The sequence below is a fragment of the Pseudomonas sp. MIL9 genome, assembly GCF_016887925.1.
Lineage (GTDB): Bacteria > Pseudomonadota > Gammaproteobacteria > Pseudomonadales > Pseudomonadaceae > Aquipseudomonas > Aquipseudomonas mohnii.
Genome location: NZ_JAFEHE010000008.1, coordinates 115,198 through 172,868 on the forward strand (window position 1 = coordinate 115,198; position 57,671 = coordinate 172,868).

A 57,671-nucleotide genomic window follows, 5' to 3' on the forward strand; every position below is an offset into this window, starting at 1 on the left:
TCATGAAACCGGAGTTCACGCCGCCATTGGCCACCAGGAACGGCGGCAGTTGCGACATGTGCTTGTCCATCATCAGCGAGATGCGACGCTCGCTCAGGGAACCGATTTCCGCGATGGCCAGCGCCATGTTGTCGGCGGCCATGGCCACCGGTTCGGCGTGGAAGTTACCGCCGGAGATCACATCGCCTTCAGCGGCGAACACCAACGGGTTGTCCGAGACGGCGTTGGCTTCGATGGCCAGCACTTCGGCCGCCTGGCGGAACTGGGTCAGGCACGCGCCCATGACTTGCGGCTGGCAGCGCAGGGAGTACGGGTCCTGGACCTTTTCGCAATTCTCGTGGGAGTCGGAGACTTCGCTGCGCTCACCCAGCAGATCGCGATAGGCGGCAGCAGTGTCGATCTGGCCTTTCTGGCCACGGGCAGCGTGAATGCGGGCATCGAACGGCGAGCGCGAGCCGAGCACCGCTTCAACGGTCAGGCCGCCCAGCGCCAGGGCGCCGGCGAACAAGTCTTCGCCTTCGAACAGGCCACGCAGGGCAAACGCGGTGGACACCTGTGTGCCGTTGAGCAGCGCCAGGCCTTCTTTGGCGGCCAGGGTCAGCGGGGTCAGGCCGGCGACTTTAAGCGCTTCGGTGGCTTCCATCCACTCGCCTTTGTAGCGTGCCTTGCCCTCACCCAGCAGCACCAGCGACATGTGTGCCAAAGGCGCCAGATCGCCCGACGCGCCAACCGAACCTTTCAGCGGAATGTGCGGGTAAACCTCGGCGTTGATCAGGGCAATCAGCGCGTCGATCACCACCCGGCGAATGCCGGAGAAACCACGGCTCAGGCTGTTGACCTTGAGCACCATGATCAAGCGCACCAGGTCGTCGCTGATCGGCTGGCCGACACCGGCCGCGTGGGACAGCACCAGCGAGCGCTGGAGGTTTTCCAGGTCTTCGCTGGCGATGCGGGTCGAGGCCAGCAGGCCGAAGCCGGTATTGATGCCGTACGCGGTACGGTTCTCGGCGAGGATCTGTTCCACGCAAGCGACGCTGGCTTCGATCTGGGCCGAAGCGCTGTGGTCGAGGGTCAGTTTCACCGGCTGCTGATAGACATCACGCAGTTGGGCCAGGCTCAGTTGACCGGGGATCAGGTTTAGCGCAGTCATTTTGTGCTCCTTTTGAGAGTTTTTTATGCTCTTGGTTTTAGAGGCCTACCAGACGCTCCGGAAATGTCCGTTGTCCGTCGCGTCTCCCTTTTGGGGAGCCACGCCTTGGCACGCTGGTTTTGTGTGGAGATCAGTTCAGGCTCGGCAAAGCCTTGTGCAGCAAATCCGGTTCTTTCAAGACAGCGGCTGCCGCAGCAATGTCCGGCGCCAGCCAGCGGTCCTGGTCATAGGCCGGGACACGTTCACGCAGCAGGCGCCACGCGGTATCGGTGCCCGCGCCGAAGCGTTGTTCTTTCAGGAATTCGAACGCCTGGGCCGCCAGCAAGTACTCGATGGCGAGGATCTGCGTGCAGTTCTCCAGGGCGCGGTGCAGTTTCAGCGCGGCGTTGGTGCCCAGGCTCAGGTGATCTTCCTGCAGGCCCGAGGTGACGTAGTTGTCGAGCACTGCCGGTTGCGCCAATTGGCGGTTTTCCGCGCACAAGGAAGCGGCGACGTATTGCACGATCATCATCCCGGAGTTCACGCCCGGGTTGGCCACCAGGAATGCTGGCAGACCGCTGACATGCGGGTTGATCAAACGGTCCAGGCGACGCTCGGCGATGGAGCCGATTTCCGCCATGGCGATGGCCAGCAGATCCGCCGCCAGCGCCACGGATTGGCCGTGGGGGTTGGCCTGGGAAACGACGCGGTAATTGTCTGCAGTGCCCAGCACCAGCGGGTTGTCGGTGGCGCTGTTGAGTTCGGTTTCGATCTGTCGGGTCGCATGCACCAGCTGGTCACGGGCCGCGCCATGCACCTGCGGGATCGAGCGAATGCTCAGCGCGTCCTGGGTGCGAATACCCTTGCTCCGGGCAATCACTTCGCTGCCGTCGAGCAAGGCCCGCAGGTTGATCCCGACCTGCTGCATGCCCGGATGCGGCTTGAGCGCGATGATCTCGGCATCGAAGGCGTCGATCTGCCCGCGCTGGGCTTCAAAACTCATCGCACCGATCACATCGGCCCAGTGCAGCAGATGCGCGGCGTCGGCAATCGCCAGGCAGCTCAGGCCGGTCATGCAGGGTGTGCCGTTGACCAGGCACAGACCATCCTTGGCACCCAGTTTGACCGGTTGCAGCCCTTCTTCAGCCAGGGCCTGCTGCGCGGAAACGATCTGCCCGCGATAGCTCACATTGCCGACGCCCAGCAGGGCGATGCCGATATGAGCCATGTGGGTCAGGTAGCCCACCGAGCCCTGGGATGGCACTTGCGGGGTGATGCCACGGTTGAGCAGCGCCAGCAGCGCTTCAACCACTTGGCGATGCAGCCCGGATTTACCGTGGCTGTAGTTGACGATGGCCGCGCACATGATTGAGCGAGTCTGCTCGTCGCTCAGCGGGGCGCCGACGCCGCAGGCGTGGCTCAGCAGGGTGTTGCGCGACAACTGGCTGAGTTGTTCGTCCTGCAGCGAAACGTTGCACAACGCGCCCAGGCCGGTGTTGATGCCATAGGCGCGCTCGCCGCTGCTGACGATCCGCTGGACGATGGCCTGCGCGTTTTCAATCCGAGCCCAGACCGGCGCCGACAGCTCCAGCTGTGCGCCATGACGGGCGACGGCGACCACGTCCTGCCAGGTGACTGGCACTTCGGTGATAACGATTTTTTCGGCCTGGGACATCTTTGACCTCTTACCTGAATATTGATGCAGCTTTGCCGACGCCTTCGCGAGCGGGCTCGCTCCCACAGGGTACTCATTCCAATGGTGGGAGCGAGCCTGCTCGCGAAGAGGCCAGCTCACTCACTGCAAATCTCTTAAACCACCGCAGCCCTGCGCTGTACGAACCGGTCTACATACTCATCCGCTGGCGAATGCAGGATCTCTTTCGGCGTGCCGACCTGGATCAGGCGGCCGTCCTTGAGGATCGCGATGCGGTTGCCGATGCGCACGGCCTCGTCGAGGTCGTGGGTGATGAAGACGATGGTCTTGTGCAGGGTCTTTTGCAGTTCCAGCAACTGGTCCTGCATCTCGGCGCGAATCAGCGGGTCAAGCGCACTGAAGGCTTCGTCCATCAAGATGATGTCGGTGTCCGCCGCCAAGGCACGGGCCAGGCCCACGCGCTGACGCATGCCGCCCGAGAGCTGGTGCGGGTATTTGTTTTCGTAGCCCTTGAGGCCCACGGTGTTGATCCAGTGCAGCGCGCGCTCGGCACACATCTGCTTGCTCTCGCCACGGATTTTCAGGCCGTAGGCGACGTTGTCCAGCACGGTCTTGTGCGGCAACAGGCCGAAGCTCTGGAACACCATGCTGATCTTGCGCCGGCGAAATTCGCGCAGGGCTTCCATGTCGTATTGCAGGATGTCCACGCCGTCCACCAGGATCGCGCCGCTGGTCGGGTCGATCAGGCGGTTGAAGTGGCGTACCAGGGTAGATTTGCCAGAACCCGACAGGCCCATGATCACGAAGATCTCGCCGCTGCCGATGCTCAGCGACAGGTCGTTCACGCCGACCACGCAGCCGGTTTCGGCCAGCACCTGATCCTTGGTCTTGCCCTGGCCAACCATGGCCAGCGCTTCCCTGGAACGGTTGCCGAAAATCTTGAAGACGTTTTTGACTTCAATTTTGCTCACGGTTGCCTTGTTCATTTGCTCACCTCATGCCGTGCGCGACCGTACGCTTGTGTAATGCGGTCGATCACCACTGCCAGAATCACGATCGCCAGACCGGCTTCCAGGCCACGTCCGACGTTGAGGGTCTGAATCCCCACCAGCACGTCTTCACCCAGGCCACGGGCGCCGATCATCGAGGCGATCACCACCATCGACAGGGCCATCATGGTGGTCTGGTTGATCCCGGCCATGATGCTCGGCAGGGCCAGCGGCAGTTGCACGCCGAACAGTTGCTGCCAGCGGTTGGCACCGAAGGCGTTGATCGCTTCCATCACTTCGCCATCAACCTGGCGAATGCCCAGGTCGGTCAGGCGGATCAGCGGCGGTGCGGCGTAGATCACGGTGGCGAAAATCGCCGGGACCTTGCCCAGGCCGAACAGCATCAGCACCGGAATCAGGTACACGAAGCTCGGCATGGTCTGCATGATGTCCAGCAACGGCATCAGCACCGAACGCAGGCGATTGCTGCGCGCCGAGAGAATGCCCAGCGGAATGCCGATCAACACCGAGATGATGGTCGCCACCATCATCAGCGCCAGGGTTTGCATCAGCTTGTCCCAGAGGCCGACCGCACCCACCAGGAACAACAAACCGACGATCACGGCGGTGGTCACGACCTTACGGGTCGCGTGCCAGGCCACGCCCGCCACGATGGCCAGCATCAGCCACCAGGGCGCCGCGCGCAGCAGGCTTTCGAGATTGACGATGGCCCACAACAGGGTGTCGGAGATGTGCCGGAACACGTCGCCGTAGTTGGTGACCAGTGAATCGACCCAACCGTTGACCCAGTCGGCGATGGAAAAGGTAAAGCTTTCGGGAAACATAAGAAGCTCTCAATCAAGGGCTTTTCAGCACCGCTTGCGGTGCTGAAAAGCTTGCCCTTATAAACAAGCTGTTTGAAAACGTAGCGAGCGAAGGCAAGACAAGGCGAAAGCAGGCGAGAAAGCGGAGTTGACTTTAGTCAATGAGCATTTTGAGCCTGCTTTCAACGCAGTATTGCCGAGTGCAGTAGTTTTCAAAGCGCAGCGTCGATCTTTTTGGCTGCGTCTTCGCTCACCCATTCATGCCAGACTTCAGGATGTTCCTTCAGGAAGATCTTGGCCAGTTTCGGCGACTCGATCCGCTCCTTGGTCATGCGACCCAGGTTCTGGTTCAGCAGGTCGATCGGCAGGTTGACCTTTTCCAGCACGGCCACCAGTTCTGGCGCTTCGTCATGGAACGTCTTGGACAGGCCGACCTTGATGTTCACGGTCTTGTCGACGCCTGGTTTTTCTTCCAGTTTGACCACGTCGACCTGGCCCATCAGCGGTGTTGGCGACCAGTAGTAGAACAGGATCGGCTCGCCACGCTTGTAGCTCGACAATACGGCAGCATCCAGCGCCGGGCCGGTGCCTGGGCGGAAGTTGGTGTAGCTGCTTTCCAGGCCGTAGCTTTTCAGCATTTCACTGTTGTCGAGTTCGCAGGTCCAGCCCGCCGGGCAGTTGTAGAAACGGCCCTTGGACGGCTCTTCGGCGTCCTTGAAAATCGCCGAGTATTTACCCAGGTCGGCAATGGCTTTCAGATCCGGCGCCTTGGCTTCCAGCTTGCGCTTGGCATCGCCTTCGATCACGTAGCGCGGCACGTACCAGCCTTCGACAGCGCCCACGACCGGAGCGCCCACACCGATGACTTTGCCGGCCTTCTCAGCCTTGTTCCAGACCTCGCTGCGGCCGACCCACTCTTCGGCAAACACTTGGATGTCGTTACTGCTCAGGGCGTTTTCCATGGTGATGGAGTTGCCCGGCAGGCTGTCGGTCTTGCAGTCGTAGCCTTTCTCCAACACGACTTGCAGCACGTCGGTCAGGAGCATGGCGCTTTCCCAGTTCAGGCCGGCGAACTTCACCGGTTTACCCGACTCACACCAACCCGCCGCCTGAGTGGCGCCGGCGCTGGCCAGCAGGCCCATGGAAAGCAAAGTGGTCAGCAGGGTCTTGTTCGATTTCATTGTTGTGACGCTCCTAATCATGAATTGGCTTACGGCAGTCAAGAGGCATCCAGCCCTGGCAACATCCAATCAGGCCCGCGCCGCAGCGCGACCGGCCCCACTTGTTTCAGGTTGTACAACGCTGCCCTGCTCGACCGGCAGAATCAGTTGATCGGGCACTGTGCCGTGCCATTTTTTCGCGCAGACGTAATACAGGGCTGCGGGCAGCGCCAGACCGATGATCCAGGAAATATCCACATCACCCAGGGCGGCGACCAGCGGACCGGTGTAGAACTTGGTGGAGATGAACGGCAGCTGCACCAGCACACCGAAAACATAGACGCTGATACCGAGGACGTTCCAACGACCGTAGCGACCCTTCGGATCGGCCAGCGCCGGCACGTCATAGCGCTCGCGGGTGATGCAGTAGTAGTCCACCAGGTTGATCGCGCTCCATGGCGTAAAGAACGCCAGCAGGAACAGGATGAAGGACTTGAACGCACCGAGGAACGAGTGCTGGCCGAGCAACGCCATCAGGGTCGCCGCACCGACGATGACCAGCACGAACACCAGACGCTGCAAGCGCGAGACCTTCAGGTCGCCACGGAAACCGCTGATGATGGTCGCAATGCACATGAAGCTGCCGTAGGAGTTCAGCGTGGAGATGGTGACCTTGCCGAACGCGATGCTGAAGTACAGCAGCGCAGCGGTGGCGCCGGTTCCGCCCAGACCCACGATGTAGGCCACTTCGTGGCCGGCGAATTGCCCGTTGGCCGAAGCGGCAGCAAACACGCCAAGGACCATCGCCACCTGTGCACCAATGACCGAACCTGCGCCTGCGGCAAAGAAGGTCTTTACCGAGGAAATCTTGCTCGGCAAGTAGCGCGAGTAGTCAGCCACGTAAGGGCCGAAGGCGATCTGCCAGGACGCCGCGAGCGACACCGCCAGCAAGAAGCTGCTCCAGCTGAAGTGACGGATTTGCAACAGCGCGCCAACGTCAACCTGGCTCATCAGACGGCTGAACAGATAAACGAAGGCAATCACGCCAATGACGCTGGCAACGCGGCCGATCCAATGGATCACCCGATAACCGAGCACCGTCACCAGCACGATGACACTGGCAAAAAGCAGGATGCCGACGCTGTCGCTGACGCCAAACAACTGGCCCAGCGCCTGGCCGGAAAGCACGGTTCCCGTTGCAGTGAAACCGAGGTACATCAAACAGACGAGCACGATCGGGATGGCAGCGCCATAAACGCCGAACTGCACGCGGCTGGAGATCATCTGCGGCAGGCCAAGCTTGGGCCCTTGCGCCGCATGCAGCGCCATGACGGCGCCGCCGAGCAGTTGACCGATCAGCAAGCCGATCAACGACCAGAACACATCACCGCCCAGGACCACGGCCAATGCACCGGTGACAATCGCGGTGATTTGCAGGTTGGCACCCATCCACAGGGTGAACTGGCTCAACAGACGACCGTGTCTTTCCGCCTCCGGGATGTAGTCGATCGAACGCTTTTCGATCAACGGTTTGTTACCAGCACGTTCGTTGCTGACAGCCATGGTTCAACCTCTGTGGATTGTTATTGTGGGGTGGTGGGCTCCCCTGTAGGAGCGAGCCCGCTCGCGATGGAGTGTCATTCAGCGCTGTGTCGACTGACACACCATCGCGAGCAGGCTCGCTCCTACAGGGGCAAGCATTACTTGCCGGTAATCATCGGCAAGTTCAGGCCCTGTTCCTTGGCGCAATCGATGGCGATCTGGTAACCGGCATCGGCGTGACGCATGACACCGGTAGCCGGGTCGTTGTGCAGCACGCGAGCGATACGCTCGGCCGCTTCGTCAGTACCGTCGCAGACAATCACCATGCCCGAGTGCTGGGAGAAGCCCATGCCGACGCCGCCGCCGTGGTGCAGCGACACCCAGGTCGCACCGCTTGCGGTGTTGAGCAAGGCGTTGAGCAGTGGCCAGTCGGACACGGCGTCGGAACCGTCCTGCATCGATTCGGTTTCGCGGTTCGGGCTGGCGACCGAACCGGAGTCCAGGTGGTCGCGACCGATGACGATTGGCGCCGACAGTTCGCCGCTGCGCACCATTTCGTTGAACGCCAGGCCCAACTTGGCGCGCAGGCCCAGGCCGACCCAGCAGATACGTGCCGGCAGGCCCTGGAAGCTGATGCGCTCGCGCGCCATGTCCAGCCAGTTGTGCAGGTGCGCGTCGTCCGGGATCAGTTCCTTGACCTTGGCGTCGGTCTTGTAGATGTCTTGCGGATCGCCCGACAGTGCCGCCCAACGGAACGGGCCGATGCCACGGCAGAACAGCGGACGGATGTACGCCGGAACGAAGCCCGGGAAGTCGAATGCGTTTTCCACGCCTTCTTCCTGGGCCATCTGACGGATGTTGTTGCCGTAGTCGAAGGTCGGGATGCCTTGCTTCTGGAAGTCGAGCATCGCTTTGACGTGCACCGCCATCGATTGCTTGGCGGCTTTGATCACGGCGGCCGGTTCGGTCTTGGCGCGAGCGCGGTATTGCTCCCAGGTCCAGCCAGCCGGCAGGTAGCCATTGAGCGGGTCGTGGGCGCTGGTCTGGTCGGTGACCATGTCCGGGCGCACACCGCGACGGACCAGTTCCGGGAGGATCTCAGCGGCGTTGCCCAGCAGCGCGACGGAGATCGCCTTGCCTTCGGCGGTGTACTTGGCGATACGGGCCAGTGCGTCGTCGAGGTCTTTGGCTTGCTCGTCGACGTAACGGCTTTTCAGACGGAAATCGATGCTCACTTGTTGGCATTCGATGTTCAACGAGCAGGCACCGGCCAGGGTGGCCGCCAGAGGCTGGGCGCCGCCCATGCCACCGAGGCCGGCGGTCAGGACCCACTTGCCCTTCAGGTCATCGTTGTAGTGCTGGCGACCGGCTTCGACGAAGGTTTCGTAGGTGCCCTGGACGATGCCCTGGCTGCCGATGTAGATCCAGCTGCCAGCGGTCATCTGGCCGTACATGGCCAGGCCTTTGGCGTCCAGTTCGTTGAAGTGTTCCCAGTTCGCCCAGTGTGGCACCAGGTTGGAGTTGGCGATCAATACGCGCGGGGCGTTGGTGTGGGTCTTGAACACGCCGACCGGCTTGCCGGATTGCACCAGCAGGGTCTCGTCGTCGTTCAGGTGGGTCAGGCTCTCGACGATTTTGTCGTAGCACTCCCAGTTACGCGCCGCACGACCGATGCCACCGTAAACCACCAGTTCCTTCGGGTTCTCGGCCACTTCCGGGTCGAGGTTGTTCATCAGCATGCGCAGCGGCGCTTCGGTCAGCCAGCTTTTGGCGGTCAGCTTGTTGCCGCGGGCAGCGCGGATTTCGACGTCACGGTATTTCGTAGGTTTCTGGGTATTGTCAGTCACGAAAAAGACTCCTCAGCGATCAATTCAAACCAACCCTGGCAGGGGGCAAGCCAGCCTGTGCGCATCGTTGCGCGACAAGCGAATCAGTGGACGCTGCGGAGAGTCTCGATCGACTCATACGCATACGTCTTTACTTGTACATACAAGCATATGCAATCAAGCGGCCAACTTTCTGGACAGGCATTCAAGAAAAACTCTGAAACGACTGGAGAGCGCCTGAATCGCGGGTTCTGGCGTGGATAAAATTTTTCGCGGGGATTTTTTGCGGGGGTGACGGCGGTTACTGCAACGTGGTTTTGCGCCACGTTGGGGCGTTCGGTAACACGTGATGCCCAATTAAGCGCATTCCAGAAACACCCTACAACCTCATCAGAAGCGTCCGACTCCACCTCCACTGATTCTCGCCGACTTCACGAGCAAGCCCCCCTGAAGTCACTCCTGCGAGGAACGCGCAATGAAACAATGGAAAGTCAAAACCCATCTCCTGCTGCTGGCCGGCATCCTGCTGAGCAGCATGACCGGCATCGGCGCACTCGGCCTGTACGGCATGCGCGCTACGGTCCAGGGACTGGAAACGGTTTACCTGGACCGGGTCATCCCGCAACAGGACCTGAAGAAAATTTCCGAGCTGTATTCCGTCCAGATCGTCGATGCCATCCACAAGGCCCGCGACGGCATCCATAGCGGCGTCGAGGCGGCGCAACAGATACGCCAGGCATTGCTTGAGATCGATCCGCTCTGGCGTACCTACCTGTCGACCCACCTGGTTGATGAAGAGGTGCGACTGATCAACGAAATCACGCCACTGATGCAGGCCACCGAAGCGCCACTCCAGCGATTGCAGGCGGTCTTGAACCGCAACGACGCCTCCAGTCAGCGCCTGGAGGATTTCGCCGCACACCAGCTGTACCCCTTGATCGACCCGCTGAGCTCACTGTTTTCGCAACTGACGGATGCTCAACTGAAAGAAGCTCGCCAACAGTTCGAACTCAGCCAGGCACTTTACGAGGTCAACATCAGGCTGATGGCCGGCGTCCTGGCCTTCGCGCTGTTGTCTGGCAGCCTTTATGCGCTGCTGTTCGGTGCCAGGCTGGCGCGATACCTGGGTGCCGAGCCCCACGAACTGGCCAATATCAGCACACGGATTGCCCAGGGCATGCTCGGTGATCCGGTGATCGGCAACGCGAGCCCCACGGGTGTCATGCAATCGGTCGAGGCCATGCGGCGCAGCCTGGCCAGCATGATCGGCAAAGTGCGCGAGGCCTCGCGACACATCGAGTCCTCGACCCTGAACCTGAGCATTTCGTCCGAGCAAGGCCTGAAGCAGGCCGCCGAGCAAAATGGCGCGACCTCTTCCATTGCCGCCGCGGCAGAGCAGATGTCAGCCAACATCACGCACATCGCCGAAAACGCCGCGCAGGCCCACGACACCACACAAAAGGCCGAGCAGATCACCGCCCTGGGCATTGCCAGCATGGACCGCTCTATCATCGAGATGCAGCAGATCGCCCAACTGGTGACCCAGACGTCGAGTGAAATCGACCAATTGACCCTGCACTCCAACGCCATCGGGAAAATTGTCGACGTGATCCACAGCATTGCCGAACAGACCAACCTGCTCGCCCTCAATGCCGCCATCGAGGCGGCGCGGGCCGGCGAGCAAGGTCGCGGGTTTGCCGTGGTGGCCGACGAAGTGCGAGAGCTGGCGACCCGCACGACCCGCTCCACCGCCGAGATCGTGGTGCTGGTGAGCACCATTCAAAGCGGCATGCGAAAGGCCAGCAGCAGCATGAACACTGGCCGCGAGCGGGTGCTTCAGGGCCAGCAGTTGATCGACAGCGCCGGCGCGTCGATGAATGACGTCAAAGCCGTGCTCGACGCGTCACTCAACGCCGTCAGCCAGATTTCCCATGCCTTGCAGGAACAGCGCGAAGCCAGCGAAGACGTGGCACGCAATGTGGAAACCGTGGCGCAGCGGGTCGAGGAGAATGTCGTGGCGCAACAGGAGGTGGTGAAAACCATCCAGGCGCTGAAAAGGATGTCGAGTGAACTGGAGGCAACCGTTCGAGGCTTTACCCTCGAACGGGAGTAACCGGGATCAGCCGCGCGAGGTGAGTTCGATCACGCAGCACAAACCCTTGATGGTGACGTCCAGCAACCCGGCGTTGGCCTCCAGTTGCAGGCAATCATGAAGGCCCAAATGCTGGACGCGGTGATCGACCGATACGTCAGATTGCCCGCTCACGCTGAACACCAGCAGTGTGCTGGCCTCGCTGAAAAACCGCCGCTCGCCGGCCAGCCACTGCAACCGTGCACGGTAGCGCTGCGGCGCATAGATCAGGTTGAAATCGCGGATCGCTCCACCGAGCAGCGTGCAAGACACCTGACTCTCGCCACTGAAGGCAAACGGGTCGAGCGGTAACAGCGGTCGCGTGCTCTGCCCGTCCACCGACAACGTCATGCCGTCGCCCTGCAACACGGTGATGATCCGCTCGTAACCGGCGAAAGTTGAGAAACCGCCCGACTCACCGATGTCGGCAATCGACAGGCGCCAGCCGAAGCCGTCCAGGCCAGTGCCGGCATCGCGGCTGATTTCTTCAGTGCTGCCGCCGCCGTTTTTCCAGGGCATGCGCGGGTAGTCTTTGGCGCGTAAAACTTTCAACTCGTTCATTTATGAAACCGGCCTTCCAGACGATGACGGGAACCAGGGTGGATCAAACGGGCGGCGGTCACCGGCTGACGGCCGGACCAGGTGCGGCGGCGAATCAGCAGGCACGGCTCGCCTTTTTCGATCTGCAGCAATTTGCATTCGGACGGCTCGGCCAGAATGGCCTCGACCACGTGCTCGCCTTCGGTCAGCGGCGCGACCTGGTTGAGGTAGGCGTAAGGCGTTTGCAGGGTGAAGTCCTGCTTGAGGTAATCCGGCGCCACCAGCGCATTGACGAAGCGGTCTTCGATTTGCACCGGAATATCGTTCTCGAAATGCACGATCAGCGAGTGGAAGACTTTCTGCCCTTCGCGCATGTCGAGGGCCAGGGCGCGTTCCGAGCCGGCGGCCTCTTCTTCCAGGGTGATGACCTTGCACGTGTGGCGATGGCCACGGGAAGCGATTTCATCGGCAATGTTGTGCACTTCAAACAGCGCGGACTGGCTTTTCGGCTCGGCGACGAACGTACCGACGCCTTGCATGCGCACCAACAGACCGTCAGCGGTCATCTCGCGCAGGGCGCGGTTGATGGTCATGCGGCTGAAGCCCAACTGATTGACCAGCTCGCTTTCCGACGGAACGCGGTAGTGCGGCGGCCAGTTTCCACTGTCGATTTGCTGGGTAATCATTTGTTTGACGCGGGCGTACAAGGGCGCCGGACTGTCGCCCATGTTCGCGGCCAACGGAGAGACTGGAGGCGGAGTCGGCACGGTTGATCCTTGTTCGTTTGGATAGGGTTGCTAGCTTGCCGGAGTTTACCGGGCAGGCAAACGTCTGTATATGTATATACAAATAACACACGATGGGGTGCTGAACCATGTCCGCCTTCTTTGCCGAACGCGCGCTGCTGCCTAGTGGATGGGCCAACAATGTACGTCTTGAGGTCAGCGCCGATGGCGTCTTGACCCATATCCAGGCCGATTCCCACGCAGAAGGCGCCGAACGGTTGAGCGGTCCGCTCTTGCCCGGCATGCCGAACCTGCACTCTCACGCCTTCCAGCGGGCCATGGCGGGACTGGCGGAAGTGGCGGGGAATCCGAACGACAGTTTCTGGACCTGGCGCGACTTGATGTATCGCCTCGTCGGAAAAATCAGCCCGGAACAACTCGGCGTCATCGCCCGCCAGCTGTACATCGAAATGCTCAAGGCCGGGTTCACCTCGGTGGCGGAATTTCATTACGTCCACCACGACAACAACGGCCAGCCTTACGCCGACCCGGCCGAACTGGCCTTGCGTATCAGCCAGGCCGCCAGTTCCGCCGGTATCGGTTTGACCCTGCTGCCGGTGCTCTACAGCCACTCCGGTTTCGGCGGCCAGACGCCGAACGAGGGCCAGCGCCGCTTCATCAACAGCACCGAAAACTACCTCAAGCTGCAATCGCGCCTGCAACCGGTTCTGGCGCAGCAACCGGCGCAGTCGCTGGGCCTGTGTTTCCACTCGTTGCGCGCGGTGACGCCGCAGCAGATCAGCGAAGTGCTGGCCGCCAGCGACAAGCAGTGCCCGGTGCACATCCACATCGCCGAACAGCAGAAAGAAGTCGACGACTGCCTGACCTGGAGCGGTCGCCGCCCGCTGCAATGGCTGTACGAAAACACCGAAGTCGATCAGCGCTGGTGCCTGGTCCACGCCACCCACGCCAATCCGGAAGAAGTCACGCTGATGGCCAGGAGCCGCGCCATTGCCGGCCTGTGCCTGACCACCGAAGCCAACCTGGGCGACGGGATTTTCCCGGCGGTGGACTTCCTCGCACAAGGCGGACGCATGGGCATCGGTTCCGACAGCCATGTGTCATTGAGCGTGGTGGAAGAATTGCGTTGGCTGGAATACGGCCAGCGTCTGCGCGATCAACGGCGCAATCGCTTGTATGGCGCGGATCAGCCCATGGTCGGGCGCACCCTGTATGACGCGGCGCTGGATGGCGGCGCTCAGGCGCTGGGGCAACCGATCGGTGCGCTGGAAGTGGGCAAGCGTGCGGATTGGCTGGTGCTGGACGGCAACGATCCGTACCTGGCAACGGCCAGTGGCGACGGGATTCTGAACCGATGGTTGTTTGCCGGTGGCGACCGTCAGGTGCGGGACGTGCTGGTGAACGGTCAGTGGGTCGTGCGCGACGGACGTCATGCCGGGGAAGAGGAAAGCAACCGTGCCTTCACCCAGGTCCTGCGCGAGCTATTAGGCTGACACAACAACCTGTGGGAGCAAGCCTGCTCGCGATGGTGTGTCAGGCGACATCGTTGTGTCTGATACTCCATCGCGAGCAGGCTCGCTCCTACAGGGTCATGTGCAATCAGTTTGAGTCTTGGCCATCTGCGTGTCCGACGCTCGCCGCAAAAATCCTGCGCAAGCTTCTGAACTGACGCAAAAACCTGTGGGAGCGAGCCTGCTCGCGATGGTGTGTCAGGCGACATCGTTGTGTCTGATACTCCATCGCGAGCAGGCTCGCTCCTACAGGGTCATGTGCAATCAGTTTGAGTCTTGGCCATCTGCGTGTCCGACGCTCGCCGCAAAAATCCTGCGCAAGCTTCTGAACTGACGCAAAAACCTGTGGGAGCGAGCCTGCTCGCGATGGTGTGTCAGGCGACATCGTTGTGTCTGATACTCCATCGCGAGCAGGCTCGCTCCTACAGGGTCATGTGCTATCAGTTTGAGTCTTGGCCATCTGCGTATCCGACGCCCGCCACACAAGTCCTGCGCGAGCTTCGGAATTAACACAACAACCTGTGGGAGCGAGCCTGCTCGCGATGGTGTGTCAGACGACATCGTTGTGTCTGATGCTCCATCGCGAGCAGGCTCGCTCCTACAGGGTCATGTGCTATCAGTTCGAGGTCTTGGCCATCTGTGTGTCCGACGCTCGCCAGATCAGCCGCGTGGTGTCGTAGCCCTGCTGACGCGCCTTGCTCAGCAGTTCTTCACGCACCACACCATTGACGGTCGGCGTGCGCGACAGCAGCCACAGGTAACGTCGGCTCGGGTCGCCGACGATCGCGGTCTTGTAGTCATCGCTGACGTACAACACCCAGTACTCGCCCTTCGCCACACCCGGAATCAGCCTCGAAAACCAGGTATCGAACTCGACCCACAATTTGTCGGTTTTACCCGGCACCTGTGGATAAGCCGTGCCCTTGACCTCTTCCCATTGCCATTGCGCCGTCAGACAGCGGTTCAGCACCGCCACGTTGCCATCCGGCTTGAGCGTGTAGTGGGCTTCGGATTGCGCACAGTCGCGCTGGAAATACATCGGCAGACGTGCCAACTCGTACCAGGTGCCCTGGTAACGCTTGAGGTTGACGCTGTTGGCGGTCTTGGGCGCCAACGGATCCTGGCCAGAAGTGGCACAGCCGGCCAATACCAGGCCGGCAAAAAGCATTATCAACAACCGCTTCATTGTTTTTCTCCCGTGGGCACGTAGCCCCGGTTTACTTCAGGCCTTGGCCGGAAAACATCAGCACTTTGTCACCGGCATACTGCACGCTGATAAAGCTGTTCTTGTCACCCCAGGTGCAACTGGACATGCCCAGCGCGCCAGAGCAGTCCGCCGGCTTGCCCAACAAGGTTTCTACGTCGGCCTTGGACATGCCGGCCGAGAGCTTCGAGTAGTTTTCCTGATTGACCTTGCTGCACGCAGCCAACAGCACGCAGAACGAAAGCAAGGCAATGGATCGCAGCGACATGGTGTAACTCCAGGGGTGAAGGGGATTGGCATGGCAGCCAAGCTGAACCTTAGAAGAGAAAACCCCTGTCTGGTTCCCTGGCCGAGCGCCTATTTATTGGGCCGCTCGTCTGCCTATTGCCGAAGATTCAGCCACTTCGCCTGGCTCTTGAGCATTTCGTCGGGTTTCGCAAAAAAGCGTCTAATCTTTGGCGCCACTCTGTCGACATAAAAGGCAGCGCAAAGCCCACGACCGTGGCGCTTGCCCCCACCTTTGTTGTCCTGTCTTTCCGCGGTAGCTCATTTAATGTCCAGAAACATGAAGTTCAGCCACAAGATTTTGTTGGCTGCTGCCCTCGTGGTGGCCGTTGCATTCGCTTGTTTCATCCTGTTCAACGACTATCGCCAGCGTCAGACGCTGCATAACAACACCGAAGCCTCGATGCAGGAGCTCGGCAGCCTGACCACCAGCAACATTCAGACCTGGTTGGATAGCCGCATGCAGCTGCTGCAATCGATGGCCCAACAGGTCAGCGCCGATGGCAGCGCCCCCGCCAGCCTGAAACGCATCATCGACTTGCCCGCCTACACCGGCAACTTCCAGCTGAGCTACTTCGGCGGTGCCGACGGCGTCATGTTCTCGGTCCCGGCCGGTAACCGTGCGGCGGACTACGATCCGCGCGCCCGTGGCTGGTACAAGGCGGCCACCGGCGCACAGCAGACCATCGTCACCGAACCGTATATCGCCGCCTCGTCGGGCAAACTGGTGATCACCGTCGCGACCCCGGTACAACGCCAGGGCCAGATGATCGGCGTCGCCGGCGCCGACATCGACCTGTCCAGCGTCAGTGCAATCATCAACTCGCTGAACTTCGGCGGTCATGGCCATGCCTTCATTGTCAGCGCCGACGGCAAGATCCTGATCCATCCGGACAGCAAACTGGTGCTCAAAAACCTCGCCGACGCCTACCCCAACGGGGTGCCGAAAGTCAGCCCGGGCCTGAAAGAAATCGAGGTCGACGCAAAGAAACAGTTCATCTCCTTCACCCACGTCAACGGCGTGCCTTCGGCGGATTGGTATGTGGCGCTGGTGCTGGACCAGGACACTGCGTTCTCGATGCTCAGCGAATTCCGCACCTCGGCGCTCATCGCCATGGTGATTGCCGTGGTGATCATCATCGCGTTGCTGGGCATGCTGATCAGTTTCCTGATGCAGCCGTTGCTGGCCATGGGTCGCGCCATGCATGACATCGCCGAAGGCGAAGGCGATCTGACCAAACGCCTGACCATTCACGGTCACGACGAATTCGGTGCGCTGGGGCTGTCATTCAACCGCTTTGTCGAACGCATTCACACCTCGATCATCGAAGTGTCCTCGGCCACCGGCCAGGTCAACGAAGTGGCGCTGCGCGTGGTGGCCGCCTCGAACTCGTCGATGTTCAACTCCGACCAGCAGGCCTCGCGTACCAGCAGCGTCGCCGCGGCGATCAACCAGCTCGGCGCCGCCGCCCAGGAAATCGCCCAGAACGCTGCCCTCGCCTCCCAGCATTCGAGCGATGCCCGTAGCCTGGCCGAAGACGGCCAGCAGGTGGTGGACAAAACCATCAGCGCGATGCAGCAGCTCTCGGCGAAGATCAGCGATTCGTGCGGCAACATCGAGACGCTCAACAGCAACACCGTCAACATCGGGCAGATTCTGGACGTGATCACCAGCATCTCCCAGCAGACCAACCTGCTGGCGCTGAACGCTGCCATTGAAGCGGCGCGTGCCGGTGAAGCCGGACGCGGGTTTGCGGTGGTGGCCGATGAGGTGCGCAACCTCGCCCACCGCACTCAGGATTCGGCGCAGCAAGTGCAGAAGATGATCGAAGAACTGCAGGTCGGCGCCCGGGAAGCGGTCACCATCATGACCGACAGCCAGCGCCAGAGCGAAAGCAGTGTCGGCATCGCCAACCAGGCCGGAGAACGCCTGGGCAGCGTGACCCAGCGCATCGGCGAAATTGACGGCATGAACCAGTCGGTCGCCACGGCCACCGAAGAACAGACAGCCGTGGTGGAATCGATCAACGTCGACATCACCGAGATCAACACGCTGAACCAGGAAGGTGTGGAGAACCTGCAGGCGACTTTGCGCGCGTGTTCAGACCTGGAGCAGCAGGCGGCGCGATTGAAGCATCTGGTGGGTAGTTTCCGGATCTAGGGCGCTTTCACCGGCCTCTTCGCGAGCAGGCTCGCTCCCACACAGGATTTGTGAACGACACAGATCCAATGTGGGAGCGAGCCTGCTCGCGAAGGCGGCATTTGCCGCAATGAAGAGTCAGAACCTGGAACCGGGTTTTGACAGAAACGCCAGCTCCTCAGCCGTAGACTCGCGCCCCAACACCGCATTGCGATGGGGAAACCGTCCAAACTGCGCAATCACTTTCTGATGCTTTTCGGCGTAATCCAGATAGTCGGCAAACAGCGCCCGATCGACGTCCGGCTGTTGCGCCACCAGCTCGATGTAACGCGAGACACCTTCGTTCTGTACCGCCAGATGTTCGCTGTGTTCGAACACCAGGTAGATGAACACCCGCTGAATGGGCCGCAACTGGCGATCGAAGTCCGCAGCAATGCCTTGCGCTACCAGCGCCTGAGCCCTGATGTCACCGGAAAAAGCCTTGGGGGAGTCGCGAAAGATCATTCGCGGGAGTTGATCGAGTAGCAGCACCAGAGCCAGCCAACCTTCGGGGCATTGCGCCCAATCGGTCAAACCGCCGGTCAGTGCCTGCTCGACCTGGCCCCCGAAACGCGTCCGCGCTTCGAGGTCCTGGCTGTCACGCTTGCCGAACCATAACCTGCCCTTGTCAGCCGCGACTTCCCTGGAAGATTCGGCTTTACCGAACCACCATTCGAGCAGCGGCTGCCAGGGCGCGTTCATGGTTTATTCCTTGTGGTAACCCGTGACGCGTGCAACTTCTTCTTTCGAGCCGAGGAACACCGCAACACGCTGGTGCAGGCCATCAGGCTGAATGTCGAGGATGCGCTGATGGCCGTTGGTGGACGCGCCGCCCGCCTGTTCCACCAGGAACGACATCGGGTTGGCTTCGTACATCAGGCGCAGTTTGCCCGGCTTCGATGGCTCGCGGCTGTCGCGTGGGTACATGAACAGACCGCCACGGGTCAGGATGCGGTGCACGTCCGCTACCATCGCGGCGACCCAGCGCATGTTGTAGTTCTTTTTCAGCGGACCTTCCTCGCCCGCCAGCAATTCGCTGACGTAGCGTTGCACCGGGGCTTCCCAGTGGCGCTGGTTGGACATGTTGATGGCGAATTCCTGGGTGGATTCAGGAATGGTGATGTCTTCGTGGGTCAGTACGAAGCTGCCCATTTCGCGGTCCAGGGTGAAGCCTTTGACGCCGTCGCCCAGGGTCAGCACCAGCATGGTCTGCGGACCGTAGATGGCATAACCGGCGGCGACCTGCTGAGTGCCTGGCTGCAGGAAGGCCTTTTCATTCAAGGCTTCGTTCTGACTCAGGTACTCGCTCGGGCAACGCAGCACCGAGAAGATGGTGCCGACCGGCGCGTTGATGTCGATGTTCGACGAACCGTCCAGCGGGTCGAAAACCAGCAGGTAGGCGCCTTTCGGGTATTTGCCCGGGATCTGGTAGGCGTTGTCCATTTCTTCGGACGCCATGCCAGCCAGGTGACCGCCCCATTCGTTGGCTTCCAGCAGGATCTCGTTGGACAGAACGTCGAGCTTCTTCTGCACTTCGCCCTGGACGTTTTCAGTGCCCATGCTGCCCAGAACGCCGCCCAGGGCGCCTTTGGAAACGGCGTGGCTGATCTCCTTGCAGGCACGCGCCACCACTTCGATCAGGAAGCGCAGATCGGCAGGAGTGTTGTTGCTGCGGGTCTGCTCAATCAAATAGCGACTCAAGGTAACGCGGGACATGGAAGGCTCCGGAGGAATGGGGGGGCTAAAAACCCGCGCAGTTTAACGCGAGTCGGGGCGCATTTCCTCCTATCAGACGTGATCGACCGAAGAGAGTTCATGCGCGGGGTTCAGCGTAGTTGGAAATGGTCCGGGTGTGAGCCGAAAAGTAGCGGTCATTTCAGCCTTTCCATTGACTGATCGACCGCTATCGCGGGCAAGCCCGCTCTCACGGGTACTGCACTTTCCTTGTGGGAGCGAGCCTGCTCGCGATGGGGTGCGAAGCACCCGGCTTCAGGATTTGGCGGGCGGTTTGCGCAGCAGACTGAACGCCATCGCCGCCAGGAACAGCACGCTCAGCAACAATACGGCCCACAGGCCGAATTTCTTCCAGTCAGTGCCCGTGGACGCCTGCACCGGCGCAGCAACCGGCGCAACCACAACCCCACCCTCGACCGAAGCCTTGCCCAGCGTCGCCAGTTTCGCAGCGCTGTAATCCGGAATCAGCGTCGACAACGGCAGGTTAGCGGCCTTCACAGTCGAACTCCCCAGCGCCAGGGTATAAGGCCCCGGCCCGCGAGCCAGGAACACCAATTGCGTGGCGCGCACGGCGTACTTGACGCTCGGAGCCCGAGCACCCAGACCGCCTCCGCGTTCGTCCACGGTCAGTTTCAACTGCTGGACCGTTTGCCCCGACAGCTGTAGCTCGTTCTGCACCACATCCTGGCCGTTCTGCGTCAGGCGATAGAGTAAAGCGTTGCTCATCGGTTGCCATGGAAGGCTGCTGTCCCGACGCCCGTACAAGGTCACTGGCGCCAGGCTGTTGGGCTGGCTCAACTCAACCTGCACCCGCTCGACGTTCAGCCCCATCGGCAATTGCCAGGTGTATTCACCGGCCTTCACGCTGCTGCCGGCCAACGCTGACGACCAGACCAACGGCAGCGGCAGGCGGCGGGAGCTGGCGCTTTCCAATTGCGCCGACGTGAGGGTCGGTGCCGTGTACGGGGTGTCCCACAGCAAGCGCAGATAGCGCGCCGACTGCCCTGGCAGACCTACCTCGTGTTGTTCGACCCGCTCATCGGCAAAGGTCAGCCGCGCCACCTGTCCTTCGCCCCAGGACTGCCAATGCTGCAAATCGTCGCTGGCCTCGATACTGAAACGTTGAAAGCCATCGCGCTCACTGGTCCAGTCGAGAATCAGCTGCTGCAACGGCGCCTTGATGGCACTGGCGTCGAGCAACCAGCCACGCAACGCTTCTTCGCCGGCCTCCAGCTGACTGGAGGGCTGCACTTCGACCAGGGTGCCATTGGCGCTCGATTGCACCCGCACGCTTGGTGCGTGTTCGGTGGCGTCCATCGAGTTGTACAGCGGGAACCATTTCACGTCGGTCAGCCTGCGGTTGTCAGCGGTTTGCGCGGCTTCCCGGGCCAGGGCGTAGGCCTGTGCATCACCCGCCGCGTCGAACACGCGTACATCGCTCAGGTCGGTCTGCCGTGCATTCAGTTGCACGACCAAGGGCAGATCGAGGCGATACCACGGGCCTTCGCCACTGACGGACAACGGCACCTGCGTGGCGAAGTCCGCCGGTTTGTCCTGGGCAACAGCGGCCATGGCCATTCCCATTGCAACTGCGCCCAACCAGCCCAGGTTCAGCTTATGACTCAAGACGACACTCCTTCGGATTCCGGGGCCGGGTTTTCAGCTTCCGGCACAGGCTCGGCGCGCTTGGGTGGCAACGGGGCGAAATAGCCCACCACCAGCAGCAATACGCCAACGCCGATAAACGAAACGATCCGCGCCAGACCGCCGCGGTTACTCAACTCAACAAAGAACAGCTTGGCCACCACCACGCCGATCAGCGCCGCACCGATCAACCAGACTTCGCGACGGTGGCGCAAATGGCCACCAATCATCAGCCCCAGGGCCATCAAGGTCCAGACGATCGACAGGCCGGCCTGCACCAACATGGATTCGAGCAACGCATCCAGCTCGAACGCTACCCCGCCCCAATGGTGTGCGGCACGCATCACCAGCGCAGTGAAGAACGCGAACAGCGAAACGCCGGCGACAAGTTGTGAAACGTGGGCCGTGTAGCCCCCGCGGATCGCCAGCTGTGCCACCGCGCTGCGCGACCAGACGTAGACGCCGAACAGCGCAAACAACAACCCCAGCTCCAGCGGATTGATCAACGGCACGTACGGCAGTGGTTCGGCGGTGCCGTCGCTGGCGATATTGGCCAGCCAGAACCAGCCCAGCATCAGCAAGGCCAACGGCGCGGCGGCATACACGCGGTACTCGCGAGGGTAAGCCGATACCGGCCACGGCCAGGCGCGCGGGGACGCCATCAAGACCAGATACAGGCTCGGCAGGATCGCCCAACCCAACCAGCGCCAAGCGTTGTACTGCTCGGACAACAGCAGCAGGCCATAACGCAGCTCCAGGGCCAGCACACCGATCAACAGCCAGCAGCCGAGCACGTGGGCGGCACTCAGCGCCCGCCCCGGCAGCATTGGAGCCAAACGTCGCAACGAGATCAAGTGCACGACAAACACGCCCACCCACGCCAGCCATCCGAAATTGGCCGCCGGGTGATAACGCCCATGCCAGGCGCCGAGCAACACCAGGCCGGCCGCCGGAATCAGCAACGTGCAGAGTAAACCCAGCGACGGCCATTTCAGGCGCAGCGTCAGCCACCCCCATGGCGCAACGCTTAGCGCGGCAACGGCGAGCAGCAAAGTCGCTTGCAGATTCAGCGGGGCGAAGCGCAGTACTTCACTGATCCACGCCAGCGCCCACCAGCCCGCGCCCCACACCAGCAACACATCGGACAAACGCTGCAAGTTCAGCACATCGAACGCCGTGTCATGGTTGCCGAGCTGCAAACGCCAGGCCCCGACCAGTGCAGCCAAGCCCAAGACCAGCGGCGTCCAGAAACCGCCATGGGCCAAGGGACGCAAACCTTCACTGGCCAACGGCCCGAGCAACTCCGGCCCGGCCACCAGGAATGCCGCGCCGCCAATCACCTGCAACACCAGGCCAAAGGCAAAACTCACCCGCTGCTTCAGGTACAGGCTCAGCCAGATGATCAACAAACCACTGGCCGCCCACACCGCACTTGCCGTTTGCCACGGCAGGACAAACAACACCGCGAGGTTGATCAGCATCAGACCGGCCAACAACACCACTGACAATCCGCGCAGCAGTCGCACATCGCTGCGCACCCTGTCATCACGCGCCGCCAACAGCATGCCGACGATCAACGCCAGGCCGATCAAGGATGCACTGAGCAATCCGTTCCAACCGGCGCTCAACACCGCGCCAGACTCGTCGCCGGCGCCTTGCAGGCGCAACAGGAACAGCGCGCCGCCCAGCAACTGCACGGCAAACGCAGTGAACAGAAAGGTGCGCGATTGCAGGCGCAAGCCGACGAACAGGGTCGCCAGCCCCGCCAGCGCCCAACTGATCGCCGTGCCGTGGGTGAAGAAGAACAGCGGCGCCAGCAGGTAGAGAAACGTCAGGCCGAGGCAAGCCAGCACCGGCAGGCCCTGGCGCTCCCGATTCGAGACCTGTCCAGGCAAGGCTTTGTGCAGTTGATAAAAACTGAACAGCAGCGCGGCACCGAGCATCAATGCCCCCAGCGGCGCGCCGTCCAGCAAGCTGCTCTCGCCGCTGCGCAACTCGCTGAGAAACGCCAGCGCCGCCCCCAATTGCAGGCACAATGCAAACGCGCGGGCCAGCGGTCGTTGCTGACGCAGGCCAAGCCAGAAAATGCCCGCCCCCTCCACCGCCCATGCCGCGGATGTCCACCGCGCATCGAGCCCCAGTGGAATCGCCAGACTGGCGAAGATCACGCCCAGCGCCAGGCAGGTTTCCGCCAGCAGCAGCGCCCGTCCCCCCATCAATGCCCGCGCCAGCCCCATGTAGATCATGCCCAATGCCAAGGCACTGAACGCAGCGGCGAACTCCAGGTGCTGCACCAGGGCGAACTGCAATCCGAAACCCACCAATGGCGGGCCGAACAGCATCGCGCCATCGACGTAATCGCCTTTGCGCGCCGACCAGTGCAGCAGCGCTTCACGGCTGTCATCCTCGGGCGCGTCGCTCATCTCCAGCAGCTTTCGTCGGGCAAACAACAGGCCGATGGCCAGGTACATCAGGAAGAACAGAATCAGAAACGGCTGGGTGCTCCACAGCAACTCTGGCGTATAGGAACGCAGCCCCCAGGCGAAGCCGATACCGAAAGTGCCGACGAAGCCGATCAGGTTAAGCAGGCGCCAGGCCTTGAACCACGCGATGGCGAGGATGCCGGCATTGAGTAGCGCGAAGTAACTGAACAGAGCGACGTGATTGCCGGCACCGGTAGAGGTCAGGATCGGCGCGGCGAACCCGCCCAGTGCGGCGGCAGCCGCCAGCCCCAAGGCATCCTGGGTAATGGCCAGAATCGCTGAAAACACCGTCACCGCCACCAGCAACCCCAGCGCCGCCGAGGGATCGAGCAACGGGTGCAGACGCATCGCCGCAAACACCGTCAAGTACAACACCGCGATACCGGTGCCTTGGAGCATTAACGCGTAATTGTTGTTGCGTGTTCGCAGCCACCAACCCAGCCCAAGCAGACCGAGTGCCGCTGACGCGACTCCGGCGTAACGCAACTCGATCGGCACCACCATGCCTTCAGTGGCGTAACGCAGCAGGAAGGCCAGACCGAGGAATAACAACACGACGCCGACCCGCAGCACGGTGTTGCCGCCGAACAGCCACGCACGGGCACCGCTGATGGCCCGCTCGATGAAATTGGGTCCGCGAGGGATGGCAGGGGATTGTGGCTCGCGGGCAACCGGCTCCGGTTTCCAGGCATCGACCGGTGACGGACGACTGGCTTCGGTGGCCGCAGCAGCGACGGGTTCGAGTTCGGGGGGCAGCTCCCAGATCAATTCCGGGGTTTCGGCCGGGGCTTGCGCGACAACGAGATCCGGGACGGGAACGGTTTCACCCATGACCGGTTCGCGGGTTTCAGACGCTGCAACGCCGGTGACTTCCAGCACCGCGAGCCGTTGCTCGACCGCATGCAGCGCGACCTGCGCCTGCTCCAGCAAGCGACGCTGCTCGTTGGCCTGGGAACCCAATCGAGCGATGCGAATGGCCTGGCCGATGCCCAACCCGAGTAACGCGCCGAGCAGCGCATCGCTGAACGACTCATCGAGTATCCAGCCCAGCACCAGGCCAATCAGCATGAACATCCATTGCATGGTCGATATCCTTGAGCACAATCCCTGAAAGACTAGCTTGGCCAGCCCCAAAAGATCGCAGCCTTCGGCAGCGCCTACAGGACGATGCGTTCACCTGCAGGAGCCACCGAAGGCTGCGATCTTTTCCCGGGCGCCAGTATATCGGGCCGGGCGAATAGTTACTCCAGTGCCTTCCAGATATCGGTCGCGTACTCACGAATGGTCCGGTCGGACGAAAACCAGCCCATCCGCGCCGTGTTCAGTACCGCAGAGCGCCACCATTCGTTCGAGTCATGCCAATGGGCTTCGACGCGCATTTGCGCATTCCAGTAGGAGTCAAAATCGGCGCAGACCAGGAAGCGGTCGTAATCCACCAGTGAATCGATCAGCCCGCTGTAACGGGACGGGTCATCCGGCGAGAACACCCCGCTACGAATGGCTTGCAGCACGTCGCTAAGCCGATGGGATGCGGCGATGTCCGGCACTGCGCTGAACTCCTGGTTCTGCTTGCGCGCTTCGACTTGCTGGGCGCTGAGACCGAAGATGAACATGTGTTCGGCGCCGATGCGTTCGCACATTTCCACGTTGGCGCCGTCCAGTGTGCCAATGGTCAACGCGCCGTTCAGGCCGAATTTCATGTTACTGGTGCCCGAGGCTTCGAAGCCGGCGGTGGAGATCTGCTCGGACAAGTCCGCCGCCGGAATGATGCTTTCCGCCAGGCTGACGTTGTAGTTGGGCAGGAACACCACTTTCAGCAACCCACGCACGGTCGGGTCGTTGTTCACCACCCGGGCGATGTCGTTGGTCAGCTTGATGATCAGCTTGGCCTGGTGATAACTCGCCGCCGCCTTGCCGGCAAAGATTTTCACCCGCGGCACCCAATCGACTTCCGGTTCGGCGCGAATCGCCTGGTACAGCGCCACGGTGTGCATCAGGTTGAGCAGTTGCCGTTTGTATTCGTGGATGCGCTTGACCTGCACGTCGAACATGGCAGCCGGATTGACCGCCACCCCGAGCCGTTCGTGAATGATGTAGGCCAGGGCTTTTTTGCTGTGCAGCCGTTGCTCGGCAAACGCCTTGCGGAACGCGGTCTTTTCGGCGAACGGTTCCAGACCGAGCAAGCGATCTTCAGCGTTGTCCAGCAGCTGCGGGCCAAGGGCATCGACCAGCATCGACGTCAGTTCGGAGTTGGCCTGATAGAGCCAGCGGCGGAAGGTGATGCCGTTGGTCTTGTTGTTGATCCGGTCCGGGTAGAGCTTGTGCAGTTCGGAGAATACGGTTTTGCGCATCAACTGCGTGTGCAGCCCGGACACGCCGTTGACGCTGTGGGATCCGAGGAATGCCAGGTTGCCCATGCGCACGCGGCGGCCGTTGTCTTCTTCGATCAGTGATACCGCGCGCAACACGTCGAAGTCGTGAATGCCTTTGGCGCGCAACGAATCGATGTGCTGGGCGTTGATCAGGTAAATGATCTGCATGTGCCGCGGCAGCATGCGCTCCATCAAGCCGACCGGCCAGGTTTCCAGCGCTTCGGGCAGCAGCGTGTGGTTGGTGTAGGACAACGTGTCGACCGTGACCTGCCAGGCGGCGTCCCACGCCACATCGTAGACGTCGACCAATTGACGCATCAGCTCGGCCACGGCAATCGACGGGTGGGTGTCATTGAGCTGGATCGCCGCGTGATCGCCCAGGGTCAGTACCGAGGTGTGCATGTTGCGATGGCGGCGCAGCAAATCCTGCAGGGACGCGGCGACGAAGAAGTATTCCTGGCGCAGGCGCAGTTCCTGGCCGGCTTCGGTGCTGTCCGCCGGGTAGAGCACGCGGGAGATACTTTCGGCCCGGGCCACTTCGGCGACCGCCCCCAGGTGGTCACCGGCGTTGAAACGTTCCAGGTGCAGATCTTCCATGGCCCGTGCACGCCACAGTCGCAGCGTGTTCACGCTCGCCCCGCGCCAGCCGACCACCGGCGTGTCGTAGGCAATGGCCCGCACGGTTTCCGCCGGGTGCCAGACCTGCCTGGATTTGCCGCTTTCATCGGTGACCGTCTCGACGCTGCCGCCGAAGCCAATCGGATACACCACTTCCGGCCGCTCGAACTCCCAGGGGTTGCCGAAATCCAGCCAGTGCTCGGTCTGCTCCTGCTGCCAGCCGTCGACAATGGCCTGACGGAACAAGCCATGCTCGTACCGAATGCCATAGCCATGGCCAGCGATGCCCAGGGTCGACATGCTTTCCATGAAGCACGCCGCCAAGCGACCGAGGCCGCCATTGCCGAGCGCCGCGTCGGGCTCCAGCAAGCGAATGCGTTCAAGGTCGACGCCCAGCTCGGTCAGCGCTTCACGCGCCACGTCCAGCAAACCGAGGTTGCTCAGGCTGTCGTAGAGCAAGCGGCCGATGAGGAATTCCAGGGACAGGTAGTAAACGCGCTTCTGACCCTTGCGGTAGATCTGGCGCGTATGGTCCATCCAGTGCTCGACCATGTGATCACGCGCCGCCAGCGCAATGGCTTCGAACCAGTCATGGTCGAAGGCGTGATCCGGGTCTTTGCCCACCGCGTAAGTGAGCTTGGTCAAGACGGCGTCGCGGAATGCGGCCACCTCTGCTTCGCGAACAAGTGGTTCTTGAGTCATCAATAAGACCTCGAGCGAGCGTTGGGTTGTCTGAGCCTAGACGGTCTGACAGGCGGTAGAGGCTCTGGTTCGGCAGTTTTTCCTGTTAGTGCGACTTAGGTCGTTAATACATTGTCGTGTGCTGGAATCAATGCAGGGGCCGTGCCGAATTTATGGCCAATCGACCGTCCAACGCAAAAAATCTGGCGAAAGGTTGTTCAAAAATCCACCAGTCCCGGTATGATCGCGCGCCCTGATGCATGCTGGTAACAACCGATGATGAAGCCGAACCTGATCGCCGCCGCGGAGATCGACCGACTCGATACCTGGGCCAAGTACTCTGCTCCGATGTGCGGCTCCTGCATATCCAGCTGCTGCACGCTGCCTGTCGAGGTCAAGATCAAGGATCTGATCCGTATCGGCATCGTCGACGAGTTCGAGCGCGGCGACCCGCCGAAGAACATCGCCAAGCGCCTGCAGAAGGAAGGGATCGTCGAGCGCTACAACCAGAAGTCCGAGATCTTCACCCTTCAGCGCATGAGCAACAACGATTGCCTGTACCTGGATCGTAAGAGCCGTCTGTGCACTATTTATGAAAAGCGCCCCGATACCTGCCGCAATCACCCGAAAATCGGCCCGCGGCCGGGGTATTGCGCGTACAAGCCGAAAGAAGTTGTGCGCGAGACCAGCAACAGTCGGACATTAGAGAAATTCTGATCAGGAATTTCATTGCCTGATCCGACCTCATCGCGAGCAGGCTCGCTCCCACACTGACGGGTGCCGAACATGGATTATGTGTACGGCATAACCCCCTGTGGGAGCGAGCCTGCTCGCGATGAGGCCAGTACCCACAACGCAAAAAAATCCAGACAAACAAAAACGCCCCCGGCCTTTCGACCGGGGGCGTTTTCGTTGAGCCAGGCTAAATGTTACGCCTTGGCTTTCTTGGCAGCGCGGGTACGCTCGCTTTCGTCCAGGATCTTCTTGCGAAGACGGATGGACTTAGGCGTCACTTCACACAGCTCGTCGTCCTGGATGAATTCCAGAGCCTGTTCCAGGGTGAAACGAACAGGTGGAACCAGAGCGATAGTTTCGTCTTTACCCGAAGCACGCATGTTGTCGAGCTTCTTGCCCTTGGTAGGGTTAACGCCCAGGTCGTTGTCACGGCTGTTCAGACCAACGATCTGGCCGTTGTAGATTTCCTGACCGTGTTCAACGAACAGCTTGCCACGCGCCTGCAGGGTTTCCAGGGAGTAGGTCAGCGCCTTGCCGGTTTCAACCGAAACCAGAACGCCGTTCTGACGGCCGGACATGTCGCCGGACTTCATCACGTCGTAACGGTCGAAGATCGAAGTCAGGATGCCAGCACCGTTGGTCAGGGTCAGGAACTGGTTACGGAAACCGATCAGACCGCGAGCAGGGATGTTGTATTCCAGACGTACACGGCCCTTGCCATCCGGCACCATGTTGGTCAGGTCGCCCTTACGCAGGCCCATCTCTTCCATCACCTTGCCTTGGGATTCTTCCGGCAGGTCGATGGTCACGTTTTCGTACGGTTCGTGCTTCACGCCGTCAACCAGACGGATGATCACTTCCGGACGACCTACAGCCATTTCGAAGCCTTCGCGACGCATGGTTTCGATCAGTACCGAGAGGTGCAGCTCACCACGGCCGGAAACCTTGAACTTGTCAGCCGAGTCGCCTTCTTCAACGCGCAGTGCAACGTTGTACAGCAGCTCTTTGTCCAGACGTTCCTTGATGTTACGGGAAGTCACGAACTTGCCTTCTTTACCGCAGAAAGGCGAGTCGTTTACCTGGAAGGTCATGGAAACGGTTGGCTCGTCAACGGTCAGAGGCTTCATCGCTTCCGGGGTGTCGAGCTGGCACAGGGTGTCGGAGATGAACAACTCGTCCATACCGCTGATGCACACGATGTCGCCGGCAGCTGCTTCTTCAACGTCGACACGGTGCAGACCGTGGTGACCCATCAGCTTCAGGATACGACCGTTACGCTTCTTGCCGTCGGCGCTGATCGCCACGACCGGAGTGTTCGGCTTGACGCGACCACGAGCGATACGGCCAACACCGATAACACCCAGGAAGCTGTTGTAGTCCAGTGCGGAGATTTGCATCTGGAACGGACCGTCACGGTCAACAGCCGGCGCAGGTACGTTGTCGACGATCGACTGGTACAGCGGGGTCATGTCTTCAGCCATTTCGTTGTGGTCCAGACCGGCAATACCGTTCAGGGCCGAGGCGTAGACGACTTTGAAGTCCAGCTGTTCTTCGGTGGCACCCAGGTTGTCGAACAGGTCGAAGATCTGGTCCAGAACCCAGTCCGGACGCGCGCCTGGACGGTCAACCTTGTTGATGCACACGATTGGACGCAGGCCGGCTTCGAAAGCCTTCTTGGTCACGAAACGGGTTTGCGGCATAGGGCCGTCTTGAGCGTCAACCAGCAGCAGAACGGAGTCGACCATCGACATTACGCGTTCAACTTCGCCGCCGAAGTCGGCGTGGCCCGGGGTGTCCACGATGTTGATGTGGTAGCCGTTCCAGTTGATGGCGGTGTTTTTCGCCAGAATGGTAATACCGCGCTCTTTTTCCTGGTCGTTGGAGTCCATCACGCGCTCGTCGTTGAGCTCGTTGCGCTCCAGGGTGCCGGATTGACGCAGGAGTTTGTCTACCAGGGTGGTTTTACCATGGTCAACGTGGGCAATGATGGCGATGTTGCGTAGATTTTCGATCACTTGTGTATCTCGATCAGAGGATTCGGTGTGCTGACAGGTCGTGGCAGCGATTAACAGTAGCGTCCGTGAAAGCCGTTACAGCTTGACGGCGGCGTCGGGGGGCCGGTGACGCAAGCCACAGGCAAACAGCCCCGGGCACTTAGCTCGGTCGATAAACGCGCACATTGGCATGCCCCTCACTGAGCAAATGGTGGGCATGCAGGCGACTCATCACGCCTTTGTCGCAATACAACAGGTACTGGCGAGTAGGGTCCAGTTCCTTGAAACGAGCGTTCAGAGCATAAAACGGCATCGTTTGTACCTCGATACCAGCGAGTTCCAGCGGGTCATCCTCGGCGGCATCCGGGTGGCGGATGTCGATCACGATCTGACCGGCCAGCGCTTCGCTGACTTCTTCAATCTGAACGTCCTGGCCCAATTCATCGATCACGCGATCGATCGGCACCAGCTTGGCGTTCTCGAGCGCACGCTCAAGCACCGCCATGTCGAATTCTTTCTCTTCGTGCTCCACCCGATGGCGCTTGGCCGCCGTCTTGGGATTCACCGAAATGACCCCGCAGTACTCCGGCATGTGCCGGGCGAAGTCGGCGGTGCCGATTTCGTTGGCCAGGTCGATGATGTCCTGCTTATGGCTGGCGATCAGTGGGCGCAGCACCAGTTTGTCGGTCACGCAGTCGATCACGGACAGGTTCGGCAATGTCTGGCTCGAAACCTGGGAAATCGCTTCACCGGTAACCAATGCGTCAATGTGCAGGCGATCGGCGATTTGGGACGCAGCGCGCAACATCATACGCTTCAATACTACGCCCATATGACTGTTATCGACTTTACCGAGAATTTCTCCCAGCACTTCCTCGAACGGCACACTGACAAATAACACGCGTTGGGAGCTGCCGTACTTCTTCCAGATGAAATGCGCGACTTCCATAACGCCCAGTTCATGGGCCCTGCCGCCCAGGTTGAAGAAGCAGAAATGGGCCATCAGGCCACGGCGCATGATCTGGTAGGCGGCGACTGTGGAGTCGAAACCGCCGGACATCAAGACCAGCGTCTGCTCCAGCGCGCCCAGCGGATAACCGCCGATGCCGTTGTGCTGGCTGTGGATCACGAACAACCGTTGGTCGCGAACTTCGATGCGGACTTCGATTTCCGGCTTTTTCAGGTCGATCCCGGCGGCACCGCACTGACGGCGCAACTGGCTGCCGACATATTTCTCGATATCGATCGAGCTGAATGGGTGCTTGCCGGCGCGCTTGCAGCGCACCGAGAAAATCTTCCCGGCCAGTGCATCACCGTAGTGCTGCTTGCACTTTTCGACGATGTCGTCGAAATCGCCCAGCGGGTATTCGTCGATCTGCAGGAAGTGCGCGATGCCCGGCATGCAGCTCAGGCGCTCGCCCATCTCCTTCAGGACCTTGGGGTCGCTGACACGGGTTTCCAGCTCGAGGTTGTCCCACACACCGTTCACCACCACAGCCGGGTCCAGATCGCGGAGCACGGCACGGATGTTCTTGGCCAATTGGCGGATGAAACGCATCCGTACCGGGCGGCTCTTGATGGTGATCTCGGGAAAGACTTTTACGATTAGTTTCATGAAAACAGCGCGCGCTGGGCCAGCCGAAAAAGGGGGGCGCGGATTATAGCGGAAATTGCTCAAGGTTTAACCAGTTAATGTGCAGAAGGTTTTGCACGCACCAAAACAGGTCATTTCCAGGCTTGAGCGCCACATTAAGGGGCGCTAATTGAAGCTTTTATAGGCCTCGCACCTCTATAAGCGTGAAATTGGGGCAAAAAACCCATGCTGGGGCACTGGCATGCAATTTGCTCCCTTGTGAGGCAGGTTGCCTTGGCAGAGTATTCGCGCCGGCATCACAAACATTTAAGGGCATCCACTACCAGCCCTAAGCCACCCGGAGGACACTATGTCGAAGTCGGTTCAACTCATCAAAGATCATGACGTCAAGTGGATTGATCTGCGGTTCACGGACACCAAAGGCACTCAGCACCACGTGACCATGCCGGCTCGCGACGCGCTGGATGAAGACTTCTTCGAAGTCGGCAAGATGTTCGACGGTTCTTCCATCTCTGGCTGGAAAGGCATCGAAGCCTCCGACATGATCCTGATGCCGGACGATTCCACTGCCGTTCTCGACCCGTTCACCGAAGAGCCGACCCTGATCCTGGTCTGCGACATCATCGAACCTTCGAGCATGCAAGGCTACGATCGTGACCCACGTGCGATCGCCAAGCGCGCTGAAGAGCACCTGAAAGCCACCGGTATCGGTGACACCGTGTTCGCCGGTCCAGAGCCAGAGTTCTTCATCTTCGACCAGGTCAAGTTCAAGTCCGACATTTCCGGCTCCATGTTCAAGATCTACTCCGAACAAGGTTCCTGGATGTCCGACCAGGACATCGAAGGCGGTAACAAGGGCCACCGTCCAGGCGTCAAAGGCGGCTACTTCCCGGTTCCACCGTTCGACCACGACCACGAAATCCGTACCTCCATGTGCAACGCACTGGAAGAAATGGGCCTGACCGTCGAAGTTCACCACCACGAAGTGGCAACTGCCGGCCAGAACGAAATCGGCGTCAAGTTCAACACCCTGGTGAAGAAAGCCGACGAAACCCAAACCCTGAAGTACGTCGTGCACAACGTTGCCGATGCCTACGGCCGTACCGCTACCTTCATGCCTAAGCCTCTGTACGGCGACAACGGCTCGGGTATGCACGTACACATGTCCATCTGGAAAGATGGCAAGAACACCTTCGCAGGCGAAGGCTATGCCGGCCTGTCCGATACCGCCCTGTACTTCATCGGCGGCATCATCAAGCACGGTAAGGCCCTGAACGGCTTCACCAACCCGGCTACCAACTCCTACAAGCGTCTGGTACCAGGTTTCGAAGCTCCAGTAATGCTGGCCTACTCGGCTCGCAACCGTTCCGCTTCGATCCGTATTCCATACGTGTCGAGCCCGAAAGCCCGCCGTATCGAAGCGCGCTTCCCGGATCCGGCTGCCAACCCGTACCTGGCGTTCGCCGCACTGTTGATGGCTGGCCTGGACGGCATCCAGAACAAGATCCACCCTGGCGATGCAGCTGACAAAAACCTGTACGACCTGCCGCCTGAAGAGGCGAAAGAGATCCCACAAGTTTGCGGCAGCCTGAAAGAAGCCCTGGAAGAGCTGGACAAAGGTCGTGCGTTCCTGACCAAAGGCGGCGTTTTCAGCGACGACTTCATCGACGCTTACATCGCTCTGAAAAGCGAAGAAGAAATCAAGGTTCGTACCTTCGTACACCCACTGGAATACGAGCTGTACTACAGCTGCTAATCCGGTAGCGCCTGCGCAAGCGGCGTGACAAAAAGAGGCCTTCTTCGGAAGGCCTTTTTTATGCACACGATTCAATGGCCGATGAAAATCCCTGTGGGATTTTCGACGCCTGAAACCTTGGGCTATTCATTCCGAAATGATAACGACTTGGGCCAACCCACCGCCCTGACCTATGCTGCCCCCCAATGTTTTCGATTGCGGTCAATGTCATGGGTCGTTGTTTTCTGTTCTCTCTGCTGCTGATCGCCCTGCCCGCCGCCGCGCAGATCTACAAGTACACCGACGCCGACGGCAACACGGCCTACAGCAATCAACCGCCTGATGGCGTCAAGGCTCTGCCCGTCGAACTTCCGCCTATCAATAGCGTTAAGCCCCCGCCCTCTGCGCCTCCATCCCCACAGAGACACTCCAGCGAGCAGCCCCGGAGCGCCTACGAGGTACTGGAACTCACCGGTCTTCCTACCACCGAAGCCCTGCGCGCCAACGACGGCACCTTCAACGTCAACGTGCTGATCAAGCCCCGCCTGCAAGGAACGCATCTGCTCAGACTATGGCTGGATGATCAACCGTACGGCCAGCCCGGCAACGTACCGATCCTGCAACTGGTGAATATCGATCGCGGCCAGCATCGTCTCGCCGTGCAAGTGATCGACGGCGATACGGTCATACAGCAAAGCCCAACCGTGACTTTTACCCTGCAACGGATGCATAAGCGTTGAACGCCCGGCACTGAACGCTTGCCGCCTCACGTTGGCGGAATCGGGTCTTCAGCGGCCAACCTGCCACCGAAAAGTCCGTTGGGAGCTTCTTCTCACCTCGTTCAGGTTTGCGCACTATATTGGTGCGAATGGTTGCACTCACGTCTAAATTCAACCCATTTTGGTTCGAAATGACCCATGAAAGCTGGCAGAACGCCACGCAATCGAGCGTCAAACGCCTGTTTCAGGGCTTCGACGCTTCTTTTCGGAGCCTTGGTTTGGTTTTTGCAGTTTCCTTGCATCAGCTTTTTATTCATGCGCCAAAAGAGGTCCTGAATGACCATCAGTGACGCACTACACCGATTGCTACTCGACAACCTGACCACGGCGACCATCCTGCTCGATGCCGAGTTGCGCCTTGAGTACATGAACCCGGCCGCGGAAATGCTCCTGGCCATCAGCGGCCAGCGCAGCCACGGGCAGTTCATCAGCGAGCTGTTCACCGAGTCCACCGAGGCGCTGAACTCCTTGCGCCAGGCGGTGCAGCAGGCGCATCCGTTCACCAAGCGCGAAGCCATGCTCACCGCCCTCACCGGCCAGACCCTGACGGTCGACTACGCGGTCACGCCGATCCTGAGCAATGGCGATACCCTGCTGTTGCTTGAAGTCCATCCCCGTGACCGCTTGCTGCGGATCACCAAGGAAGAAGCGCAGCTGTCGAAACAGGAAACCAGCAAGATGCTGGTGCGTGGCCTGGCGCACGAAATCAAGAATCCGTTGGGCGGGATTCGTGGCGCCGCACAATTGCTGGCTCGCGAACTGCCGGAAGAAAGCCTGCGCGACTACACCAACGTGATCATTGAAGAAGCCGATCGCCTGCGTAATCTGGTGGATCGCATGCTCGGCTCCAACAAACTGCCGTCGCTGGCCATGTGCAACATCCATGAAGTGCTGGAGCGCGTCTGTCACTTGGTCGAGGCCGAAAGTCAGGGCTGCATCACATTGGTGCGCGATTACGACCCAAGCATTCCGGACGTCCTGATCGACCGCGAGCAAATGATTCAGGCCGTGCTGAACATCGTGCGTAACGCAATGCAAGCGATCAGCAGCCAGAACGAGCTGCGCCTGGGCCGCATCACGCTGCGCACCCGTGCCATGCGCCAATTCACCATCGGCCACGTACGCCATCGTCTGGTAACCAAGATCGAAATCATCGACAACGGCCCGGGCATTCCTGCGGAACTACAGGAAACCATTTTCTTTCCCATGGTCAGCGGCCGTCCGGACGGTACCGGGCTGGGCCTGTCCATTACCCAGAACATCATCAGCCAGCACCAGGGCCTGATCGAGTGTGACAGCCACCCGGGCCACACCACTTTCTCGATCTTTCTGCCACTGGAACAAGGAGCCACATCGACATGAGCCGTAGTGAAACCGTGTGGATCGTCGATGACGACCGTTCTATCCGTTGGGTCCTGGAAAAAGCCTTGCAGCAAGAAGGCATGACCACGCAAAGCTTCGACAGCGCCGATGGCGTGATGAGCCGCCTGGCTCGCCAGCAGCCGGACGTGATCATCTCCGACATCCGCATGCCAGGCGCCAGCGGCCTGGACCTTCTGGCACGGATTCGCGAACAACACCCACGGCTGCCGGTGATCATCATGACCGCGCACTCCGATCTGGACAGCGCTGTCGCGTCCTACCAGGGCGGTGCGTTCGAATACCTGCCCAAGCCGTTCGATGTCGACGAGGCGGTGTCCCTGGTCAAGCGCGCCAACCAGCACGCCCAGGAACAGCAAGGACTCGAAGTCGCCCCGACCCTGACCCGCACCCCGGAAATCATCGGCGAAGCGCCGGCGATGCAGGAAGTGTTTCGCGCCATCGGGCGCTTGAGCCACTCCAACATCACCGTGCTGATCAATGGCGAATCGGGTACCGGTAAAGAACTGGTGGCCCACGCCCTGCACCGTCACAGTCCGCGCGCGGCGTCACCGTTCATTGCGCTGAACATGGCGGCGATCCCCAAAGACCTGATGGAATCCGAGCTGTTCGGCCACGAGAAAGGCGCCTTCACCGGCGCGGCCAACCTGCGGCGCGGGCGTTTCGAGCAGGCGGACGGCGGCACGCTGTTCCTTGATGAAATCGGCGATATGCCGGCCGACACCCAGACTCGGCTGCTGCGGGTCTTGGCCGATGGCGAGTTCTATCGCGTCGGTGGTCACGTGCCGGTGAAGGTCGATGTGCGAATCATCGCCGCAACGCACCAGAATCTGGAAACCCTGGTGCACGCCGGGAAATTCCGTGAGGACTTGTTCCACCGCCTCAACGTGATCCGCATCCACATTCCGCGCCTGTCGGACCGTCGCGAAGACATCCCGACCCTGGCCAAGCACTTCCTCAGCCGCGCCGCGCAGGAGCTGGCCGTCGAGCCGAAGCTGCTGAAAAACGAAACCGAGGAATACCTGAAAAACCTGCCGTGGCCGGGCAACGTGCGTCAGCTGGAGAACACTTGCCGCTGGATCACCGTCATGGCGTCAGGCCGCGAAGTGCACATCGGCGACTTGCCGCCAGAGCTGCTGAGCCTGCCTCAGGATTCGGCACCGGTGACCAATTGGGAGCAGGCGCTGCGCCAATGGGCTGATCAGGCGCTGGCGCGTGGCCAGTCGAGCCTGCTCGACAGCGCGGTGCCGGCGTTCGAACGGATCATGATCGAGACCGCCCTCAAGCACACCGCCGGCCGTCGTCGCGACGCCGCCGTGTTGCTGGGCTGGGGTCGCAACACCCTGACTCGCAAGATCAAGGAGCTGGGGATGAAGGTCGATGGCGGGGATGATGATGAGGGGGATGAGGGCTGAATAGCCTTTGACTTTGCGCTGACCGTTACATCCAATCGCGGGCAAGCCCGCTCCCACAGGTTCTGCACCCATCCTGTCGGAGCGGGCTTGCCCGCGATGCTTTTTGGGGGCGCAATGCACCGACTGAATGCACCGTGAACCGCAATCGCGCACAGCATCTGATCCATCAGCCCGCCCTAAACCGCAAGAAAAACCCGTCTGCAAAAACACGAAAGCCCCGTTCTACGGAGCTTTCGTCGTTCTGATGTGCTTATTAATTACCAAATATTAAAACCTGGCACGCCCCCTGCAATAGTCCATTCAGTGATTCAGTTCACTACCCAGTTTCGGGGACCTTGGTACAGGCAGGCCGGGGATTCCCCTCTTTACACCGGGCTCACATCGCACTTGCGACGAGCCGCCGTTTTGGGGTCCTTGGTACAGGCAGGCCGGGGATTCCTTCTTTACACCGGGTTCACGATGCAATGCGCGAACCCTCCCGTTTTGGGAACCTTGGTACAGGCAGGCCGGGGATTCCCCCTTTACATCGGGTTCACGACGCAAGGCGCGAACCCTCCCGTTTTGGGAACCTTGGTACAGGCAGGCCGGGGATTCCCTCTTTTATTGCTCTCGGAGATGGATCTCCAGCCGCCAGCGGTCATCGACCTCGCTTCCAGCCCAGTCGCCCTGCAGGGGCCGGGCCGCCACCAGCGTCAGCAACAACCCCCCATCACTCAAACGCGTTCGCCAGTTCACGTCCTTGCCGTTGAGCTTGAGCTGACCCTTTTGCACCTTGCCTTCGGCTTCGAACAACAACGCGATACTGCCATCGACGATCTCGCCATGGACCTTGGGTTCATTGTTGAACCAGACCACCAGCCCGTTCTCCATCACTTCGACCTGCTGCAGTTCGCTGGGGTCGGGCGTGGTCAGGCGACCGATCATCATCCCGACCATCACCCCGACAATCGCCAGCGAAGCCATCACGCGCGGGAATAGTTTCGAACGAGGGTCGGGTTGCGGCGTAGAATGCCGCTCATCTTTACCTTCGGAGCCGTGCATGTTTCACGTCATCCTCTTCCAACCGGAAATTCCGCCGAATACCGGCAACGTTATCAGGCTGTGCGCCAACAGCGGCTGCCACCTGCATTTGATCGAACCGCTGGGCTTCGAGATGGACGACAAGCGACTGCGCCGGGCCGGCCTCGACTATCACGAGTATGCCACCCTGCAACGCCATGCAGACCTCGCGAGCTGCCTGGAAAGCCTCGGCCATCCGCGAGTGTTCGCCTTCACCACCAAGGGTTCGCGGCCGTTCCACGATGCCAGCTTCGTCGAAGGCGATGCGTTCCTGTTCGGTCCGGAAAGCCGTGGCCTGCCCGCCGAAGTGCTGGACGCCCTGCCCGCCGAACAACGCCTGCGCCTGCCGATGCGCGAAGGCTGCCGCAGCCTGAACCTGTCCAACACCGTAGCCGTGGCCGTGTACGAGGCCTGGCGGCAGAACGGCTTCAAGTAACCTGAGCATCTTTTTCGCCTGACAGAAACAATCGCGGGCAAGCCCGCTCCCACAGGATTGTGCAAAACCTGTGGGAGCGGGCTTGCCCGCGATTATCAGCAGCGCAGCTTATTGAACGGTTGGCGTCTCGCCAGCCGCCTGCATGCGATGCAGCTCTTGTGCGTACAGCGCGTCGAAGTTCACCGGAGCCAGCATCAGCGCCGGGAACGACCCACGGGTCACCAGGCTGTCCAGGGTTTCGCGAGCATACGGGAACAGGATGTTCGGACAGAACGCGCCGAGGGTGTGGCTCATCGAAGCGTCGTCCAGGTTCTTGATCAGGAAGATCCCGGCCTGTTGCACTTCAGCGATGAACGCCACTTCGTCACCGTTCTTCACCGTGACCGACAGGGTCAGCACGACTTCATGGAAATCGTTTTCCAGAGCCTTTTGACGGGTGTTCAGGTCCAGACCGACGCTCGGCTCCCACTGCTGGCGGAAGATCGCCGGGCTTTTCGGGGCTTCGAAGGACAGGTCACGGACATAAATGCGCTGCAAGGAGAATTGCGGTGCAGTTTCTTCTTCGTTCGCAGCAGTGTTCTGTTGGTCAGTCATCGCAGATCCTTCTTGATCCAGGGGTCTTTTAGGTTTGCTTGTTTTGAATACAGCAGTCAGGCCTTGAGCATCGCGTCGAGCTTGCCGGCGCGCTCAAGGGCGAACAAATCATCACAACCGCCAACGTGGGTGCTGCCGATCCAGATCTGTGGCACGGACGTACGTCCGGCTTTCTGAGCCATCGCGGCACGCACCTGCGGCTTGCCATCGACCTTGATCTCTTCGAAGGCCACGCCTTTGTTCTCGAGCAGGTACTTGGCTCGCGAGCAATAAGGGCAGTAATCGCTGGAATAGACGACGACGTTGCTCATATCACTTCACCAGCGGCAGGTTGTCGGCTTTCCAGCTGGAAACGCCACCGGACAACTTGGCGGCGGTGAAGCCGGATTTCATCAGCTCGCGAGCGTGAGTGCCGGCAGTCTGGCCCAGGGCGTCGACCAGAATGATGGTCTTGGCCTTGTGTTTTTCCAGCTCGCCGATGCGGGCGGCCAGTTTGTCCTGGGGAATGTTCACCGCGCCCACGATGTGACCGGCGGCGAAATCCTTGCTCGGACGGATGTCGACCACCACGCCGGCGTCCTTGTTGACCAGTGCGGTCAGTTCACCGGTGCTCAGGCTACGGCCGCCGCCCTGCATTTGATAGGCCAACAGCAGGGCTGCCAGTACGACGAAGATACCGACGAGAATGTAGTGGTTAGTGGCAAATTCAATCAGGTGAGCAACCATCGACGGAGGTTCCAGGGCGTTAAAATGTCGGCCAGTATACACAGCCACCAAGGTGGGCCAAACCCCGTCCGGCGGTGACGCCGCAGGAACTTCGCTTTAAACTGCCACTCCCTTTTCCATCACCCCTTTTTATCTCAGCCACGAGTGGATTCCATGACTACCACGCCTAAACCTTTGGTCCTGATGATTCTCGACGGCTTCGGTCACAGTGAAAGCCAGGAAGGCAATGCCATCTATGCCGCCAGGAAGCCCGTGCTCGACCGCCTGTGGGCCACCGCGCCGAATGGCCTGATCTCGGGCAGCGGCATGGACGTCGGCCTGCCGGATGGCCAGATGGGTAACTCCGAAGTCGGCCACATGAACCTCGGCGCCGGCCGCGTGGTGTACCAGGACTTCACTCGCGTGACCAAATCGATCCGCGACGGTGAGTTCTTCGAGAACCCGACCATCTGCGCCGCCGTGGACAAAGCCGTTGCCGCCGGTAAAGCCGTGCATTTCATGGGCCTGCTGTCCGATGGCGGGGTACACAGCCACCAGGATCACCTGGTCGCCATGGCTGAACTGGCCGCCAAGCGCGGTGCGGAAAAAATCTACCTGCACGCCTTCCTCGATGGCCGCGATACCCCACCGAAAAGTGCGCAATCGTCGATCGAACTGCTGGACGCCGCTTTCCAGGCGCTGGGCAAGGGCCGCATCGCCAGCCTCATCGGTCGTTATTTCGCCATGGACCGCGACAACCGCTGGGACCGCGTATCCCAGGCCTACAACCTGATTGTCGATGGCCAGGGCGAATTCAACGCCGCCACCGCCCAGGAAGGCCTGCAAGCCGCCTACGAGCGTGGCGAGAGCGACGAGTTCGTCAAGGCCACCTCCATTGGTGAACCGGTGAAAGTCGAAGACGGCGACGCCGTTGTCTTCATGAACTTCCGCGCCGACCGCGCCCGCGAGCTGACCCGGGTTTTCGTTGAAGATGACTTCAAGGAGTTCGAGCGCGCGCGCCAGCCAAAACTGGCCGGCTTCGTGATGCTGACCCAATACGCGGCCAGCATCCCCGCGCCAGCCGCCTTCGCCGCCGGCAGCCTGGAAAACGTGCTGGGCGATTACCTGGCGAAGAACGGCAAGACTCAGCTGCGCATCGCTGAAACCGAAAAATACGCCCACGTGACCTTCTTCTTTTCCGGTGGTCGCGAAGAACCGTTCCCGGGCGAAGAGCGCATCCTGATTCCGTCGCCGAAAGTCGCCACTTATGACTTGCAGCCAGAGATGAGCGCGCCGGAAGTGACCGATCGCATCGTCGATGCCATCGAACACCAGCGTTATGACGTGATCGTCGTCAATTACGCCAACGGCGACATGGTTGGCCACAGTGGCGTGTTCGAGGCGGCGGTAAAAGCCGTTGAATGCCTGGATCAGTGCGTCGGCCGTATCGTCGAAGCCCTGGAAAAAGTCGGTGGCGAAGCGCTGATCACCGCCGACCACGGCAATGTCGAGCAGATGTCCGATGAATCCACCGGCCAGGCGCACACCGCGCACACCACCGAGCCGGTGCCGTTCATTTATGTTGGCAAGCGCGACCTGAAGGTTCGCGAAGGCGGCGTGCTGGCGGATGTGGCCCCGACCATGCTGAAACTGCTGGGCCTGGAAAAACCGGCGGAAATGACCGGAACTTCCATTTTGGTGTAATCCACCCGTTCAAACCCTGCAAAACCCCGTGGGAGCGAGCCTGCTCGCGATAGCAATCTGACATCCAACACCCATGTTGAATGTACCGATGCAATCGCGAGCAGGCTCGCTCCCACATTAGTTTGTAGTGTTTTCCGGGCCAGTTATCACACAACCCCAATTGGGCGTTTTTTTTGCAGCGTGGGGCGGGCATACTAGGCCGTCCCTTTCCCTGGTGTCGCCCGCCTCTATGCTTCGCGTCCTGATAGCCCTCGCTCTGACTTGCCTGCTCCAACCGGCCTTTGCTGACGAGCGCGCGCAAACCCAACAGCAGCTGGACGCTACGCGCCAGGACATTGCCGAGCTGAAAAAACTGCTGGGCAAGTTGCAGGAAGAAAAATCCGGTATCCAGAAAGATCTGAAAGGCACCGAGACCGAAATGGGCAAGCTCGAGAAGCAGGTCGAAGCCCTGCAAAAAGAGCTGAAGAAGAGCGAATCCGAGCTGCAGCGACTCGATGCAGAGAAAAAAAAACTCCAGAGCGCGCGCACTGAACAGCAACGACTGATCGCCATCCAGGCCCGCGCGGCCTATCAGAATGGCCGTCAGGAGTATCTCAAGCTGCTGCTCAACCAGCAGAACCCCGAGAAATTCGCCCGCACCCTCACCTATTACGACTACCTGAGCCAGGCCCGCCTGGAACAGCTGAAGAACTTCAACGAAACCCTGCGCCAGCTGGCCAATGTCGAAAAGGACATCGCCTCCCAGCAAGCGCAATTGCTGGTGCAGCAAAGCAGCCTGGAAACCCAGCGCGGCGAACTCGAGAAGGTTCGCCAGGAGCGCCAGCAAGTCCTGGCCAAGCTCAATGACGACGTCAAGGCGCGCGACCAGAAACTGGCCGCCCGCGAGCAGGATCAGGCAGACCTGTCTAAAGTCCTTAAAACCATCGAGGAAACCCTGGCCCGCCAGGCTCGTGAGGCTGAAGAAGCGCGGCAAAAAGCGCTGATAGCCCAGCAGGAAGCCGAAAAAAAGCGTTTACGTGAGGCCCAGGCACAGGCAGAAGCCACCGACGACGCCCCACGCAAACCCGTTAAATCGACACCTGGCGCACTGGTCTCCAGTTCAGGCGAGACTTTTGGCGGTCCATTTGCGTCAACCCGAGGCAAACTTCCCTGGCCTGTCGACGGTCGACTGTTGGCGCGCTTCGGTGAAAGCCGTGGCGACGATGCCCGGACCAAGTGGGATGGCGTGATGATCGGCGCCTCCGCCGGCAGCGCGGTGCACGCGGTGCATGGCGGTCGCGTCGTCTTCGCCGACTGGTTGCGCGGTGCCGGGTTGCTGGTGATTCTCGACCACGGCAACGGTTTTTTGAGTCTTTACGGTCACAACCAGACGCTGCTCAAGTCTGCGGGTGACGTGGTAAAAGCCGGTGAGTCCATCTCCACTGTCGGTAACAGTGGCGGGCAGGACACACCAGCGCTGTATTTTGCTATTCGTCAGCAGGGTCACCCGAGTGACCCGGCGCAATGGTGCCGCGCGCAAGGATAAGCGTGCCGCCTAATTCAGGAGTTCGTTCGACATGCTGCATTTGTCCCGCCTTACCTCGCTGGCCCTGACGATCGCCCTGGTGATCGGCGCGCCGTTGGCGTTTGCCGCTCAACCGGCCCCGGCCGTCGCGCCTGCTGGCACCGCTGCGACCACCAAGGCGCCATTGCCTCTGGAAGAGTTGCGCACCTTTGCCGAGGTCATGGATCGGATCAAAGCCGCTTATGTCGAGCAGGTAGACGACAAGACCCTGTTGGAAAACGCCATCAAGGGCATGCTCAGCAACCTTGATCCGCACTCCGCCTATCTGGGCCCGGAAGACTTCGCCGAACTGCAGGAAAGCACCAGCGGCGAATTCGGCGGCCTGGGCATCGAAGTCGGCGCCGAAGACGGCTTCATCAAGGTGGTATCGCCCATCGATGACACCCCGGCCTCCAAGGCCGGCATCCAGGCCGGCGACTTCATCGTCAAGATCAACGGCCAACCGACCCGCGGCCAGAGCATGACCGAAGCCGTGGACAAGATGCGCGGCAAGATCGGCCAGAAAATCACCCTGACCCTGGTTCGTGATGGCGGTACGCCGTTCGACGTGACCCTGGCCCGCGCCATCATTCAGGTGAAGAGCGTGAAGAGCCAGTTGCTGGAGTCCGGCTACGGCTATATCCGCATCACCCAGTTCCAGGTCAAGACCGGTGAAGAGGTCTCCAAGGCCCTGGCCAAGCTGCGCAAGGACAACGGCAAGAAGCTCAACGGCATCATTCTCGACCTGCGCAACAACCCCGGCGGCGTGCTGCAAGCGGCGGTGGAAGTGGTCGACCACTTCATCACCAAAGGCCTGATCGTCTACACCAAGGGACGTATCGCCAACTCCGAACTGCGCTTCTCGGCCACCGGCAAAGACGAAAGCGAAGCCGTGCCAATGGTCGTGCTGATCAACGGCGGCAGCGCCTCGGCGTCGGAAATCGTCGCCGGTGCCCTGCAGGATCAGAAACGCGCCGTTCTGATGGGCACCACCAGTTTCGGCAAAGGCTCGGTCCAAACCGTGCTGCCGCTGAACAACGACCGCGCGCTGAAGATCACCACGGCGCTGTACTACACGCCGAACGGCCGCTCGATCCAGGCGCAGGGCATCGTGCCGGACATCGAGGTGCGCAAGGCCAAGATCACCAACGAGCAGGACGGCGAGTACTTCAAGGAAGCCGACCTGCAAGGCCACCTGGGCAATGGCAACGGCGGCGCCGACAAGCCGACCGGTTCCAGCGGCAAGGCCAAGCCGATGCCGCAGGACGATGATTACCAACTGGCCCAGGCCCTGAGCCTGCTCAAAGGGCTGAGCATTACGTCCGGCCGTTGAGGATGACGCTGCGCTTCATCCTCGTGCTGTTGTGCTGCCTGGCGGGTATTGCTCACGCGGAGCCCGCCAGGCAGAAACCTCACAAAGCCTATCTAAGCCTGATCATCGATGACCTGGGGCAGAATTTGCCCCGGGATCGTCGCGTGCTCGCGCTGCCCGGCCCGGTGACCACGGCGATCATGCCCGACACGCCCCACGCCAGCGAATTCGCTCGCGAGGCCCATCGCGCCGGCAAAATCGTCATCCTGCACATGCCCATGGACCCGGCCACCGGTCCGTTCGCCTGGCACCCCGACTTGCCCATCGAAGAACTTGAGAAACGCCTCGACGCCGCATTCAAAGCCGTGCCCTTCACCGCCGGAATCAACAACCACATGGGCAGTCGCATGACCGCTCAGCAACCAGCGATGGCGTGGTTGATGGCGGACTTGCAGGGTCGACACAAATTCTTCGTTGATAGCCGCACCAGCGCGCAAACCGTGGCGGCTGCCGAAGCGCAGAAAATCGGCCTGGCGAGTGTTTCTCGGGATGTGTTCCTGGACGACGAACGCACCGAGGCGGCGATCCTCACGCAGCTCCAGACGGCGATCAGCCTGGCGCAAAAACAGGGTTCGGCGGTGATGATCGGGCATCCGTATCCGCAGACGCTGGCGGTCCTGGAGCGCGAGCTGCCCAAGCTCAAGGCTCAGGGCATCAACTGGATCGATATCAAGCAGATGATCAGTGTGCGCAGCAATCGGGCGACGGCGGCCCATGGAAAGGACGGGGTGTATCGCTAGTTAGCGGCAGCACACACCCCCACAGGGGAATGCAAAGAACTCCGCAGAGCGGCTTTAGAGATACCGCGCCATGATCTCTTCCACCTTGCCTTCCTTGCGCAGTTGATCCAGCGCCGCCTGAAGCCTGGCCACCATCTCGTCCGGCACATCCTTGTTCAACGCCAGGTACAACTCGGCGCTGTTGAACCGCAATACGGTCTTGAGCCCGTTTACGCCTTCCTGACGCGCCAGGTAGCGCCCGGCCGGATCACCCGTTGCCCACAGATCGATCTGGCCGTTGACCAGCTTGCTGGCGTTATCCTGATCGCGCAGCACCACGATGGGATTGAGCCCCTGCTTGGCCAGTGTCTCGGCGATCGCGTCGCCTTTGTAGGCGCCAATCTTGTATTTACGGGCGTCATCCAGGGTTTCGAGGGTGATTTTGCTGTCAGCTTTGGCCAACATGATCCAGTCGTCCGGACCGATAGGGCCAACCCATTTGAAGAGCTTTTCGCGGTCGGGCAGCCGTGCCATGACGAACACGCCGTAGCCGGGCTTTTCCAGGGCGAGTTTGTAGATTCGTTCCCATGGGAAACGTAGCGTCAGGCTGTAGGTAATCTCGGCGCGCTTGAAAATTTCGCGGACGATATCGGTGGCGATGCCATTGATGTTTTCGTCCTGCGCGAAGTTCTTGCCATTCTTCGCCATGTTGTACGGTGGGAAGTTTTCCGTCAGCAACACTATGTCGGTGGCGGGATTGTCTGCCGCCCGCACTCCACTGATGAACAACAGGCAAGCACTGGCGAGGACAAGAAGAAGGCGTTTAAACATTGTCTGGCTACCGAAATCCATGGCGTACCCAAGAGTGCCTTGAGCCCGCCATGATGTCCACTGGCCTGCATCGGTTTGTTTAACGCATCACAATTCCGCGATGGGCCATATAAGCCTTGGCTTCCTGCACGGTGTATTCGCCGAAGTGGAAGATACTCGCCGCCAACACCGCGCTGGCGTGGCCTTCGAGGATACCGTCGGCCAGGTGTTGCAGATTGCCGACACCACCGGAGGCGATCACCGGAATGCCCAGCGCATCGCTGATGGCGCGGGTGACGCCCAGGTCGAAACCGTTCTTCATGCCGTCCTGGTCCATACTGGTCAGCAGGATCTCGCCGGCCCCCAGGCCTTCCATTTTCTTTGCCCACTCAACCGCGTCGAGGCCGGTCGGCTTGCGCCCGCCGTGGGTGAAGATTTCCCAGCGCGGGGTTTCGCCCGGGCCGGAAACCTTCTTCGCGTCGATCGCGACCACGATGCATTGCGAACCGAAATGCTGCGCCGCCTCGCCAACGAACTCGGGGTTGAACACCGCAGCAGTGTTGATCGAAACCTTGTCTGCACCGGCATTGAGCAGGTTGCGAATGTCTTGCACGGTGCGCACGCCACCGCCCACGGTCAGCGGGATGAACACCTGGCTGGCCATGCGCTCGACGGTATGCAGCGTGGTGTCACGACCATCGACGCTGGCAGTGATGTCGAGAAAGGTGATCTCGTCCGCGCCCTGCTCGTCGTAGCGACGGGCGATTTCCACCGGGTCACCGGCATCGCGGATGTTTTCGAATTTCACACCCTTGACCACCCGGCCGTTGTCCACGTCCAGGCAAGGGATGATGCGTTTGGCCAGCGCCATGGTCAGTCCTCAGCCTTTGTACGAATCGCAGAAAGCTTGCGCTTCAGCGACGTCGAGAGTGCCTTCGTAGATCGCCCGGCCGGTGATGGCGCCGATGATGCCTGGCGCCTTGGCGTCGAGCAGCGTCTTGATGTCGCCCAGGTTGTGGATGCCACCGGACGCGATCACCGGGATCCTGGTGGCAGCGGCCAGCGCGGCGGTGAACGGTACGTTGCAGCCCTGCATCATGCCGTCTTTGGCGATGTCGGTATAAACGATGGCGGACACGCCGTCGGCTTCAAACTGCCTGGCCAGGTCGATGACCTGAATGGTGCTGATTTCAGCCCAGCCGTCGGTGGCGACGAAACCATCCTTGGCGTCCAGGCCGACGATTACCTTGCCGGGGAACGCGCGGCAGGCTTCGGCAACGAATGCGGGATCCTTCACGGCCTTGGTGCCGATGATCACGTAGCTCACGCCCGCTTTCACGTAGTGCTCGATGGTTTCCAGGGAACGGATACCGCCGCCGATCTGGATCGGCAGGTTCGGGTAGCGCTTGGCAATCGCGGTTACCACTTCGCCATTGACCGGCTGGCCTTCGAAGGCGCCGTTCAGGTCGACCAGATGCAGACGACGGCAGCCGCCCTCCACCCACTTGGCAGCCATGCTCACCGGGTCATCGGAGAACACCGTGGAATCTTCCATGCGGCCCTGGCGCAGACGAACGCAGGCACCGTCTTTAAGATCGATAGCGGGAATAATCAGCATCTGGCAAACCTTCAAATTTGAATGTTCAGCTTGGCTCGGAAATCAGTTTTTCTCGAGCGCCCACAGGTCGCTTTCGATGCTTTCGAACCTCTCTTTGAGGTGCGTCTGCACATCGAAAATCGCCCTGTTGTAATAGTGCGGAGCAATTTCACGGGTAAACAGCTCAAGAATCTCAGCCGCCTCGAATGTGCCGAGGTCGAGTTCGAAGCGGTCTTCCATGAACCGCTTGATCTTGCTGTTGGCCTCGTTCTCCTGCTCAGGGGTGAGCGTGAGGATCGGCGGCCTGGATTTCTTGACAGCCATTTACCAGCGACCGTCCCACGCCGCGAAGTTCTGCAGCAACTGCAGGCCATGGGTATGGCTCTTCTCCGGGTGGAACTGCACGGCGAAACGCGAGCCATCGGCCAGCGCCGCGGCGAAATCGACACCATAGTGACCGCCACCGACCACCTGCCGCGGGTTGGCGGCGGCGATGTAGTAGCTGTGTACGAAGTAGAAGCGCGCCAGGTCGGGAATGTCATGCCACAGCGGGTGACTCACCTTCTGCTTCACTTCGTTCCAGCCCATGTGCGGGACTTTCAGGTGTTCGCCGTCTTCGACGAGATCCTTGCCAAAAAACTTCACCTGGCCCGGGAACAGGCCGATGCAATCGACGCCGTCGTTCTCTTCGCTGGTGTCGAGCAAGGCTTGCATGCCGACACAGATACCGAGGAACGGACGGTCCTGGCTGACTTCACGCACCAGCGAGTCGAAGCCCAGGCGACGGATCTCCGCCATGCAATCGCGGATCGCGCCGACGCCGGGGAAAACCACCCGGTCGGCTTCGCGAATCACATTCGCATCACTGGTGATCAGGACCTTGCCGGCACCGACGTGCTCGAGGGCCTTGGCCACCGAGTGCAGGTTGCCCATGCCGTAATCGATAACCGCGACTGTCTGCATTACAGGACGCCCTTGGTCGATGGCATTTGCCCGGCCATGCGATCATCGAGTTCGACGGCCATGCGCAGGGCGCGGCCGAAAGCCTTGAACACGGTTTCGATCTGGTGGTGGGTGTTGTGGCCACGCAGGTTGTCGATGTGCAGGGTGACGTTGGCGTGGTTGACGAAGCCCTGGAAGAATTCCTGGAACAGGTCAACGTCGAAGCCGCCGACAGTCGCGCGGGTATACGGAACATGCATCTGCAGGCCGGGACGGCCGGAGAAGTCGATCACCACGCGCGACAGCGCTTCATCGAGCGGCACGTAGGCGTGACCGTAGCGACGGATGCCTTTCTTGTCGCCGATGGCTTTGGTGAATGCCTGACCCAGGGTGATACCGACATCTTCCACCGTGTGGTGGTCATCGATATGCAGGTCGCCTTTACTGACGATATCCAGGTCGATCAGCCCGTGACGGGCGATCTGGTCGAGCATGTGCTCAAGAAAAGGGACACCGATCTCAAATCGGGCCTTTCCGGTGCCATCCAGGTTGATCGAGGCTTTGATCTGGGTTTCCAGAGTGTCGCGCTCGACAGACGCCTTACGTTCGGCCATCACCAGCTCCGCAAAATCATTGGGCGAAAAAGGCAACCATTATAGGGGCGTGGGCCGGAAACAGAAACACGGGAGGTGATATCGCTGACGGAGTGAATCCGGGGGTGTCGGCGATGTACATGTCCATACAAGCCATTTTAGAGCCACATAAAACCAATGTGGGAGCGAGCCCGCTCGCGAAGAGGCCCTCACATTCAACATTTCTGTCGACTGTCAGGCCGCATTCGCGAGCAGGCTCGCTCCCACAAGGGCAATACGCTGACTTAGTGGAACAACACCGCCGTTTTTTGCAGGGTCACCCAAACACCCCACGCCAACGGAATACCCACTACCAGCCACGCCGCCACCGCCAACGGCTTGGAGCCCGCATCAGCTTTCCATTCCAGCACGGTGCTGCTGTCAGCGCCCTTATCGTGACCCAGCGCCTGTTCGGCGGCCAGCTCGGCGTCGGTCATGAAGTACTTGTCGGCCACCGGGCGCACCAGCAGGTTGCACAGGAAGCCCAGCACCAGCAGGCCGGCGAGGATGTACAAGGTGATGTCGTAGGCAGCCGCACGCTCAACGCCGATGCTCAGCTGATACTCGCGCAGGTAGTTCACCAACACCGGACCCAACACACCCGCCGCCGCCCACGCGGTCAGCAAGCGACCGTGAATCGCACCGACCATTTGCGTACCGAACAGGTCAGCCAGATAAGCCGGCACCGTCGCAAAGCCACCGCCGTACATCGACAGAATGATGCAGAACGCCGCCACGAACAGAGCGATGTTGCCCAAATGACCGAGGTTCGGGATCAGCGCATACAGGGCAAAACCCAGGGCGAAGAACACGAAGTAGGTGTTTTTGCGCCCCAGATAATCCGAGAACGAAGCCCAGAAGAAGCGGCCACCGATGTTGAACAGGCTCAGCAGACCGGTGAAGCCTGCGGCGATCGCGGCGATCGAAGCCAGTTGCGCAGCGTCCAGCTGACCAAACGTCAGCCCATTGCCCAGCAACTTGCCGGCGAACACTTCCTGCAACAGAGGCGAAGCCATGCCCAGGATGCCGATACCGGCGGACACGTTCAGGCACAGCACCAGCCACACCAGACGGAATTGCGGGGTCTTCCACGCCACATTCACGTGGACGTGGCGATGCGTGATCATCGCATTCGAAGCTTTCTTCACCGGCGCAGTCCAGCCTTCAGGCTTCCAGCCAGTAGGCGGCACGCGGTAAGACAAGGCGCCACCGATCATGAACACGAAATAGATCGCAGCCATCACCAGGAAGCTCTGCCACACGCCCACGCTGGTGGGCGAGGCGAAATGCCCCATCAACGCCGCAGCCAATGGTGCACCGACCATCGCGCCACCGCCGAAGCCCATGATCGCCATGCCGGTGGCCATGCCACGCTTGTCCGGGAACCATTTGATCAGGGTCGACACCGGCGAGATGTAACCCAGGCCCAGGCCGATACCACCAATCACGCCGGAGCCGATCCACATCAGCCAGATCTGGTGCGTGTACACACCCAGCGCCGAAATCAGCAGACCGCCACACCAGCACAGTGCCGACACAACGCCAGCCTTGCGTGGCCCGGCATGTTCCAGCCAGCCACCCCAGATCGCTGCCGAGCAACCCAGGAAGATGAAGAACAGGGTGTAGATCCAGCCGAGCATCGAGATCGGCCAGTCGCATTGCGAAGAAAAGACTTGAGCGATGAAGCTCATGTCCGGCGCGCAAGCCACCGGAGCGGTGATCCCCAGCGCCTTGGACAGTGGCAGCCAGAACACCGAGAAGCCGTAAGCCATGCCGATGCACAAGTGGATGGCCAGCGCGGCCGGTGGTACCAGCCAACGGTTGAAACCGGGCTTGGCGATGATGCGCTCCTTGGACAGGAACGCGGGCTGATCGGCTTTCAAGCCGTCCGCCGTTATGCTCGTGGTCATTGTGTATCCCCCAATTATTAGTATGGTGCGTCAGTCACTCCTCACCCTCAGCCTTGATTGCACGCAGGCACGACCGTTTTTTTCAGGCTAAAGCTGCATTTTGCTGCGACAACTCGCCGCAGAAGGACCGACGAACGGACGAAGGTTACCATTTGCACGTGACAGTAAAACCAAACTGACATCATGTTTTGTACGTTATCCGATCTCTTCTCCTGTGGGAGCTACCTGACGGCCCGAGCCGCCGGCATCTCCGACAGGGAGCAATCCGTTTACAACTGACAGGAAACGATATGCCGATCATTGTCGAGCCGCTGAACGAAGCCACCTACCAGGATCAGCAAGACCTGCAGAAAATTTACCGCGATGCCCCGGACTGGCTGCTCACACCGTTTGCCACAGATACACAGCTGATTGAACGCTGCCTGCGGGAAGGCTCGCTGATTGCAGGACGCTTCAATGACCGACTGTTGGGCGCTGCCCGCCTGCAACGGCACCCTGACGTTTGGTATTTGTCTCAATTGTGCGTACGAAAAATCACCCGTCGTCGTGGGGTCGCAGAACGCCTGGTGTGTGAAGCGCAGAAAATGGCTGCGCAATCGGGCGCCTCATTGCGTCTTCTGGCCCCCGCCGGACATCTGGAAGCCCAAGCACTGGCTGCCAAGTTGCACGTACCGCTGGATGCTCTGGCGGAATGATCGCTGACCGGTCGTCCGTTTTGGGGCGCTATACTCCTCGGCTAAATTACGAAATCGACTAATTAAAAGGACTCGCCCATGAAAGCGTTCGGCAAAATCCTGGGTCTGGTGCTTCTCGGGCTGTTGCTGATCATTGTGGCGCTGGGCTTTGCCCTGACCCACCTCTTCGATCCCAACGACTACAAAGACAAGATTCGCCAGATAGCCCGCGACAAGGCCCACATCGAGCTGACGCTCAATGGCGATATCGGCTGGAGCCTGTTCCCATGGCTGGGCCTGGAGTTGCACGATGCCGGTGTTGCGACCCTGGCCAAGCCGACCGAACCGTTTGCCGACTTGCAGATGCTCGGTCTGTCGGTCCGCGTGCTGCCCCTGCTGCGCCGTGAAGTGCAAATGAGCGATGTCCGCGTCGAAGGCCTGAATCTGCGCCTGACCCGCGACAAGGATGGCCACGGCAATTGGCAAGACATCGGCAAGGTCCCGGCGCCGACCACTGCTGGCGCGCCTGCCGCTACCGCCAGTGAACCGGCCCCCCAAACCACGGCCCAGGTTGAAAAACCGTCCCAGCCGATCCGCCTCGACATCGACAGCCTGACCGTCAATAACGCCCGCGTTGAATACAACGACGAGCAGACCGGCAAGCAGTTCAGCGCCGAAAGCATTCAGCTCAGTACTGGCCCGGTGCATGACTCGACCAATATCCCGGTCAAACTCACCGCTTTCCTGGGTACCAACCAACCGGTTCTGCGGGTGCGCACCGAGCTCAACGGCGAGCTGCGTTTCGAGCGCGCATTGCAGCGCTACAAACTCGAAGACATGCGACTGTCCGGCGAAGTGGCCGGCGATCCGCTGCAAGGCAAGACCATGACCTTCGCCGCCCAGGGCCAGTTGTTACTGGACAAGGCGGCCAACGTCGCCGAGTGGACCGGTATCAAAATCTCCGCCAACCAACTGCGTGCGCTGGGTGAACTGAAGGTCAATGACCTCGACAAGACGCCGCAGGTCAGTGGCGGCCTGTCGATCGCCCAGTTTGATCTGGCGAAGTTCGTCGACAGCATCGGCCAGACCCTCCCGGCCATGGCCGAGGGCAGCCTGAGCAAGGTCGAACTGGTCAGCCGCCTGTCGGGCACGCCGAGCAGCCTTGCACTGGACGACATCAACCTCAAAGTCGACGACAGCACCTTCAGCGGCCGCATCGCCGTCGAGGACTTCGCCAAGCAATCGCTGCGGGCGGTGCTCAAGGCCGACACCTTCAACGTCGACCGTTACCTGCGGCCAAAATCGGCGGAGGCCAACAGCGCGACGCAAGTGCGTCAGGCCGAAGTCGCCAGCACCGAAGCGGATGCCCTGGCCGGCGCGGGCAGCACGCCACTGCCACAGGCACCGACCAAGGGCGCGTGGAGCAGCGAGCGCCTGTTGCCGGTGGAGCGCCTGAGCAAACTCGATGTGGATGCCGACCTGTCCTTCGGCCAGTTGACCCTGGACAAACTGCCGATCCAGAACGCCGCGCTCAAGGCCAACGGCAAGGGCGGACTGCTGACCCTGACAAACCTGCGTGGCGATCTGTACGGGGGCAATTTCGAAGCCACCGGCACCCTCGATGTACGCCAGCAGGAACCCGCGCTGAACCTGCAGACGAAAATCAACCGGGTCCCGGTGGAGAAAATCCTCGAAAGCCAGGGCAAGAATCCACCGGTCAAAGGTCTGGTCACACTCAACAGCAACCTGACCGGCAACGGCAACAGCCAGAAAGCGCTGATCGAAACCCTCAATGGCAACGCCGGTTTCGTCATCAACAATGGCGTGCTGCTCAACGCCAACCTTGAACAACAACTGTGCAAGGGCATCGCCACGCTCAACCGCAAAAGCCTCAGCGGCGAGCCACGGGGCAAGGACACACCGTTCCAGGAGCTCAAGGGCAACCTGACCTTCCACAACGGCGTGGCCAGCAACCCGGACCTGAAAGTGCGCATCCCGGGCATGACCGTCAAGGGTGACGGTGATGTCGACCTGCGGGTGCTGGGCATGGATTACCGCGTGGGCATCATCGTCGAAGGCGATACCAGCGCCATGCCGGACCCCGCCTGCCAGGTAGGCGACAAGTTTGTCGGCATCGAGTGGCCACTGCGTTGCCGTGGTCCGCTGGAACTGGGCGCCAAGGCATGCCGTCTCGACAACGAGCGCATGGGTCAGGTCGCAAGCAAACTGGCAGGCGACAAGATCAGCGAAAAAATCGACGAGAAACTGGGCGACAAGGTTAGCCCTGAACTGAAAGATGCACTCAAGGGGCTGTTCAAGCGATGAAAGCCGAGCAGTTTTCAACGGCGGTGCTGGACTGGTACGACCGCCATGGCCGGCACGACCTGCCCTGGCAACAGCACATCAACCCGTATCGGGTGTGGGTTTCGGAAATCATGCTGCAGCAGACCCAGGTCAGCACCGTGCTCAATTACTTCGACCGCTTCATGGCCTCGCTGCCGACGGTCGAAGCCCTGGCCACTGCGCCGGAGGATGAAGTGCTGCACCTGTGGACAGGCCTGGGCTACTACACCCGTGCGCGCAACCTGCAAAAGACCGCGAAGATCGTCGTCGAACAGTACGGCGGTGAATTTCCGCGGGAGGTGGAAAAACTCACCGATTTGCCCGGCATCGGCCTGTCTACGGCCGGGGCCATTGCCAGCATCAGCATGGGCCTGCGCGCGCCGATCCTCGATGGCAACGTCAAACGCGTGCTGGCGCGGTTTACTGCGCAAGAGGGTTATCCGGGCGAGCCCAAGGTCGCCAAACAGCTCTGGGCCAACGCTGAGCGCTTTACGCCCCATGACCGGGTCAACGCCTACACCCAGGCGATGATGGATCTGGGTGCCACGCTCTGTACCCGCAGCAAGCCGAGCTGCCTGCTCTGCCCGCTGCAAAAGGGCTGTGAAGCGCACATGCTCGGCCTGGAGACGCGCTACCCGATCCCCAAACCGCGCAAAGCCGTGCCACAGAAGCGCACGCTGATGCCGCTGCTCGCCAATGGCGACGGCTCAATTCTGCTCTACCGTCGCCCTTCCACGGGCCTGTGGGGCGGTTTGTGGAGCCTGCCGGAACTCGATGACCTCGACGACCTGCAGCACCTGGCGTCGCAGCACTCTCTGGCGCTGGGCAACCAACAGGCCCTGCCGAACCTGGTGCACACCTTCAGCCATTTTCAGTTATCCATCGAACCCTGGCTGGTACAGGTCCAGGAGGACGGCCACCACGTGGCCGAGGCCGACTGGCTCTGGTATAACCTCGCCACCCCGCCGCGCCTGGGCCTTGCCGCCCCGGTCAAAACCTTGCTCGAACGCGCGGCCGCCGTATTGAACGCAGGAGAGTCGTCATGACCCGCACCATCATGTGCCGCAAGTACAAAGAAGAATTGCCAGCCCTGGAGCGCGCTCCATTCCCGGGCGCCAAGGGCCAGGACATTTTTGACCACGTCTCGGCCAAGGCCTGGGCCGACTGGCAAAAGCACCAGACCCTGCTGATCAACGAAAAACGCCTGAACATGATGAACGCCGAAGACCGCAAATATTTGCAGGGCGAGATGGACAAGTACTTCTCCGGCGAGGATTACGCCAAGGCCGAAGGCTACGTTCCGCCTGCAGAGTAACCCCGCAAAATCGGGGGGCGGATCGTAAGCGACGGAATTAATTTAAGAAATTTTAAAAAAGTCGTTGACGTAAATCCGAAAAACCCTTTTAATGCGCCCCGTTGCCCAGATAGCTCAGTCGGTAGAGCAGGGGATTGAAAATCCCCGTGTCGGCGGTTCGATTCCGTCTCTGGGCACCACCTTTCGTTTTCAGGTGATGCCAAGCACACCTGAAAGCACACAAGAAACCCGCCTAGTGCGGGTTTTTTGCTTTCTACAGTTCCCAACCGTTCCCTTGTAAGCCCAAACATATGTGAGTAGATTCGTGAGTAGATCCAGTTCGGTCTAGGAATCTACTCACACCACGGCGACTAAATCCCCGCCTGGTGCGGCCTACAAGGAGGCTGCTTTGCCACTCTCAGATACCACCATCCGCACCGCCAAGCCGAAGGACAAGCTTTACCGGCTGACGGACGCCAACGGGTTATGTTTGGAAGTGGCACCGACAGGCACCAAGCTATGGCGGTACCGCTACCGCTTTAACGGCAACGCTAAAATGCTGGCGCTGGGCAAATACCCTGCCGTCACTTTGCTGAAGGCCCGCCAGCTACGCGATGAGGCCCGCCAACTGCTGACCGAAGGCACAGACCCCAGCGAGCACAAGAAAGCCGCCAAACAGGCTCAGAAGGTCGACGGGCTGACTTTCGAGACACTGGCGCGGGAGTGGTACGACTACAACTCGCCACGATGGGCAGAAGCCACCACCTACAAAGCCAAGCTGTATCTGGATAACGACATGATCCCCAGCATTGGCGCGCGCCCAATTAAAGCCATCACCCGACCCGAGTTGGTCGAGTTGGTGCGCACAGTCGAGGCAAGGGGCACTCTCAATGCCGCAGGCAAGATTCGCCAATGGCTACACCAGATATTCCGGTATGGGTTGGCCAAGGGCGTCATAGAGGTAAATCCGGCCACCGATCTGAACGTGGTGGCTGCGCCAGCAAAAGCCGCACGCCACCACCCGCACGTCACCTTTGCCGAATTGCCCGAGCTGCTGGGGAACGTCGAGGCAGCGAACATCCATTCCCTGACCCGACACGCCATACGCCTGCTGACGCTGACAGCGGTTCGCCCTGGTGAATTACGCCAAGCGCCGTGGTCGGAGTTCGATCTAGACGCCGCCACTTGGACGATACCCGCCGCCCGCATGAAAGCCCGCCGCCCGCACATCGCCCCTCTACCCCGCCAAGCCGTCGCCATCTTGCGCCAGCTCCACGAAATCACCGGGCGTTACTCGCTGGTCTTTGCTGGCGCTAACCCTGAGCGGCCCATGAGCGAGAACACCATCAACAAGGCGTTGCGGCTGGCGGGGTACGAAGGCCGACAAACAGGTCACGGCTTCCGCCACCTGTTGAGCACCGAGCTCAACGGACGCGGGTACAACAAGGATTGGATCGAGCGCCAGCTTGCCCACGGTGACAGCGACGAGATCCGCGGCACCTACAACCATGCGGCCTATGTCGAGCAGCGCCGGGAAATGATGCAAGCGTGGGCTGACTCCATCGACGCACTGTGCGCCGGCGCCAACGTGGTGAGCATCAAACGTAAGGCATAGTTTTCTGTCTGTGCGCGGGCTCGTTTGGGTCTGGTTGGGCTTTGCTGATAACATAATGGCCATTGCTGTACATTCGTACAGCTAGCGCATATGAGCTTGGCAGATGTCGGGATCTGGTGGAGACGAGCAGTTAGAACCATTCGGGCGCATAAGGCTCGATAGGATCTATTCCGACTGGGCGTCAGGTCATCATATAAACCCTCGCCTTCTCGCCTTTGAAGTAGCCGCGACGCTAGCAGCGTCCTCACGTTTGGATCAGCCAATCAAGACCATGCATGCGTGTGTCTTTTTTGAAGGTCGATCTGACCGAACCATCCCAGTTACATACGGCGCACTCATCGACTACTTCGACGCCGCCAGCGCAGGCCAACACGCTCAGACAATTGCAACCACCTCAGGCCCGATCCCAGCTACTAACGTTCTGATATGGCGGAAGTGGATTGAGCGCTTTGTAGACGAGGCCACCGAGCGAGCCGAGAATGCTGCAGGGTTTGCTCAGCCGGCAAATGACAGCGCCAGCATAGCGATGGTAGCCAACACCACTCCTGCAAATAGCAAGGCAGCCAAACTACCCCACCTATCGGGAAGCGCCCCGTTCCTGCTGCAAATCCAACAGGCCCGACTACGCCAGCAGGGCGAGGACAGTGCAAGCGAACAGCTCGCCTCGAAACAACAACTCCTTGACCAGGCAATACTTGAGGCAGCTAAGTGGAAAGCCATGTACGAAACGGCCGAGATGAGGCTACAGGTGCGAGACGAGGAGCTAGAGAAAATAACCCGCGAACTGAGCGCCAAGCATAGGGCGCTAGTAGAAGCAGAGGATGAAAATATCCACATG

Annotated in this window: 49 protein-coding genes and 1 tRNA gene (2 of these 50 only partly in view); 20 read left to right on the forward strand and 30 right to left on the reverse strand. The window is 60.5% G+C overall.

Annotated features, from left to right (window positions below; genetic code table 11):
- From hutH (JQF37_RS10795) to hutU, 7 genes are all read right to left on the reverse strand, one after another.
- A protein-coding gene (hutH, locus tag JQF37_RS10795; protein ID WP_130207341.1) for a histidine ammonia-lyase crosses the window boundary here: on the reverse strand, positions 1-1,150 show its 5' portion. Its footprint begins 383 nt before the window's first position; 1,150 of the gene's 1,533 nt are visible here — the first part of the coding sequence; the start codon lies at positions 1,148-1,150; its stop codon lies beyond the left edge, outside the window.
- A 130-nt stretch (positions 1,151-1,280) separates the two neighbouring features.
- Positions 1,281-2,804 carry a histidine ammonia-lyase gene (hutH, locus tag JQF37_RS10800; RefSeq protein ID WP_130207343.1) on the reverse strand — a complete coding sequence of 508 codons (1,524 nt, stop codon included), beginning with the start codon at positions 2,802-2,804 and terminating at the stop codon, positions 1,281-1,283.
- A 134-nt stretch (positions 2,805-2,938) separates the two neighbouring features.
- Complete coding sequence (locus JQF37_RS10805; protein ID WP_130207345.1) at positions 2,939-3,769, reverse strand: glycine betaine/L-proline ABC transporter ATP-binding protein; 831 nt, start codon at positions 3,767-3,769, stop codon at positions 2,939-2,941.
- Entirely contained in the window at positions 3,766-4,617 is an 852-nt protein-coding gene (locus JQF37_RS10810) for a proline/glycine betaine ABC transporter permease (protein WP_103396924.1), read from the reverse strand. Before JQF37_RS10810 ends, JQF37_RS10805 begins: the two co-directional genes overlap by 4 nt.
- 191 nt (positions 4,618-4,808) lie before the next feature.
- Complete coding sequence (locus tag JQF37_RS10815; RefSeq protein ID WP_130207347.1) at positions 4,809-5,777, reverse strand: ABC transporter substrate-binding protein; 969 nt, start codon at positions 5,775-5,777, stop codon at positions 4,809-4,811.
- Positions 5,778-5,846: 69 nt separating this feature from the next.
- Complete coding sequence (locus tag JQF37_RS10820; protein ID WP_130207349.1) at positions 5,847-7,319, reverse strand: cytosine permease; 1,473 nt, start codon at positions 7,317-7,319, stop codon at positions 5,847-5,849.
- Between the two features lie 137 nt (positions 7,320-7,456).
- A complete protein-coding gene (gene hutU, locus JQF37_RS10825) occupies positions 7,457-9,145 on the reverse strand; it encodes a urocanate hydratase (RefSeq protein WP_130207351.1) in 1,689 nt (562 codons plus the stop codon).
- A 454-nt stretch (positions 9,146-9,599) separates the two neighbouring features.
- Between hutU and JQF37_RS10830 the strand changes: the two genes are divergently transcribed.
- The gene (locus tag JQF37_RS10830; protein WP_130207353.1) at positions 9,600-11,237 is read left to right on the forward strand and encodes a methyl-accepting chemotaxis protein; all 1,638 of its coding nucleotides are present in this window, start codon (positions 9,600-9,602) and stop codon (positions 11,235-11,237) included.
- A 6-nt stretch (positions 11,238-11,243) separates the two neighbouring features.
- Here the strand turns inward: JQF37_RS10830 and JQF37_RS10835 are convergent, their stop codons facing one another.
- Both JQF37_RS10835 and hutC read right to left on the reverse strand, forming a co-directional pair.
- Complete coding sequence (locus JQF37_RS10835; RefSeq protein ID WP_130207355.1) at positions 11,244-11,816, reverse strand: HutD family protein; 573 nt, start codon at positions 11,814-11,816, stop codon at positions 11,244-11,246.
- On the reverse strand, positions 11,813-12,523 hold the full coding sequence (hutC, locus tag JQF37_RS10840) for a histidine utilization repressor (RefSeq protein ID WP_161793960.1): 711 nt from the start codon (positions 12,521-12,523) through the stop codon (positions 11,813-11,815). Before hutC ends, JQF37_RS10835 begins: the two co-directional genes overlap by 4 nt.
- 146 nt (positions 12,524-12,669) lie before the next feature.
- Between hutC and JQF37_RS10845 the strand changes: the two genes are divergently transcribed.
- Positions 12,670-14,034 (forward strand): formimidoylglutamate deiminase, encoded by a 1,365-nt coding sequence (locus tag JQF37_RS10845; protein WP_130207357.1) that lies wholly within the window; start codon positions 12,670-12,672, stop codon positions 14,032-14,034.
- A gap of 634 nt (positions 14,035-14,668) precedes the next feature.
- Here JQF37_RS10845 and JQF37_RS10850 read toward each other — a convergent pair.
- The gene (locus JQF37_RS10850; RefSeq protein ID WP_090465714.1) at positions 14,669-15,238 is read right to left on the reverse strand and encodes a lipocalin family protein; all 570 of its coding nucleotides are present in this window, start codon (positions 15,236-15,238) and stop codon (positions 14,669-14,671) included.
- A 31-nt stretch (positions 15,239-15,269) separates the two neighbouring features.
- Positions 15,270-15,524, reverse strand: coding sequence for a hypothetical protein (locus JQF37_RS10855; RefSeq protein WP_103404440.1), 255 nt, complete (start codon positions 15,522-15,524; stop codon positions 15,270-15,272).
- Between the two features lie 285 nt (positions 15,525-15,809).
- Between JQF37_RS10855 and JQF37_RS10860 the strand changes: the two genes are divergently transcribed.
- The gene (locus JQF37_RS10860) at positions 15,810-17,702 is read left to right on the forward strand and encodes a methyl-accepting chemotaxis protein (protein ID WP_204149630.1); all 1,893 of its coding nucleotides are present in this window, start codon (positions 15,810-15,812) and stop codon (positions 17,700-17,702) included.
- A gap of 117 nt (positions 17,703-17,819) precedes the next feature.
- Here JQF37_RS10860 and JQF37_RS10865 read toward each other — a convergent pair whose 3' ends face one another.
- The 5 genes from JQF37_RS10865 to JQF37_RS10885 form a co-directional block, all read right to left on the reverse strand.
- A complete protein-coding gene (locus tag JQF37_RS10865) occupies positions 17,820-18,422 on the reverse strand; it encodes a DUF924 family protein (protein WP_130207363.1) in 603 nt (200 codons plus the stop codon).
- A gap of 3 nt (positions 18,423-18,425) precedes the next feature.
- Positions 18,426-19,436, reverse strand: coding sequence for a class 1 fructose-bisphosphatase (locus JQF37_RS10870; protein WP_130207365.1), 1,011 nt, complete (start codon positions 19,434-19,436; stop codon positions 18,426-18,428).
- A gap of 273 nt (positions 19,437-19,709) precedes the next feature.
- A complete protein-coding gene (locus JQF37_RS10875) occupies positions 19,710-21,080 on the reverse strand; it encodes a DUF3999 domain-containing protein (protein WP_130207367.1) in 1,371 nt (456 codons plus the stop codon).
- Complete coding sequence (locus JQF37_RS10880; protein ID WP_130207369.1) at positions 21,077-24,664, reverse strand: DUF2339 domain-containing protein; 3,588 nt, start codon at positions 24,662-24,664, stop codon at positions 21,077-21,079. Before JQF37_RS10880 ends, JQF37_RS10875 begins: the two co-directional genes overlap by 4 nt.
- Before the next feature lie 158 nt (positions 24,665-24,822).
- Positions 24,823-27,273 carry a glycogen/starch/alpha-glucan phosphorylase gene (locus JQF37_RS10885; RefSeq protein WP_130207371.1) on the reverse strand — a complete coding sequence of 817 codons (2,451 nt, stop codon included), beginning with the start codon at positions 27,271-27,273 and terminating at the stop codon, positions 24,823-24,825.
- 255 nt (positions 27,274-27,528) lie between these two features.
- Between JQF37_RS10885 and JQF37_RS10890 the strand changes: the two genes are divergently transcribed.
- Positions 27,529-27,969 carry a YkgJ family cysteine cluster protein gene (locus JQF37_RS10890; RefSeq protein WP_189340407.1) on the forward strand — a complete coding sequence of 147 codons (441 nt, stop codon included), beginning with the start codon at positions 27,529-27,531 and terminating at the stop codon, positions 27,967-27,969.
- 212 nt (positions 27,970-28,181) lie between these two features.
- Here JQF37_RS10890 and typA read toward each other — a convergent pair whose 3' ends face one another.
- Positions 28,182-30,002, reverse strand: coding sequence for a translational GTPase TypA (gene typA / locus JQF37_RS10895; protein WP_090465730.1), 1,821 nt, complete (start codon positions 30,000-30,002; stop codon positions 28,182-28,184).
- 139 nt (positions 30,003-30,141) lie between these two features.
- A complete protein-coding gene (gene thiI, locus JQF37_RS10900; RefSeq protein WP_130207373.1) occupies positions 30,142-31,596 on the reverse strand; it encodes a tRNA uracil 4-sulfurtransferase ThiI in 1,455 nt (484 codons plus the stop codon).
- Positions 31,597-31,924: 328 nt separating this feature from the next.
- On the opposite strand from thiI, the gene glnA reads away from it, so the two are divergent.
- Both glnA and JQF37_RS10910 read left to right on the forward strand, forming a co-directional pair.
- Complete coding sequence (gene glnA / locus JQF37_RS10905) at positions 31,925-33,331, forward strand: type I glutamate--ammonia ligase (protein ID WP_056852215.1); 1,407 nt, start codon at positions 31,925-31,927, stop codon at positions 33,329-33,331.
- Between the two features lie 209 nt (positions 33,332-33,540).
- Entirely contained in the window at positions 33,541-34,050 is a 510-nt protein-coding gene (locus JQF37_RS10910; RefSeq protein WP_130207375.1) for a DUF4124 domain-containing protein, read from the forward strand.
- A 101-nt stretch (positions 34,051-34,151) separates the two neighbouring features.
- Here the strand turns inward: JQF37_RS10910 and JQF37_RS10915 are convergent, their stop codons facing one another.
- Complete coding sequence (locus JQF37_RS10915; RefSeq protein WP_130207377.1) at positions 34,152-34,346, reverse strand: hypothetical protein; 195 nt, start codon at positions 34,344-34,346, stop codon at positions 34,152-34,154.
- 19 nt (positions 34,347-34,365) lie between these two features.
- Between JQF37_RS10915 and glnL the strand changes: the two genes are divergently transcribed.
- Complete coding sequence (gene glnL, locus JQF37_RS10920) at positions 34,366-35,451, forward strand: nitrogen regulation protein NR(II) (RefSeq protein WP_047536351.1); 1,086 nt, start codon at positions 34,366-34,368, stop codon at positions 35,449-35,451.
- Positions 35,448-36,884: a nitrogen regulation protein NR(I) gene (gene ntrC / locus JQF37_RS10925; RefSeq protein WP_047536349.1), complete on the forward strand. Its 1,437-nt coding sequence runs from the start codon at positions 35,448-35,450 to the stop codon at positions 36,882-36,884. Before glnL ends, ntrC begins: the two co-directional genes overlap by 4 nt.
- Positions 36,885-37,484: 600 nt before the next feature.
- Here the strand turns inward: ntrC and JQF37_RS10930 are convergent.
- Entirely contained in the window at positions 37,485-37,925 is a 441-nt protein-coding gene (locus tag JQF37_RS10930) for a hypothetical protein (protein ID WP_130207379.1), read from the reverse strand.
- Here JQF37_RS10930 and trmL point away from each other — a divergent pair.
- Complete coding sequence (gene trmL / locus JQF37_RS10935; RefSeq protein ID WP_130207381.1) at positions 37,924-38,379, forward strand: tRNA (uridine(34)/cytosine(34)/5-carboxymethylaminomethyluridine(34)-2'-O)-methyltransferase TrmL; 456 nt, start codon at positions 37,924-37,926, stop codon at positions 38,377-38,379. The genes JQF37_RS10930 and trmL overlap by 2 nt on opposite strands.
- A gap of 108 nt (positions 38,380-38,487) precedes the next feature.
- Here trmL and secB read toward each other — a convergent pair whose 3' ends face one another.
- The 3 genes from secB to JQF37_RS10950 are packed head-to-tail and all read right to left on the reverse strand — an operon-like array spanning position 38,488 to position 39,699.
- Positions 38,488-38,973, reverse strand: coding sequence for a protein-export chaperone SecB (gene secB, locus JQF37_RS10940; RefSeq protein WP_090328053.1), 486 nt, complete (start codon positions 38,971-38,973; stop codon positions 38,488-38,490).
- A gap of 56 nt (positions 38,974-39,029) precedes the next feature.
- Complete coding sequence (gene grxC, locus JQF37_RS10945; protein ID WP_008149430.1) at positions 39,030-39,284, reverse strand: glutaredoxin 3; 255 nt, start codon at positions 39,282-39,284, stop codon at positions 39,030-39,032.
- Position 39,285: 1 nt separating this feature from the next.
- A complete protein-coding gene (locus JQF37_RS10950; RefSeq protein ID WP_090328051.1) occupies positions 39,286-39,699 on the reverse strand; it encodes a rhodanese-like domain-containing protein in 414 nt (137 codons plus the stop codon).
- A gap of 153 nt (positions 39,700-39,852) precedes the next feature.
- Between JQF37_RS10950 and gpmI the strand changes: the two genes are divergently transcribed.
- The 4 genes from gpmI to JQF37_RS10970 all read left to right on the forward strand — a co-directional run bounded on the left by gpmI (position 39,853) and on the right by JQF37_RS10970 (position 45,037).
- Positions 39,853-41,382, forward strand: coding sequence for a 2,3-bisphosphoglycerate-independent phosphoglycerate mutase (gene gpmI / locus JQF37_RS10955; RefSeq protein ID WP_130207383.1), 1,530 nt, complete (start codon positions 39,853-39,855; stop codon positions 41,380-41,382).
- Positions 41,383-41,611: 229 nt separating this feature from the next.
- Entirely contained in the window at positions 41,612-42,907 is a 1,296-nt protein-coding gene (locus tag JQF37_RS10960; RefSeq protein ID WP_130207385.1) for a murein hydrolase activator EnvC, read from the forward strand.
- Positions 42,908-42,938: 31 nt separating this feature from the next.
- On the forward strand, positions 42,939-44,258 hold the full coding sequence (locus JQF37_RS10965) for a S41 family peptidase (protein WP_130207387.1): 1,320 nt from the start codon (positions 42,939-42,941) through the stop codon (positions 44,256-44,258).
- Between the two features lie 2 nt (positions 44,259-44,260).
- Positions 44,261-45,037: a divergent polysaccharide deacetylase family protein gene (locus JQF37_RS10970; protein WP_130207389.1), complete on the forward strand. Its 777-nt coding sequence runs from the start codon at positions 44,261-44,263 to the stop codon at positions 45,035-45,037.
- A gap of 54 nt (positions 45,038-45,091) precedes the next feature.
- Here JQF37_RS10970 and JQF37_RS10975 read toward each other — a convergent pair whose 3' ends face one another.
- The 7 genes from JQF37_RS10975 to JQF37_RS11005 all read right to left on the reverse strand — a co-directional run bounded on the left by JQF37_RS10975 (position 45,092) and on the right by JQF37_RS11005 (position 50,907).
- The gene (locus JQF37_RS10975) at positions 45,092-45,847 is read right to left on the reverse strand and encodes an ABC transporter substrate-binding protein (RefSeq protein WP_130207391.1); all 756 of its coding nucleotides are present in this window, start codon (positions 45,845-45,847) and stop codon (positions 45,092-45,094) included.
- 79 nt (positions 45,848-45,926) lie between these two features.
- Positions 45,927-46,697: an imidazole glycerol phosphate synthase subunit HisF gene (hisF, locus tag JQF37_RS10980; RefSeq protein WP_007897430.1), complete on the reverse strand. Its 771-nt coding sequence runs from the start codon at positions 46,695-46,697 to the stop codon at positions 45,927-45,929.
- Positions 46,698-46,706: 9 nt separating this feature from the next.
- Entirely contained in the window at positions 46,707-47,444 is a 738-nt protein-coding gene (hisA, locus tag JQF37_RS10985) for a 1-(5-phosphoribosyl)-5-[(5-phosphoribosylamino)methylideneamino]imidazole-4-carboxamide isomerase (protein WP_130207393.1), read from the reverse strand.
- 42 nt (positions 47,445-47,486) lie between these two features.
- Positions 47,487-47,747 carry a DUF2164 domain-containing protein gene (locus JQF37_RS10990; RefSeq protein ID WP_090328034.1) on the reverse strand — a complete coding sequence of 87 codons (261 nt, stop codon included), beginning with the start codon at positions 47,745-47,747 and terminating at the stop codon, positions 47,487-47,489.
- Positions 47,748-48,386 carry an imidazole glycerol phosphate synthase subunit HisH gene (gene hisH / locus JQF37_RS10995; protein ID WP_130207395.1) on the reverse strand — a complete coding sequence of 213 codons (639 nt, stop codon included), beginning with the start codon at positions 48,384-48,386 and terminating at the stop codon, positions 47,748-47,750.
- A complete protein-coding gene (hisB, locus tag JQF37_RS11000; protein WP_047536319.1) occupies positions 48,386-48,979 on the reverse strand; it encodes an imidazoleglycerol-phosphate dehydratase HisB in 594 nt (197 codons plus the stop codon). The genes hisH and hisB overlap by 1 nt, the downstream gene beginning before the upstream one ends.
- 263 nt (positions 48,980-49,242) lie before the next feature.
- Positions 49,243-50,907 (reverse strand): OFA family MFS transporter, encoded by a 1,665-nt coding sequence (locus JQF37_RS11005; RefSeq protein ID WP_130207397.1) that lies wholly within the window; start codon positions 50,905-50,907, stop codon positions 49,243-49,245.
- A gap of 290 nt (positions 50,908-51,197) precedes the next feature.
- On the opposite strand from JQF37_RS11005, the gene JQF37_RS11010 reads away from it, so the two are divergent.
- The 7 genes from JQF37_RS11010 to JQF37_RS11040 all read left to right on the forward strand — a co-directional run.
- The gene (locus JQF37_RS11010; protein WP_130207399.1) at positions 51,198-51,602 is read left to right on the forward strand and encodes an acetyl-CoA sensor PanZ family protein; all 405 of its coding nucleotides are present in this window, start codon (positions 51,198-51,200) and stop codon (positions 51,600-51,602) included.
- A 78-nt stretch (positions 51,603-51,680) separates the two neighbouring features.
- The gene (locus JQF37_RS11015; RefSeq protein ID WP_130207401.1) at positions 51,681-53,906 is read left to right on the forward strand and encodes an AsmA family protein; all 2,226 of its coding nucleotides are present in this window, start codon (positions 51,681-51,683) and stop codon (positions 53,904-53,906) included.
- Positions 53,903-54,970, forward strand: a complete 1,068-nt coding sequence (gene mutY / locus JQF37_RS11020) for an A/G-specific adenine glycosylase (RefSeq protein ID WP_130207404.1) — start codon at positions 53,903-53,905, stop codon at positions 54,968-54,970. Before JQF37_RS11015 ends, mutY begins: the two co-directional genes overlap by 4 nt.
- A complete protein-coding gene (locus JQF37_RS11025; RefSeq protein ID WP_003220737.1) occupies positions 54,967-55,239 on the forward strand; it encodes an oxidative damage protection protein in 273 nt (90 codons plus the stop codon). Before mutY ends, JQF37_RS11025 begins: the two co-directional genes overlap by 4 nt.
- A 103-nt stretch (positions 55,240-55,342) precedes the next feature.
- Positions 55,343-55,418 (forward strand) — tRNA-Phe (locus JQF37_RS11030).
- 209 nt (positions 55,419-55,627) lie between these two features.
- Positions 55,628-56,833, forward strand: a complete 1,206-nt coding sequence (locus JQF37_RS11035; RefSeq protein WP_204149631.1) for an integrase arm-type DNA-binding domain-containing protein — start codon at positions 55,628-55,630, stop codon at positions 56,831-56,833.
- Between the two features lie 250 nt (positions 56,834-57,083).
- Positions 57,084-57,671, forward strand: the 5' portion of a protein-coding gene (locus JQF37_RS11040; RefSeq protein WP_204149632.1) for a hypothetical protein. The gene runs 294 nt beyond the window's last position; 588 of the gene's 882 nt are visible here — the first part of the coding sequence; its start codon is at positions 57,084-57,086; the stop codon falls past the right edge of the window.

What these genes read in the sequence shown, in the direction of transcription:
- glnA (WP_056852215.1), top strand. Translation starts at nt 31,925, where the DNA reads ATGTCGAAGTCGGTTCAACTCATCAAAGATCATGACGTCAAGTGGATT.
- JQF37_RS10855 (WP_103404440.1), bottom strand. Translation starts at nt 15,524, where the DNA reads ATGTCGCTGCGATCCATTGCCTTGCTTTCGTTCTGCGTGCTGTTGGCT.
- gpmI (WP_130207383.1), top strand. Translation starts at nt 39,853, where the DNA reads ATGACTACCACGCCTAAACCTTTGGTCCTGATGATTCTCGACGGCTTC.
- JQF37_RS10820 (WP_130207349.1), bottom strand. Translation starts at nt 7,319, where the DNA reads ATGGCTGTCAGCAACGAACGTGCTGGTAACAAACCGTTGATCGAAAAG.
- thiI (WP_130207373.1), bottom strand. Translation starts at nt 31,596, where the DNA reads ATGAAACTAATCGTAAAAGTCTTTCCCGAGATCACCATCAAGAGCCGC.
- hisA (WP_130207393.1), bottom strand. Translation starts at nt 47,444, where the DNA reads ATGCTGATTATTCCCGCTATCGATCTTAAAGACGGTGCCTGCGTTCGT.
- JQF37_RS10990 (WP_090328034.1), bottom strand. Translation starts at nt 47,747, where the DNA reads ATGGCTGTCAAGAAATCCAGGCCGCCGATCCTCACGCTCACCCCTGAG.
- JQF37_RS10885 (WP_130207371.1), bottom strand. Translation starts at nt 27,273, where the DNA reads ATGACTCAAGAACCACTTGTTCGCGAAGCAGAGGTGGCCGCATTCCGC.
- hisB (WP_047536319.1), bottom strand. Translation starts at nt 48,979, where the DNA reads ATGGCCGAACGTAAGGCGTCTGTCGAGCGCGACACTCTGGAAACCCAG.
- JQF37_RS10870 (WP_130207365.1), bottom strand. Translation starts at nt 19,436, where the DNA reads ATGTCCCGCGTTACCTTGAGTCGCTATTTGATTGAGCAGACCCGCAGC.
- JQF37_RS11025 (WP_003220737.1), top strand. Translation starts at nt 54,967, where the DNA reads ATGACCCGCACCATCATGTGCCGCAAGTACAAAGAAGAATTGCCAGCC.
- secB (WP_090328053.1), bottom strand. Translation starts at nt 38,973, where the DNA reads ATGACTGACCAACAGAACACTGCTGCGAACGAAGAAGAAACTGCACCG.
- JQF37_RS10970 (WP_130207389.1), top strand. Translation starts at nt 44,261, where the DNA reads ATGACGCTGCGCTTCATCCTCGTGCTGTTGTGCTGCCTGGCGGGTATT.
- JQF37_RS10890 (WP_189340407.1), top strand. Translation starts at nt 27,529, where the DNA reads ATGATGAAGCCGAACCTGATCGCCGCCGCGGAGATCGACCGACTCGAT.
- JQF37_RS10975 (WP_130207391.1), bottom strand. Translation starts at nt 45,847, where the DNA reads ATGTTTAAACGCCTTCTTCTTGTCCTCGCCAGTGCTTGCCTGTTGTTC.
- JQF37_RS10880 (WP_130207369.1), bottom strand. Translation starts at nt 24,664, where the DNA reads ATGCAATGGATGTTCATGCTGATTGGCCTGGTGCTGGGCTGGATACTC.
- JQF37_RS10830 (WP_130207353.1), top strand. Translation starts at nt 9,600, where the DNA reads ATGAAACAATGGAAAGTCAAAACCCATCTCCTGCTGCTGGCCGGCATC.
- JQF37_RS10950 (WP_090328051.1), bottom strand. Translation starts at nt 39,699, where the DNA reads ATGGTTGCTCACCTGATTGAATTTGCCACTAACCACTACATTCTCGTC.
- hisH (WP_130207395.1), bottom strand. Translation starts at nt 48,386, where the DNA reads ATGCAGACAGTCGCGGTTATCGATTACGGCATGGGCAACCTGCACTCG.
- JQF37_RS10910 (WP_130207375.1), top strand. Translation starts at nt 33,541, where the DNA reads ATGGGTCGTTGTTTTCTGTTCTCTCTGCTGCTGATCGCCCTGCCCGCC.
- JQF37_RS10930 (WP_130207379.1), bottom strand. Translation starts at nt 37,925, where the DNA reads ATGCACGGCTCCGAAGGTAAAGATGAGCGGCATTCTACGCCGCAACCC.
- JQF37_RS11005 (WP_130207397.1), bottom strand. Translation starts at nt 50,907, where the DNA reads ATGACCACGAGCATAACGGCGGACGGCTTGAAAGCCGATCAGCCCGCG.
- grxC (WP_008149430.1), bottom strand. Translation starts at nt 39,284, where the DNA reads ATGAGCAACGTCGTCGTCTATTCCAGCGATTACTGCCCTTATTGCTCG.
- JQF37_RS10960 (WP_130207385.1), top strand. Translation starts at nt 41,612, where the DNA reads ATGCTTCGCGTCCTGATAGCCCTCGCTCTGACTTGCCTGCTCCAACCG.
- ntrC (WP_047536349.1), top strand. Translation starts at nt 35,448, where the DNA reads ATGAGCCGTAGTGAAACCGTGTGGATCGTCGATGACGACCGTTCTATC.
- hutC (WP_161793960.1), bottom strand. Translation starts at nt 12,523, where the DNA reads ATGGGCGACAGTCCGGCGCCCTTGTACGCCCGCGTCAAACAAATGATT.
- hutH (WP_130207343.1), bottom strand. Translation starts at nt 2,804, where the DNA reads ATGTCCCAGGCCGAAAAAATCGTTATCACCGAAGTGCCAGTCACCTGG.
- JQF37_RS10845 (WP_130207357.1), top strand. Translation starts at nt 12,670, where the DNA reads ATGTCCGCCTTCTTTGCCGAACGCGCGCTGCTGCCTAGTGGATGGGCC.
- JQF37_RS10835 (WP_130207355.1), bottom strand. Translation starts at nt 11,816, where the DNA reads ATGAACGAGTTGAAAGTTTTACGCGCCAAAGACTACCCGCGCATGCCC.
- JQF37_RS10850 (WP_090465714.1), bottom strand. Translation starts at nt 15,238, where the DNA reads ATGAAGCGGTTGTTGATAATGCTTTTTGCCGGCCTGGTATTGGCCGGC.
- hisF (WP_007897430.1), bottom strand. Translation starts at nt 46,697, where the DNA reads ATGGCGCTGGCCAAACGCATCATCCCTTGCCTGGACGTGGACAACGGC.
- JQF37_RS11010 (WP_130207399.1), top strand. Translation starts at nt 51,198, where the DNA reads ATGCCGATCATTGTCGAGCCGCTGAACGAAGCCACCTACCAGGATCAG.
- mutY (WP_130207404.1), top strand. Translation starts at nt 53,903, where the DNA reads ATGAAAGCCGAGCAGTTTTCAACGGCGGTGCTGGACTGGTACGACCGC.
- JQF37_RS10915 (WP_130207377.1), bottom strand. Translation starts at nt 34,346, where the DNA reads ATGAATAAAAAGCTGATGCAAGGAAACTGCAAAAACCAAACCAAGGCT.
- JQF37_RS10865 (WP_130207363.1), bottom strand. Translation starts at nt 18,422, where the DNA reads ATGAACGCGCCCTGGCAGCCGCTGCTCGAATGGTGGTTCGGTAAAGCC.
- JQF37_RS10815 (WP_130207347.1), bottom strand. Translation starts at nt 5,777, where the DNA reads ATGAAATCGAACAAGACCCTGCTGACCACTTTGCTTTCCATGGGCCTG.
- trmL (WP_130207381.1), top strand. Translation starts at nt 37,924, where the DNA reads ATGTTTCACGTCATCCTCTTCCAACCGGAAATTCCGCCGAATACCGGC.
- JQF37_RS11015 (WP_130207401.1), top strand. Translation starts at nt 51,681, where the DNA reads ATGAAAGCGTTCGGCAAAATCCTGGGTCTGGTGCTTCTCGGGCTGTTG.
- JQF37_RS10810 (WP_103396924.1), bottom strand. Translation starts at nt 4,617, where the DNA reads ATGTTTCCCGAAAGCTTTACCTTTTCCATCGCCGACTGGGTCAACGGT.
- JQF37_RS10965 (WP_130207387.1), top strand. Translation starts at nt 42,939, where the DNA reads ATGCTGCATTTGTCCCGCCTTACCTCGCTGGCCCTGACGATCGCCCTG.
- JQF37_RS10805 (WP_130207345.1), bottom strand. Translation starts at nt 3,769, where the DNA reads ATGAACAAGGCAACCGTGAGCAAAATTGAAGTCAAAAACGTCTTCAAG.
- JQF37_RS10860 (WP_204149630.1), top strand. Translation starts at nt 15,810, where the DNA reads ATGTCCAGAAACATGAAGTTCAGCCACAAGATTTTGTTGGCTGCTGCC.
- glnL (WP_047536351.1), top strand. Translation starts at nt 34,366, where the DNA reads ATGACCATCAGTGACGCACTACACCGATTGCTACTCGACAACCTGACC.